Origin of the sequence: Pseudomonas azerbaijanoccidentalis, from assembly GCF_019145495.1 — a bacterium.
Taxonomy (GTDB): domain Bacteria; phylum Pseudomonadota; class Gammaproteobacteria; order Pseudomonadales; family Pseudomonadaceae; genus Aquipseudomonas; species Aquipseudomonas azerbaijanoccidentalis.
Genome location: NZ_JAHSTU010000010.1, coordinates 56016 through 113447, shown reverse-complemented (window position 1 = coordinate 113447; position 57432 = coordinate 56016). Strand labels below are relative to the sequence as shown.

Annotated in this window: 49 protein-coding genes and 1 pseudogene (2 of these 50 running past the window's edge); 25 read left to right on the top strand and 25 right to left on the bottom strand. The window is 59.0% G+C overall.

The features are described from left to right. Window positions 1–779, top strand: the 3' portion of a protein-coding gene (gene rhlE1, locus KVG88_RS26495; protein WP_150701556.1) for an RNA helicase RhlE1. It extends 562 nt beyond the left edge of the window; the window shows 779 of its 1341 coding nt (coding positions 563–1341); the start codon falls outside the window, past its left edge; it ends in the stop codon at window positions 777–779. Between the two features lie 116 nt (window positions 780–895). Here the strand turns inward: rhlE1 and KVG88_RS26490 are convergent, their stop codons facing one another. Together KVG88_RS26490 and KVG88_RS26485 are read right to left on the bottom strand one after the other, a co-directional pair. Next, complete coding sequence (locus KVG88_RS26490) at window positions 896–2137, bottom strand: TIGR03862 family flavoprotein (RefSeq protein ID WP_217873197.1); 1242 nt, start codon at window positions 2135–2137, stop codon at window positions 896–898. 280 nt (window positions 2138–2417) lie between these two features. Further along, window positions 2418–3338: a histone deacetylase family protein gene (locus KVG88_RS26485; protein ID WP_217873196.1), complete on the bottom strand. Its 921-nt coding sequence runs from the start codon at window positions 3336–3338 to the stop codon at window positions 2418–2420. A 77-nt stretch (window positions 3339–3415) separates the two neighbouring features. Between KVG88_RS26485 and KVG88_RS26480 the strand changes: the two genes are divergently transcribed. The 3 genes from KVG88_RS26480 (at window position 3416) to KVG88_RS26470 (ending at window position 5551) form a co-directional block, all read left to right on the top strand. After that, window positions 3416–3985, top strand: coding sequence for a GNAT family N-acetyltransferase (locus KVG88_RS26480; RefSeq protein WP_150701553.1), 570 nt, complete (start codon window positions 3416–3418; stop codon window positions 3983–3985). Window positions 3986–4091: 106 nt separating this feature from the next. Beyond that, on the top strand, window positions 4092–4961 hold the full coding sequence (gene tesB / locus KVG88_RS26475; RefSeq protein WP_150701552.1) for an acyl-CoA thioesterase II: 870 nt from the start codon (window positions 4092–4094) through the stop codon (window positions 4959–4961). Beyond that, window positions 4958–5551, top strand: coding sequence for an HAD family hydrolase (locus KVG88_RS26470; RefSeq protein WP_150701551.1), 594 nt, complete (start codon window positions 4958–4960; stop codon window positions 5549–5551). Before tesB ends, KVG88_RS26470 begins: the two co-directional genes overlap by 4 nt. A gap of 95 nt (window positions 5552–5646) precedes the next feature. On the opposite strand, the gene KVG88_RS26465 is transcribed toward KVG88_RS26470, so the two are convergent. The 4 genes from KVG88_RS26465 to KVG88_RS26450 form a co-directional block, all read right to left on the bottom strand. Next, the gene (locus KVG88_RS26465; RefSeq protein ID WP_150701550.1) at window positions 5647–6603 is read right to left on the bottom strand and encodes an alpha/beta fold hydrolase; all 957 of its coding nucleotides are present in this window, start codon (window positions 6601–6603) and stop codon (window positions 5647–5649) included. Then, complete coding sequence (gene ypfJ, locus KVG88_RS26460; protein ID WP_217873195.1) at window positions 6604–7494, bottom strand: KPN_02809 family neutral zinc metallopeptidase; 891 nt, start codon at window positions 7492–7494, stop codon at window positions 6604–6606. It abuts the gene before it with no gap. 212 nt (window positions 7495–7706) lie between these two features. Next, complete coding sequence (locus tag KVG88_RS26455) at window positions 7707–8540, bottom strand: aldo/keto reductase (RefSeq protein WP_150701548.1); 834 nt, start codon at window positions 8538–8540, stop codon at window positions 7707–7709. Beyond that, complete coding sequence (locus KVG88_RS26450; RefSeq protein ID WP_217873194.1) at window positions 8524–10272, bottom strand: FAD-dependent oxidoreductase; 1749 nt, start codon at window positions 10270–10272, stop codon at window positions 8524–8526. The genes KVG88_RS26455 and KVG88_RS26450 overlap by 17 nt, the downstream gene beginning before the upstream one ends. 170 nt (window positions 10273–10442) lie before the next feature. On the opposite strand from KVG88_RS26450, the gene KVG88_RS26445 reads away from it, so the two are divergent. The 4 genes and pseudogenes from KVG88_RS26445 to KVG88_RS26430 all read left to right on the top strand — a co-directional run bounded on the left by KVG88_RS26445 (window position 10443) and on the right by KVG88_RS26430 (window position 14241). Then, window positions 10443–11219 carry an IclR family transcriptional regulator gene (locus KVG88_RS26445; protein WP_150701546.1) on the top strand — a complete coding sequence of 259 codons (777 nt, stop codon included), beginning with the start codon at window positions 10443–10445 and terminating at the stop codon, window positions 11217–11219. Between the two features lie 163 nt (window positions 11220–11382). Next, window positions 11383–12437: pseudogene (locus KVG88_RS26440) on the top strand (Gfo/Idh/MocA family protein). A gap of 2 nt (window positions 12438–12439) precedes the next feature. Further along, window positions 12440–13255, top strand: coding sequence for a sugar phosphate isomerase/epimerase family protein (locus KVG88_RS26435; protein ID WP_217873193.1), 816 nt, complete (start codon window positions 12440–12442; stop codon window positions 13253–13255). Window positions 13256–13362: 107 nt separating this feature from the next. After that, the gene (locus tag KVG88_RS26430) at window positions 13363–14241 is read left to right on the top strand and encodes a DMT family transporter (RefSeq protein ID WP_217873192.1); all 879 of its coding nucleotides are present in this window, start codon (window positions 13363–13365) and stop codon (window positions 14239–14241) included. A gap of 126 nt (window positions 14242–14367) precedes the next feature. Here the strand turns inward: KVG88_RS26430 and KVG88_RS26425 are convergent, their stop codons facing one another. After that, window positions 14368–15705, bottom strand: coding sequence for an MFS transporter (locus KVG88_RS26425; RefSeq protein WP_217873191.1), 1338 nt, complete (start codon window positions 15703–15705; stop codon window positions 14368–14370). A 381-nt stretch (window positions 15706–16086) separates the two neighbouring features. On the opposite strand from KVG88_RS26425, the gene quiC reads away from it, so the two are divergent. Both quiC and KVG88_RS26415 read left to right on the top strand, forming a co-directional pair. Next, window positions 16087–17988 (top strand): 3-dehydroshikimate dehydratase QuiC, encoded by a 1902-nt coding sequence (gene quiC / locus KVG88_RS26420; RefSeq protein WP_217873190.1) that lies wholly within the window; start codon window positions 16087–16089, stop codon window positions 17986–17988. A 102-nt stretch (window positions 17989–18090) separates the two neighbouring features. Next, window positions 18091–18768, top strand: a complete 678-nt coding sequence (locus KVG88_RS26415) for a TetR/AcrR family transcriptional regulator (protein WP_150701539.1) — start codon at window positions 18091–18093, stop codon at window positions 18766–18768. A gap of 79 nt (window positions 18769–18847) precedes the next feature. Here the strand turns inward: KVG88_RS26415 and KVG88_RS26410 are convergent, their stop codons facing one another. From KVG88_RS26410 to KVG88_RS26400, 3 genes are all read right to left on the bottom strand, one after another. After that, a complete protein-coding gene (locus KVG88_RS26410; protein ID WP_217873189.1) occupies window positions 18848–19702 on the bottom strand; it encodes a shikimate dehydrogenase in 855 nt (284 codons plus the stop codon). Window positions 19703–19707: 5 nt separating this feature from the next. Then, the gene (gene aroQ, locus KVG88_RS26405; RefSeq protein WP_150701537.1) at window positions 19708–20148 is read right to left on the bottom strand and encodes a type II 3-dehydroquinate dehydratase; all 441 of its coding nucleotides are present in this window, start codon (window positions 20146–20148) and stop codon (window positions 19708–19710) included. A gap of 207 nt (window positions 20149–20355) precedes the next feature. Then, complete coding sequence (locus KVG88_RS26400) at window positions 20356–21267, bottom strand: LysR family transcriptional regulator (protein WP_217873188.1); 912 nt, start codon at window positions 21265–21267, stop codon at window positions 20356–20358. Between the two features lie 119 nt (window positions 21268–21386). On the opposite strand from KVG88_RS26400, the gene KVG88_RS26395 reads away from it, so the two are divergent. Then, window positions 21387–21593 (top strand): tautomerase family protein, encoded by a 207-nt coding sequence (locus tag KVG88_RS26395; RefSeq protein ID WP_034148192.1) that lies wholly within the window; start codon window positions 21387–21389, stop codon window positions 21591–21593. Window positions 21594–21653: 60 nt separating this feature from the next. Here the strand turns inward: KVG88_RS26395 and trmA are convergent, their stop codons facing one another. Then, a complete protein-coding gene (trmA, locus tag KVG88_RS26390; protein ID WP_150701535.1) occupies window positions 21654–22733 on the bottom strand; it encodes a tRNA (uridine(54)-C5)-methyltransferase TrmA in 1080 nt (359 codons plus the stop codon). After that, a complete protein-coding gene (locus KVG88_RS26385; RefSeq protein ID WP_034148194.1) occupies window positions 22730–24025 on the bottom strand; it encodes an NCS2 family permease in 1296 nt (431 codons plus the stop codon). Before KVG88_RS26385 ends, trmA begins: the two co-directional genes overlap by 4 nt. Before the next feature lie 224 nt (window positions 24026–24249). On the opposite strand from KVG88_RS26385, the gene KVG88_RS26380 reads away from it, so the two are divergent. Both KVG88_RS26380 and KVG88_RS26375 read left to right on the top strand, forming a co-directional pair. After that, window positions 24250–24693 (top strand): DUF4879 domain-containing protein, encoded by a 444-nt coding sequence (locus KVG88_RS26380; protein ID WP_150701533.1) that lies wholly within the window; start codon window positions 24250–24252, stop codon window positions 24691–24693. Window positions 24694–24777: 84 nt separating this feature from the next. Further along, window positions 24778–25329 (top strand): DJ-1 family glyoxalase III, encoded by a 552-nt coding sequence (locus KVG88_RS26375; RefSeq protein WP_150701532.1) that lies wholly within the window; start codon window positions 24778–24780, stop codon window positions 25327–25329. 4 nt (window positions 25330–25333) lie between these two features. On the opposite strand, the gene KVG88_RS26370 is transcribed toward KVG88_RS26375, so the two are convergent. Beyond that, window positions 25334–26572, bottom strand: a complete 1239-nt coding sequence (locus KVG88_RS26370) for an MFS transporter (RefSeq protein WP_150701531.1) — start codon at window positions 26570–26572, stop codon at window positions 25334–25336. Between the two features lie 499 nt (window positions 26573–27071). Here KVG88_RS26370 and KVG88_RS26365 point away from each other — a divergent pair, with 499 nt between their 5' ends. The 3 genes from KVG88_RS26365 to KVG88_RS26355 all read left to right on the top strand — a co-directional run bounded on the left by KVG88_RS26365 (window position 27072) and on the right by KVG88_RS26355 (window position 29773). Continuing rightward, window positions 27072–28508: a cytochrome ubiquinol oxidase subunit I gene (locus KVG88_RS26365; RefSeq protein WP_150701530.1), complete on the top strand. Its 1437-nt coding sequence runs from the start codon at window positions 27072–27074 to the stop codon at window positions 28506–28508. A gap of 3 nt (window positions 28509–28511) precedes the next feature. After that, window positions 28512–29519: a cytochrome d ubiquinol oxidase subunit II gene (gene cydB / locus KVG88_RS26360; protein WP_150701529.1), complete on the top strand. Its 1008-nt coding sequence runs from the start codon at window positions 28512–28514 to the stop codon at window positions 29517–29519. Window positions 29520–29605: 86 nt separating this feature from the next. After that, entirely contained in the window at window positions 29606–29773 is a 168-nt protein-coding gene (locus KVG88_RS26355; protein ID WP_150701528.1) for a DUF2474 domain-containing protein, read from the top strand. Window positions 29774–29838: 65 nt separating this feature from the next. On the opposite strand, the gene KVG88_RS26350 is transcribed toward KVG88_RS26355, so the two are convergent. Together KVG88_RS26350 and KVG88_RS26345 are read right to left on the bottom strand one after the other, a co-directional pair. Then, window positions 29839–30963, bottom strand: a complete 1125-nt coding sequence (locus KVG88_RS26350; RefSeq protein WP_217873187.1) for a methyltransferase — start codon at window positions 30961–30963, stop codon at window positions 29839–29841. Window positions 30964–31123: 160 nt separating this feature from the next. Continuing rightward, entirely contained in the window at window positions 31124–31855 is a 732-nt protein-coding gene (locus KVG88_RS26345; RefSeq protein WP_217873186.1) for a helix-turn-helix transcriptional regulator, read from the bottom strand. Window positions 31856–32195: 340 nt separating this feature from the next. On the opposite strand from KVG88_RS26345, the gene KVG88_RS26340 reads away from it, so the two are divergent. Beyond that, the gene (locus tag KVG88_RS26340; protein ID WP_217873185.1) at window positions 32196–32972 is read left to right on the top strand and encodes a ferredoxin--NADP reductase; all 777 of its coding nucleotides are present in this window, start codon (window positions 32196–32198) and stop codon (window positions 32970–32972) included. A gap of 46 nt (window positions 32973–33018) precedes the next feature. Here KVG88_RS26340 and mscL read toward each other — a convergent pair whose 3' ends face one another. Beyond that, window positions 33019–33432 carry a large-conductance mechanosensitive channel protein MscL gene (gene mscL, locus KVG88_RS26335; protein ID WP_150701524.1) on the bottom strand — a complete coding sequence of 138 codons (414 nt, stop codon included), beginning with the start codon at window positions 33430–33432 and terminating at the stop codon, window positions 33019–33021. Window positions 33433–34134: 702 nt separating this feature from the next. Here mscL and radA point away from each other — a divergent pair. After that, entirely contained in the window at window positions 34135–35502 is a 1368-nt protein-coding gene (radA, locus tag KVG88_RS26330) for a DNA repair protein RadA (RefSeq protein ID WP_150701523.1), read from the top strand. Between the two features lie 109 nt (window positions 35503–35611). Here the strand turns inward: radA and KVG88_RS26325 are convergent, their stop codons facing one another. Beyond that, window positions 35612–35980 (bottom strand): PilZ domain-containing protein, encoded by a 369-nt coding sequence (locus tag KVG88_RS26325; RefSeq protein WP_217873184.1) that lies wholly within the window; start codon window positions 35978–35980, stop codon window positions 35612–35614. Between the two features lie 157 nt (window positions 35981–36137). Here KVG88_RS26325 and KVG88_RS26320 point away from each other — a divergent pair, with 157 nt between their 5' ends. From KVG88_RS26320 to lanM, 5 genes are all read left to right on the top strand, one after another. Next, window positions 36138–38204: a carbon starvation CstA family protein gene (locus KVG88_RS26320; RefSeq protein WP_150701521.1), complete on the top strand. Its 2067-nt coding sequence runs from the start codon at window positions 36138–36140 to the stop codon at window positions 38202–38204. A gap of 15 nt (window positions 38205–38219) precedes the next feature. Further along, a complete protein-coding gene (locus tag KVG88_RS26315; RefSeq protein ID WP_007895266.1) occupies window positions 38220–38417 on the top strand; it encodes a YbdD/YjiX family protein in 198 nt (65 codons plus the stop codon). A gap of 163 nt (window positions 38418–38580) precedes the next feature. Continuing rightward, window positions 38581–39552, top strand: coding sequence for a GTPase (yjiA, locus tag KVG88_RS26310; protein ID WP_217873183.1), 972 nt, complete (start codon window positions 38581–38583; stop codon window positions 39550–39552). A gap of 300 nt (window positions 39553–39852) precedes the next feature. Beyond that, window positions 39853–40002 (top strand): hypothetical protein, encoded by a 150-nt coding sequence (locus KVG88_RS26305; protein ID WP_191630450.1) that lies wholly within the window; start codon window positions 39853–39855, stop codon window positions 40000–40002. Window positions 40003–40060: 58 nt separating this feature from the next. After that, window positions 40061–43189 carry a type 2 lanthipeptide synthetase LanM gene (lanM, locus tag KVG88_RS26300; RefSeq protein ID WP_217873182.1) on the top strand — a complete coding sequence of 1043 codons (3129 nt, stop codon included), beginning with the start codon at window positions 40061–40063 and terminating at the stop codon, window positions 43187–43189. Here the strand turns inward: lanM and KVG88_RS26295 are convergent. From KVG88_RS26295 to KVG88_RS26270, 6 genes are all read right to left on the bottom strand, one after another. Next, a complete protein-coding gene (locus tag KVG88_RS26295) occupies window positions 43116–43817 on the bottom strand; it encodes a GntR family transcriptional regulator (protein WP_217873181.1) in 702 nt (233 codons plus the stop codon). The genes lanM and KVG88_RS26295 overlap by 74 nt on opposite strands. A gap of 24 nt (window positions 43818–43841) precedes the next feature. Then, a complete protein-coding gene (locus KVG88_RS26290; RefSeq protein ID WP_150701517.1) occupies window positions 43842–44546 on the bottom strand; it encodes a FadR/GntR family transcriptional regulator in 705 nt (234 codons plus the stop codon). Window positions 44547–44613: 67 nt separating this feature from the next. Beyond that, the gene (locus tag KVG88_RS26285) at window positions 44614–45927 is read right to left on the bottom strand and encodes a C4-dicarboxylate transporter DctA (RefSeq protein WP_217873180.1); all 1314 of its coding nucleotides are present in this window, start codon (window positions 45925–45927) and stop codon (window positions 44614–44616) included. 348 nt (window positions 45928–46275) lie between these two features. Continuing rightward, a complete protein-coding gene (locus KVG88_RS26280) occupies window positions 46276–46755 on the bottom strand; it encodes a hypothetical protein (RefSeq protein WP_217873179.1) in 480 nt (159 codons plus the stop codon). 319 nt (window positions 46756–47074) lie between these two features. Beyond that, window positions 47075–48328, bottom strand: coding sequence for a serine hydroxymethyltransferase (gene glyA / locus KVG88_RS26275; RefSeq protein WP_150701513.1), 1254 nt, complete (start codon window positions 48326–48328; stop codon window positions 47075–47077). 209 nt (window positions 48329–48537) lie between these two features. Then, window positions 48538–52386, bottom strand: coding sequence for a sensor domain-containing protein (locus tag KVG88_RS26270; protein ID WP_150701512.1), 3849 nt, complete (start codon window positions 52384–52386; stop codon window positions 48538–48540). A gap of 286 nt (window positions 52387–52672) precedes the next feature. Here KVG88_RS26270 and ettA point away from each other — a divergent pair, with 286 nt between their 5' ends. Then, window positions 52673–54337, top strand: coding sequence for an energy-dependent translational throttle protein EttA (ettA, locus tag KVG88_RS26265; protein ID WP_150701511.1), 1665 nt, complete (start codon window positions 52673–52675; stop codon window positions 54335–54337). 371 nt (window positions 54338–54708) lie between these two features. Next, entirely contained in the window at window positions 54709–56046 is a 1338-nt protein-coding gene (gdhA, locus tag KVG88_RS26260; RefSeq protein WP_150701510.1) for an NADP-specific glutamate dehydrogenase, read from the top strand. On the opposite strand, the gene KVG88_RS26255 is transcribed toward gdhA, so the two are convergent. Next, entirely contained in the window at window positions 56043–56537 is a 495-nt protein-coding gene (locus KVG88_RS26255) for a GreA/GreB family elongation factor (RefSeq protein ID WP_217873178.1), read from the bottom strand. The two genes, gdhA and KVG88_RS26255, sit on opposite strands and share 4 nt — an antisense overlap. A 296-nt stretch (window positions 56538–56833) precedes the next feature. Then, window positions 56834–57432 carry the 3' portion of an Lnb N-terminal periplasmic domain-containing protein gene (locus KVG88_RS26250; RefSeq protein ID WP_217873177.1) on the bottom strand. Its footprint extends 1255 nt past the window's final position, so 599 of the gene's 1854 nt are visible here — the last part of the coding sequence; its start codon lies off the right edge, out of view; its stop codon occupies window positions 56834–56836.

Below are 57432 nucleotides of genomic sequence, written 5' to 3'. Positions count from 1 at the left end.
CTTTCTCCGATGACATCCGTCTGCTGGCCGGGCAGATGCTCAACGACCCGCTGACCGTGGAAGTGAGCCCTCGCAACGTTGCCGCCAACACCGTCAAGCAGTGGATCGTCACTGTCGACAAGAAGCGCAAGCCGGAACTGTTCGTGCACCTGATGCGCAAGGGCAAGTGGAAGCAAGTGCTGGTGTTCGCCAAGACCCGCAACGGCGTGGACGCGCTGGTAGAAAAACTCCAGGGCCTGGGCATCAACGCCGACGGCATCCACGGCGACAAGCCGCAGGCAACCCGTCAACGCGCACTGGACCGTTTCAAAGCCAGTGAAGTGCAGATTCTGGTCGCCACTGACGTCGCGGCCCGTGGCCTGGACATTGAAGACTTGCCGTTGGTGGTCAACTTCGACCTGCCAATCGTCGCCGAGGATTACATCCACCGCATCGGTCGTACCGGCCGTGCGGGTTCGACCGGCGAGGCGATTTCCCTGGTGTGCGCTGATGAAGTGAATCTGCTGTCGGCCATCGAAATGTTGACCCGCCAAACCTTGAAGCGTCAGAGCGAGCCGGACTTCGAACCCGAGCACCGCGTGCCGGACACCGATGCCAGTGGCCAGGTCGTCAAGAAACCGAAAAAACCGAAGAAGCCGAAGGCGTCCGGTGGTGGCGGTGGCAAGCGCAACCTGGGTAAGTGGGTGGACAGCGGGGAAGCTGCGCCAGTGGAGCCTTCGATCAAGCCTGTGCGAAAAGTGCCGGTGTTCAACACTGGGCCGCGTAAGCGTAAGCCTTGATTACACGCGGCGTCTGATTGGCCGTCATCGCCAGCAGGCTGGCTCCCACAGTTTTTTGTGAACGACACAAATTCCGTGTGGGAGCCAGCCTGCTGGCGATGGGGGCTGCGCGGTCGTCAGCCCTTGCGCAGCAACCACTGCACCATCCCCAACCCCGCCGCGCGCCCACTGGCGAAACACGCGGTCAGCAGATAGCCGCCCGTCGGCGCTTCCCAGTCCAGCATTTCTCCTGCGCAGAACACACCCGGTAGTTGCTTGAGCATCAAGCGCTCATCCATCGCCTCGAATAACACACCGCCCGCGCTGCTGATGGCTTCGTCCAATGGACGGGCTTTTACCAGTGTCAGGGGCAACGCTTTGATCGCTTTGGCCAGCAGAGCCGGATCGGTGAAGGTGTCGGCAGTGGTCAATTCCCGCAGTAGCGCCGCTTTCACGCCATCGATGCCCAACTGGCTGTGCAGATGCTTGGCCATGGAGCGCGAACCCCGAGGTTTGCTCAATGCAGCCTGAACTTTATTCACAGGCCGGCCCGGCAATAGATCGATATGAATCGTGGCCGAACCGTGCCGGTTGATCGCCTCGCGAATCGATGCCGACAGCGCATAAATCAAACTGCCTTCGATGCCGGTGGCGGTGATCACGCATTCGCCCAGTCGGGGCACGTCGTCGTTGAGGCCGATGGCGATATTTTTAAGCGGTGCACCGGCGAATTTGCTGACCATCAAATCGCTCCAGGCCTGCACTTCGAAGCCGCAATTGCTCGGCTGCAATGGCGCAAGACCTACACCGCGTTGCTCCAGTGGCAGCATCCACGCGCCGTCCGAGCCAAGGCGCGACCAACTGCCGCCGCCGAGGGCTAACAGAGTGGCATCGGCGTGAACGTTCTTTTCGCCATCGGGAGTGGCGATGCGCAAATCACCTTGGTCATTCCAGCCGAGCCAGCGGTGGCGGGTGTGGATAACTACGCCGCTGTCACGCAGGCGTTTGAGCCATGCGCGCAGCAGCGGTGCGGCTTTCATGTCGGTCGGAAAAACCCGGCCGGAACTGCCGATGAAAGTTTCGATGCCCAATTCATGAATCCATTGGCATAACGCATCGGCGTTGAAAGCGCGCAGCAGCGGGGCGATTTGCGGTGCCCGTTCGGCGTAGCGCGAGAGGAACGCGGGGTAGGCTTCGGAGTGGGTGATGTTCATGCCGCCGACGCCGGCGAGCAGAAATTTGCGACCTACTGAGGGCATGCCGTCGTACAGATCGACCTTGATCCCGGCCTGGCTCAGCACTTCCGCGGCCATCAGGCCAGCGGGGCCGCCGCCGATGATGGCGACTTGGGGGGGGAGGGAAGTGCTGGGCTGAGTCATGGTAGAAGCTGCGGTGTGGCGGATTTGGCGCGCATTCTAGCAGTACACGATTACTGTGGGAGCGGGCTTGCCCGCGATAGCGGACGGTCAGTCAACAAAGATGTAGATGTGCCGGCCTCATCGCGGGCAAGCCCGCTCCCACAGGGTTCCGTGGTGTTTGCCAGTGCTGGTTAAAAAATAATCAGTGGTCTGTAGCCTATACGCCGCGTGGGCTGTAGTCCCTTTCACTCAGGTTATCCACAGGCGGCTCCACAGGCATTGTGGGTAAAGCATCCACAGGTCAGTGACAACCTGATGACTGCCAGACCCGTTGCGCGCTGTGATGGAGGATGCCGTGACGCCGGGCCAAGGCATGACGGTCCTTGCTGTAGCCGCCCCCGATCACCCCGACCACCGGGATGTCACGCCCCAGGCAATGGCGCATCACGCTTTCATCGCGGGCGGCGACGCCTTCGTCTGTCAGCTTCAAGTAACCGAGGGCGTCGTCCTTGTGCACATCAACCCCGGCGTCGTACAGCACCAGGTCCGGTTGATAAAGCGGCAGCAAGTAGTTGAGCGCATCGTCCACCACCTTCAGATAATCGGCGTCACCCATGCCATTGGGCAGCGGAATGTCCCAGTCGCTTTCGGCCTTGCGTGCAGGAAAATTCTTTTCGCAATGCAGGGAAACGGTGATGGCTTCCGGGGTGTTGTGCAGAATCCGTGCAGTCCCGTCGCCCTGATGCACGTCGCAATCGAAGATCAGCACCCGATTCACACGACCGCTTTGCAACATGTATTGGCTGATCACCGCCAGGTCGTTGAAGATGCAGAACCCGGCCGGGTAGTCGTAATGCGCGTGGTGCGTGCCGCCAGCCAGATGGCAGGCCAGGCCATGTTCCAGCGCTTGCTCGGCCGCCAGCAGCGAACCACCAACCGCCCGTACCGTGCGTCGGGCCAAGGCTTCGCTCCAAGGCAGGCCGAGGCGCCGTTGATCCTCGCGGGACAACTCGCCGCTCATGTAGCGTTCGATATACGAAGGGTCATGGGCGAGGGCGAGAATCTCTGCGGGGCACAGTTCCGGTCGCAGCAAATCAGCATCACGGGTCAGTCCGCTGTCCACCAGGTGATCGCGCAACAGTCGAAACTTGTCCATCGGAAAGCGATGATCCACCGGAAACTCGGGACTGTAGTCTTCGTGATAAATCAGCGGCAGCGGCATGGTGATTTCGGATAGGAATGAGAGACGGATCCTACCAGCGTTGTAGACTTGCAGCATGGAAATGGGGGAGGGGCACGATGGAGCCGATACTCGAACTGGCGAGCGCGCGACTGCTGTTGCGGCAATGGCGTGATGAAGATTTGCCGGAATTTGCTGCGATGTGCGCTGATCCGCAGGTCATGCGTTACTTTCCGGCGCCGTTGAGTCGACTGGAAAGTGCTTCATTGATCGGGCGAGTCCGTGGTCATTTTGCCGAGCATGGTTTTGGTCTGTGGGCGCTGGAGCGCAAGGACACCGGCCAGTTCATCGGTTTTACCGGACTTGGCGTGGTCGGTTTTGAAGCGCCTTTCACCCCCGCCATCGAGATCGGCTGGCGCCTGGCGCGGGAACACTGGGGCTTGGGCTACGCCAGTGAAGCGGCGTGGACCGCTCTGCGGTGCGGGTTTGACCGCTTACTGCTGAACGAAGTCGTGTCGTTCACGGCCGACAGCAACTTGCCGTCGCAGAAAGTCATGCAGGCGATTGGCATGCAGCACGATCCGGCCGATGACTTCAATCACCCGAAGCTCGCCGTCGATCACCCCCTGCGTCACCACGTGTTGTACCGCATCAGCCGTGAACAATGGCTGCAAACCTTGCATGGATAACCTGCCACGGACGTTTACAATGGCCCACATGTTGGCCCGGGCCAGAAACTGAATCGACCGCCGCAGCCAAGACTGCGCGGTATTGCGTTGTGTGAGGAGAGTCTGAATGAGCCAAGTGTTGGATGATCTGGTCGACCTGCTGAGCCTGGAACCTATCGAAGAAAACCTGTTCCGTGGCCGCAGCCAGGACCTGGGATTTCGCCAACTGTTCGGTGGCCAGGTGCTCGGCCAGTCGCTGTCGGCGGCCAGTCAGACGGTGGAAGAAGCTCGCCATGTGCATTCGATGCACGGTTACTTTCTGCGCCCGGGCGACGCCAAATTACCGGTGGTGTATTCCGTTGACCGCGTGCGTGACGGCGGCAGTTTCAGCACGCGTCGAGTGACCGCGATCCAGAAGGGCCACCCGATCTTCACATGCAGCGCCTCGTTCCAGTACGACGAAGAGGGTTTCCAGCACCAGAGCGAAATGCCGCAAGTGGTCGGCCCTGAGAACCTGCCGTCGGAGCTGGAAATCACGCAACAGCGTGCGCACCTGATCCCCGAGCACATGCGTGAAAAACTGCTGTGCCCGAAGCCGATCGAGTTCCGTCCGATTACCGAGAAAGACCCCTATAACCCGCTGCCGTCCGACCCGATCAAGTACGTCTGGTTTCGCGCCGACGGTGCCTTGATCGACTCCCCGGCGCTGCATAAATACTTGCTGGCATACGCCTCGGATTTCGGTCTGCTCGTCACCTCGATGCAACCCCATGGCAAAACGGTCTGGCACAAGGACATGCAGGTCGCCAGCCTCGACCACGCGCTGTGGTTCCACCAGGATCTGCGTGCCGATGACTGGTTGCTCTACGCGATGGACAGCCCGTGGGCCGGCAATTCGCGCGGGTTCAATCGTGGCAGCGTGTTCAACCGCGCCGGGCAACTGGTGGCCTCGGTCACGCAGGAAGGCCTGATCCGTCATCGCAAGGATTGGGCATGAGCCTCACCGACGTGCGCCATTGGGTGTTCGACATGGACGGCACCCTGACCGTCGCCGTGCATGACTTTGCGGCGATTCGCGTGGCCTTGGCGATCCCGGCTGAAGACGACATCCTGACTCACCTCGCCGCATTGCCCGCCGATGAAGCCGCCGCCAAACATGCGTGGTTGCTGGAGCATGAGCGGGATCTGGCGCTGGGCTCGAAACCGGCACCGGGCGCCGTCGAGCTGGTGCGTGAGCTGGCCGGGCGCGGTTATCGTCTGGGCATTCTCACGCGCAATGCCCGCGAGCTGGCGCATGTCACGCTGGAGGCGATTGGCTTGGCCGACTGCTTCGCGGTGGAGGATGTGCTGGGCCGCGATGAAGCACCGCCAAAGCCGCATCCCGGCGGTTTGTTGAAGCTGTCCGAGGCCTGGAATGTGCCGCCCCGCGAGATGGTGATGGTCGGTGATTACCGCTTTGATCTGGATTGCGGACGGGCCGCGGGCGCGCGGACGGTATTGGTGAACCTGCCGGATAATCCGTGGCCGGAGCTGACGGATTGGCATGCGGCGGATTGTGTCGAGTTGCAGCGGATGCTCTCGGTTTGATTTATTAAGGTCAAAAGATCGCAGCCTTCGGCAGCTCCTACAGGGGAATCGAGTACACCTTGTAGGAGCTGCCGAAGGCTGCGATCTTTTTGCGGTTACTGAAACAACGCCTTCTGCCCTTCCGGCGAGGTAAACATCCCATCGCCGTTATGCCCAACCCCGGGCACTTCAATCAGCTGCTGCTTCAACCCTTGCGGTTTCAGGCGCTTCAGGTAATCGAAGTAAAAACGCCCCCGCGCCAGTCGATACGGCCCCTGGGCCTTGGCCTCACAACTTTTATCCAGCGCCGGATGATTCGGGTCGATGTCCTGCTGCCCCAACAGATAAACGACTTCACGCTTGAGGTACTTTTCCTGCAATTGCGCAGCGGTTTGTCCTTCAGCGTAGGCGGGTAAGTCGGTCAGCCCATACTTCCAGCGGTTGAAGTTCGGACAGGCCGCGTGGTTGAACGCCACAGGCCGGCGTTCATCGAAATACGCATAGGAAGACGGGTTGGCAATCACATAGCGCAGTTGCACGCCGGCGGCATCCAAAGCCGGTTGGTCGTGACCGAGCAATGCGTAGCGTTGAACCACCTGAGCGCCACCGGAGTGGCCGGCGATGACGATTTGCTTCACATCGGGAAACTGCTGACGATCGCCCACTCGGGCGATGATTTCGTCCAGCGCCTCGTAGGAACTCAGGCGAAATGGTGCGGTGGATTCGCCGCCCGCCATCCACTCATTGCCTTGCCAGCGCAGAACGGTGTCCGCCACCGGATGCACGGCGACATCGGTTTCATTGAGAAACTGCGGCGCGATCACCAGGGTCGTTGCGCTTTGTCCGGCCAGCTCGGCCGCGTGTACACCGCTTTGCAGGTAGGTTTGCGCATTGCGCAAGCGACCATGAACGATGATCAACACGCGCTCGATTTTTGCCGGAGCAGGGCTGATGCCCACGGCAATTTCACCCGACTTCAACAACAGGCGCCCGGGGCTGAGTTCTTTGACCCCATGCTCGGCAGCCTGGGACGTGACGCAAGTGAACAGCAAAACCAACAACCACTTCTTCATTTACAGATTTTTCGCCGCAAAGGTATCGCACTGGCCAACCTGGCCCTGGGCGAATCCGGTTTTGAACCAGCGCACCCGTTGCGCTGACGTACCATGGGTAAACGAGTCCGGCACTACGCGGCCCTGACCCTGTTGCTGCAAGCGATCGTCGCCGATGGCATTGGCAGCGTTCAACGCTTCTTCGATGTCGCCCGGCTCCAGCCAGTTCAACCGTTGCTGCGCACTGTTGGCCCAGACCCCGGCCAGGCAATCCGCTTGAAGTTCCTGGCGCACCAGCAAGCCGCCGTCGCCTTCCATCTGCCGGCCTTGCTGGCGGGCTGTCTGAATTTTCGCGGAAACACCGAGCAAGGTCTGCACGTGATGTCCGACTTCGTGCGCGATCACGTAGGCCTGGGCGAAGTCGCCCGCGGCGGAAAAACGTTGGGACATCTCCTGGAAAAACGCCATGTCCAGGTAGACCTTCTGGTCGGCCGGGCAATAGAACGGACCGGTCGCCGATGTCGCCATGCCGCAGGCCGAGTTCACCCGATTGCTGAACAGCACCAGCGTCGGATCTTTGTACTGCCGGCCGCCCTGCTGGAAAATCTGCCGCCAGGTGTCTTCGGTGTCGCCAAGGATCGAGCGGACGAATTCGGCGCCTTCATCATTGGCCGGTGGCGCCTTGCGGGTCTGCGTTGTGGCCGGTGCGGATTGGTCCATCTGACCGGTCAATTGCCCGAGGATTTGCATCGGGTCCTGGCCGGTGATCCAGCCGATCCCGACGATCAATAGGATCGCTGTCAGGCTCAGACCTTTGCCGCCGCCAAAGCGCATCCCGCCGCCACTGCCGCCGACATCATCACCACGGGCATCGACGACGTTGTCGCTGCGTCGGCCTTTTTTCCATAGCATGTGGGAATCCTCTGGTTGTCTGTGCGATGAGTGTTGCTGCCAAGTGGGAGGGGCGCCAGTCCGGTCGTCCGTCTTTTGACACGCACGCGGCTGTTCCCGGCAATCCATGGCGGCTGCCGAGAACGATTCAGGCTTGTATTGAACGCGGATAACCCTTCGAATTCCGTCAGACGACGGGTTTTTCTCCAGAGGGCGATCGCCGGTCCCGCGGGTTAGGCGTCGAACGGATCCCACGCCGGCGCGAAGTCCGGGCTGACCTGGCGCTCGCGTTTGGACAGGCTGGCGATCAAGGCGCGATCCTGGTCATCCAGTTCCACATTGAGTGCAGCGAGATTGGCCAGTTGATTAGCCTCGCTGCTGGCCTTGGGAATCGCTGCCACGTTCGGTTGATCAAGCAACCATTTGAGCGCGACCTGAGTGGGCAAAACCCCGTGTTTCGCAGCGATCTGCTGGATCTGCGGGACCGCCGACACTTTGTTCCTCGCCAGCGGCGTATAGGCTGTTAACGCCAAGTCGTGTTGGCGGGCGTAATCGAGCAGGGCGTTTTGTCCGAGCAGAACGTGGTATTCAACCTGAATGGCTGACAGCGGTGCACCCAGCTCTTCGACGACTTTGCGCAACAGCGGCAGAGGAAAATTCGCCACGCCGATGTTGCGTGCCAGGCCTTGTTCCTTGAACGACACCAACGTTTCAATCGTGCGCGGCAGGTCCCAATCGGTGCTGGGCCAGTGGAGCAGGAACAGGTCGACGTAATCCGAACGCAAGGCTTTGAGGCTGCGGTCCATGGAAAGGCGCATCGCATCGGGTTGCAGTTGGTCCCACCAGACTTTGGTGGTGATGTGGATCTGCTCGCGTGGTGTCGGATTGTTCACCAACGCTTGCCCGACGGCGTCCTCGTTGTTGTAGCCCGCTGCCGTGTCGATGTGTCGATAGCCGAGCGCCAGGGCTTGTTCTACGGCGCGGGTGCATTCCTCACCGAGCATCGGCCAGGTACCGAGGCCGAGCTTCGGCATGTTCAAACCCTGCGGATTAACGATGTGCTGCATGGTCGATCTCCTTTTCATAAGCAGTGACGCCGGCGATGTGGCGTGCGGCGATGTAGCCGAAGGTCAGCGCCGGGCCGATGTTGATACCGCCAGCGGGGTAGTGGCCACCCATGATGCTGGCCATGTCACCTCCCGCGGCATACAGCCCGGCAATGGCTTGACCGTCGCCGTCCAGGACCTGGGCATGCGGGTTGACCTTGAGCCCGGCGAACGTGCCGAAGCAGCCGGGCTGGACCTTCACGGCGTAAAACGGACCCTGTTCAATCGGTGCAACACACGGGTTGGGCTGCTGCAACGCATCGCCTTGTTTACGGTTGTAAGGCGTTGCGCCCCGACCGAACTGCGGATCTTCGCCGTTGCGAGCATGAAGGTTGTAGTTCGACACGGTGGTGCGCAATCCGGTCGAGTCGATGCCGCAGACCGACGCCAATTCTTCAAGGGTGTTTCCGGTTTTCAGATAGCCGCTGCGGATAAAGGATGACAGCGGCACAGGAAACGGCCGTGACATACCCAGGCCATAACGCCGTTGAAAGCGATGGTTGCAGATCAGCCAAGAGGCGACCTCTTCGCCTTGCGGCGCGGCGGCGACCATGGCCGTGACGTAGTCGTAGTAGCCGTTGGCTTCGTTGACGAAGCGCTGGCCGTTGCTCAATACGCCAATGATCCCGGGTTTGCCGCGCTCGATGATGTGGGGGAAATGGCCAACGCTGCCGTCGCTGTGTTGCACCTGCGAAACCGGTGCCCAGGCCACGGCCGAGGCCAGGTCGGCCTGTACGTTCGCGCCAACGCTTTCGCCCAGGCGCAGACCATCGCCATCCACGCCGAGCGGCGGTAAGGCCAGATGCTCATGCCCCGTTGGCGTGCGCGGAAACAACGCTTTGCGCCGTTCGATATCATTGGCGAAACCACCCGCCGCCAGCACCACAGCCTTACGCGCATGGATGCGTACCGAGCCTTTGCGGGTGCTGATCACCGCGCCGCGCACTTGATGGTTTTCGTGCAGCAATTGCGTCACCGGGGCCGACTCCCAAAGCAATACACCGAGGTCCTCGGCAGACTTGGCCAGCCGCGCCACCAAGGCCACACCATTGACCAGTTGCATGGCGCGGCCGTGCACGGCGAGGTCGAGCAAGTGGCGGCTGAAACGCCGGGTGACGTGCCAGGCTGCGGGCAGCGAACGAGTCAGGTTGAGGAACGCGGTGAGGTCTGCGCCGGCCATGATCGGCATGCCCATGAAGGACGTTTCCCGCATGGTTTTGCGTAAACGCTTGAGCAGTTTGCCGACGTTTCTTGCGTCGTACGGGGCGGCGATCACCGAGCGCCCGCCAGTGCCTGCGCCCGGCGTATCGCCATGAATGTCGGCAATCGCGTTGCCGTCGGCAAACTGCAGCGAGGTGTATTGTTCAAAGAACGCGACCATGTGCGGCGCGGCTTGGAGAAACGCATCAATCATCGCTGGATCGTACTGCTCACCCAATTCGTGTTTCAAATAGGTGCGCGGTTGCTCGATGTCTTCGACGATGCCGGCACGTCGCGCCAAAGGATTGCACGGTACCCAGGCCCAGCCACCGGACCAGGCCGTGGCGCCGCCGAACACCGGGTCCTTCTCCACCACAATCACCTTCAGCCCATGCCAGGCGGCGGTCACGGCAGCGGACAGTCCGGCCGCACCTGAGCCGACGATCAACACATCGCAGTCGACGTCTGGAAGCAAGTGCGAATCGGCAGGCATGGTAGGGACTCCGGTGTTGTTTTGGAATTTGATTCCAGAAAATATAAGATGCTGTCCTGAGCGGGCAAGTGAACATTGGCTAAAGCGGGCGGTTATCGGACATGCGGTTCCAGATTTCGCATTCCCTCACTTGTCTTCTAGAATCGACAAAATTTTGCGTGGATACCCCCATGGCCGGCAGTCAGATCGAACGTGTTTTCAGTGTGCTCGAAAGCCTCACCAGCGACCCGCGCGGCTTGCCGATGCAGACGTTGGCGGAGCAGCTGGATATCCCCAAAAGCGCAACCCACCGTTTGCTCGCCGAGCTGATCCGGCTGGGGTATGTGCGGCAGAATCCGGAGAATTTGCGCTATCACTTGTCGACCAAACTAGTGGCGATGGGCTTCCGATATTTGTCGAGCAGTGGCGCCGATATCGTGCAACCGGTGCTTGATCGGTTGGCTCAGGAAACCGGTGAGTTGGTCCGTTTGGGCGTCATCGAGGGCGAGCGACAAACCTGGATCGCCAAGTCCCAGGGCGCCCGCGCCGGCCTGCGTTACGACCCGGACATGGGGCGTGACGCCCCGCTGTTCTACACCGCGTCGGGCCATGCCTGGCTGGCGTGCATGAGCGATGCTGAAGCCTTGTCGCTGATCGAGCGCCAGGCTGCGGAGGTCCCGGAACACGTAGGGCCGAATGCACCACGTTCCAACATTGAATTGCTTGAGCGTTTGCGCATGGCGCGGGAGCAGGGTTATGCCTGTGTCGAAGAAAGTTCGGCGGTGGGCACCTCGGCGATTGCGGCGGTGGTGCGTCATCCGGGGGATGGGCGGGTAATCGGCGTGCTCAGCATCGCCGGGCCCAGTGCGCGGATGCCGGGGGCGCGACTGCATGAGTTGGCGCCACTGCTGCTGGCGTTTACCGCAGAGTTGGGCGCAGCGAGCCTGGCGTCGGAGTTGTTTGTCTGAGGCCTGCGTAGATTCCCTGTAGGAGCGAGCCTGCTCGCACCCACAGTTTTTAAAGCTGTGCGCTATTCGAACACTTTCAATCTCGGTCCATGTAAGATTGTGGAACTCGGTTCTAAATTAATGGAAGTCATTCTTCCAACAAGAACCACAAGAGGACCGCATTTTGAATTCACCCCTTCGAATCGCGCTGATTGGCGCCGGCAACATGGGCCAGCAGCATTACCAGCATCTGAAAACCCTGACTGAAGCGACCCTCTGTGCGGTGGCCGACCCCGGATCGCAAGCGGCCGCGCTCGCCGCCGAATGGGGGTAGGGTATTTCGCTGATCACCATCAGATGCTGGAGCAGGCGAAGCCGGATGCGGTCATCGTTGCCAACCCGAACACCTTGCACGTCAGCACCGCGCTCGATTGCCTGGCGGTCGGCGTCCCGGTGCTGTTGGAAAAACCGGTGGGCGTGCACCTCGATGAGGCCAAAGCATTGGTGGCGGCTTCGAAGGCGAGCGGCGTACCGGTGCTGGTCGGTCATCATCGGCGCCACAATCCGCTGATTGCCCGGGCTCACGAACTCGTCCGCAATGGCGCCCTCGGTCGGCTGACGACAGTGACGGCGCTCTGGCAGTTGCGCAAACCCGACAGTTACTTCGAAACCGCCTGGCGCCGTGAACCGGGTGCCGGCATGTTGTTGACCAACCTGATCCACGACCTCGATTTGCTACGGCATTTGTGCGGTGAAGTGCGCCAGGTCCAGGCCATTACCAACAACGCCGTGCGCGGGTTTGCCAACGAGGATTGTGCAGCGGTGTTGCTGCAATTCGATAACGGCGCACTGGGCAGCCTGACCGGCTCCGATGCGGTGGCGGCGCCCTGGAGTTGGGAGCTGGATTCGGGGGAGAACCCCGTGTATCCGCGTCAGGCCGATCAGCCGTGTTATTTGCTGGCCGGAACCGGTGGGGCGCTGAGCATCCCGCAACTCAAACGCTGGCACTACAACGAGGTCGATGGCGGCTGGCATCAACCGTTGCAGACGACGGAGGAAACATTCAGCGCCGATGAAGCCCTGCGTTTGCAGTTGCAGCATTTCGTGTGCGTTGCGCGTCGAGAGGTCGAGCCGCTGGTGAGTGCTGCCGATGCTGCCCGAACGCTGGCGCTGATCGAAGCCATTCGCGAAGCCGCCGAAACCGGCCGTGCCTGCGCACCGTCGTTGATTGAGGATTGAACATGAGCGAACGAATCTTTTCCCTCGCCAGTCTGACCGTGCTGGAGCTGTCTCCGCCAGAGATGGTCGAGGTCGCTGCGCGGGCCGGTTACAGCCATGTCGGTTTGCGGCTGGTGCCGGCGACAGCGGAGGAACATCATTTTGCCTTGGTGACCGATGCCGATTTACGCCGTCAGACCCTGGCGCGCCTGCGGGATACGGGCATCCGTGTGCTGGATGTTGAAATCCTGCGTTTGAAACCGGAGACCGATGTGGCCAGCTTCGAGAAAATTCTGGCGGTCGGCGCCGAATTCGGTGCCAGTGAGTTGCTGGTGGCCGGTAACGATTCCGACGAGCAACGGCTAACGGAAAATTTCGCCCGGCTATGTGATCTGGCGGCACCTTACGGATTGCATCCGCATCTGGAGTTCATGCCCTGGACCGATGCGCGTGATCTGCAACAAGCGGTGCGTATCGTCGAGAACGCCGGGCGCGAAAATGGTGCGGTGTTGGTGGACGCATTTCACTTCGATCGTTCCGGTTCACGCCTGGAAGATCTGGCCAGCGTTGCCCCTTCACGGTTACGGTATGCCCAGTTGTGCGACGTTGCCGGACCGCGACCGGCGGACATGGCCGAGATTTTGCGTCAGGCGCGTAACGAGCGACGTTTTCCAGGTGATGGCGATTGTGACCTGCCAGGGTTGTTGCGCTGTTTGCCGGCTAACATTCCATTGAGCCTGGAAATTCCCACGGTGCAGTTGCTGGAGCAGGGTGTGAGCGGACTGGACCGGGCACAGATGGCGTTGGATAAAACCCGTGAATTGTTGGCGCGGATGTAAGCGGGGCTGCGCACCTATCGCGGGCAAGCCCGCTCCCTCAGGTTCTAGGCTGACTTGGCGGAGCGTGGCTGGCCGGTGATGTTTTTGACTTTAAGTAAGGAAACCCAATGACCGTCAGCACCCCGCTTTCCGGCGTCAATCAGCCCTTCAAGGGGATCTTGCTGATCATTGTCGCAACCTTCCTGTTTTCCAGTCACGACGCCTTCTCCAAATACCTCTCCGGGTTCTATCCGATCGTCATGGTGGTCTGGGCGCGGTACGTGGTGCACACGTTGCTGATGGCCGGGATTTTTCTGCCGCAATCCGGGCTGCGGGTTTTACGCACGAAGCGACCGCTGCTGCAATTGATTCGCGCACTGTGCCTGCTGGGCACCAGTTTGTTTTTCACCACCGGGTTGATGTACATCCCGCTGGCTGAGGCCACCTCGGTGAACTTCCTGGCACCGGTGCTGGTGACGGCACTGTCGGTGCCGTTACTGGGCGAGCGGGTTACACGCGGGCAATGGCTGGCGGTGATTTGCGGTTTTGTCGGCGTGCTGATCATCGTTCACCCCGGCGGTGATTTGTTTACCCCGGCGGTGTTGTTGCCCTTCTGCTCGGCACTGTTTTTCTGTTTCTACCAATTACTCACGCGCAAGCTCGCCGAGATCGACAGCCCGACCACCAGCAACTTCTTTGCGGGGTTGTGCAACACGTTGGTGATGAGTGCCATGGTGCCGTTCTTCTGGCAAACCCCGAGCGTTGCGCACGGCGCGATGATGCTGGCGCTGGGCGCCTGCGGGATGACGGCGCACCTGTTTTTGACCCAGGCTTTCCGCCTCGCTGCACCGGCATTACTGGCACCGTTCAGCTATTGCCAGATCATCTTTGCCGGCCTGTTGGGCTGGCTGCTGTTCTCCCACACGCCGACGCTGACCACGGTGATCGGCATTGCCGTGATCTGCTGCAGCGGCTTGGCGGCCGCGTGGCAGCAAAGCCGTAAATAGAAGGTCACCGAAAACAACTGTGGGAGCCAGCCTGCTGGCGATGGCGGTAGGTCAGGCAACATCAATGTTGAATGACAGTTCGCTATCGCCAGCAGGCTGGCTCCCACAGAGTTAATGCGCCGAGGTTTAGTCGGTGACGGTCGGGATCTTGCGCGGTGCCATGAAGTACATCCAGATCAGTGCGATGAAGTACATCGCCGGAATCAGGGTGAACAGCACGGTGTAGTTGTTGTTGGTGACGGTCAGGATGTGGCCGACCAGTTGGGTCATGAACATCCCGCCAATCGCCGCACACATGCCGCCGAAACCGAACACCGTGCTCATCATGTGCTTGGGCGTGTAGTCCATCACCAGGCTCCAGATGTTGGCGGTCCAGGCCTGGTGCGCGCCGATAGCCAGGGAGATGGCGGCCACCGCGACCCACAGATTGCTGGAACCGGCCGCCATGATCACGCCGATGATGCAGCAGGCGAACAGGAACATGGACATCAACCGCGCCTTGATCGGATTCACGCCGCGGCCGATCAGGAACGAGGAGAGGATGCCGCCGCCAACACTGCCGAAGTCGGCGGTGAGGTAGATGATGATCAGCGGAATGCCCATCTGGGTCACGTTGATGCCCAGGTTGTATTGCTGATTGAGGAACGGCGGCAGCCAGTACAGGTAGAACCAGAACACCGGCGCGGTGATCGAGTAGGCGAGGGCGAAGGCCCAGGTGCCACGCATGCGCAGGATTTTCGAGAACGGTACGCGGGTTTGTTCCGGTTCGACTTCGTTCTGGATGTAGTCCAGTTCCGACTGTTTAACGCTCGGGTGATCTTCCGGGTTGAAATACTTCAGGCCCCAGAATAACAGCCAGATACCGCCCAGTGCCGACATGCACAGGAACGCGGCTTGCCAGCCCCAGACGTGCAGGATCAATGGCAGCAGCATTGGGGTGAACATCGCACCGACGTTGGTGCCGGCGTTGAAAATGCCGGTCGCCACCGCACGCTCACCCGCCGGGAACCACAGACGCGTGGTTTTCACGCAGGCCGGGTAGTTGGCGGCTTCGGTCAGGCCGAGGATGAATCGGCAAACCATAAAACCGACCGCCGAAGTGGCCAGACCGTGGGCACCGGTTGCCAGGCTCCAGAGCAGCACGGCGCAGAAGAACACGCGCTTGACGCCGACCCGGTCAATCAAACGGCCTTGCAGCACGAAGCCGATGGCGTAACCGACCTGGAACCAGAAGTTGATGTTGGCGTAATCCATCGCCGTCCAGCTCATTTCCTTGGCAAGGATGGGCTGCATGACGCCAAGGGCGGCGCGGTCGATGTAGTTCAAAGTGGTTGCGAAGAACACCAGCGCCAGCATGCCCCAACGGGTCTTGCCGACGGCCATGGCGCCGCGGATTTTGTCGCCGATACCGCCGGCGGTGACACTCACGGCCGGAGCCATGCGAGAGCTTTGGGAAGGAATCATGTGTACCACCCGTTTTTGAATTTGTTATGTGGTGTTCTGGGTCGTCGAACAGTTGTTAATCACTACGACCGGTGGTTCTTGGCAGGACGCAATGTGATGACGATGTTGCGCAGTGAGCAAAAAATCGTCAATTCGCGAAAGGCCATTGTGTTCGATAATCGCACGCAAAACTAACCGGGTAGTACACTTTAAATTGCTGTGTGGAATTCCACGGCCAATAATTCACTCAAAGCTAAACGCATTCTCCGTAGGAGCTGCCGAAGGCTGCGATCTTTTGATCTTGAAAAACGAAATCAAAAGATCGCAGCCTTCGACAGCTCCTGCACAGAGCCAGCGTGCGATGTCCCTAACAAGATTGCCTCCACCACCGGGAGTCGAAACATGCAGCGTTCCATTGCCACCGTTTCCTTGAGCGGTACCCTGCCGGAAAAACTCGAAGCCATTGCCGCTGCCGGTTTTGACGGTGTCGAGATTTTCGAGAACGACCTTCTCTACTACGACGGTAGCCCGCGGGAAATTAAACAGATGTGCGCCGATCTCGGGATCGCCATCACCCTGTTTCAACCGTTCCGCGACTTCGAAGGCTGCCGCCGCGACCGCCTGTCGCGCAATCTGGAGCGGGCCGAACGCAAGTTCGACCTGATGCAGGAGCTGGGCACGGATCTGGTGCTGGTGTGCAGTAACGCCTCGGTCGATTCCGTGGGTGATGAACAGATTTTAGTCGATGATTTGCGGTTGCTGGCCGAACACGCCGGCGCCCGTGGCCTGCGTATCGGTTACGAAGCGCTGGCCTGGGGCCGGCATGTGAACACCTGGCAACAGGTGTGGAACATTGTTCGTCAGGCGGATCATCCAAACCTCGGCGTGTTGCTCGACAGCTTCCATACGCTGTCGCTCAAGGGCGACCCGAGCGCGATTGCCGAGATTCCCGGCGACAAGATTTTCTTCGTGCAAATGGCCGACGCACCGATCCTGGCCATGGACGTGCTGGAGTGGAGCCGGCATTTCCGCTGCTTCCCCGGTCAGGGTGAGTTCGATCTGCCGGGCTTCCTCGCGCCGATCATCAAGAGCGGCTACACCGGGCCGCTGTCGCTGGAAATCTTCAACGACGGGTTCCGTGCCGCACCGCCACGGGCCAACGCCGCTGACGGTTTGCGCTCGTTGCTGTATCTCGAAGAGAAGACCCGCGAGCGTCTGGCCCAGGAAGCGAAATCCGTCGCCAATACCGAGATTCTGTTCGAGACGCCGAAGGCCAGCGAATACAACGGTATCGAGTTTCTTGAGTTCGCCGTTGACGAAAGCCTCGGTGCCAAGCTTTCCCATTGGCTGGAGCGCCTGGGCTTCGTCAAGGCGGGCCAGCATCGCTCCAAGAGCGTCAGCTTGCTGCGCCAGGGCGATATCAATTTGATCCTCAACTCTGAACCGTATTCGTTCGCTCACAGTTTCTTCGAGGCGCACGGTCCGTCGTTGTGCGCCACCGCCGTGCGGGTCAAGGACAGCGCCAGTGCACTGGCCCGGGCCGTGGCTTACAAAGGCCAGCCCTATCGCGGGCTTGTCGGCCCGAACGAACTGGAACTCGCCGCCGTGCGCGCGCCGGATGGCAGCCTGATTTACTTGGTGGACCAGGAGGCCGACGTCTACGGCACCGACTTCAATCTGCTGGCGGATGCGCCGGTCAGCGGCGGCCTCAAGCGTATCGACCACATGGCCATGGCCTTGCCGGCCGACAGCCTCGACAGTTGGGTGCTGTTCTACAAGAGCCTGCTTGATTTCGAGGCAGATGATGAAGTGGTGCTGCCGGATCCTTACGGCCTGGTAAAGAGCCGCGCATTGCGCAGCCGCGACAGTTCGATCCGCTTGCCGCTGAACATTTCCGAGAACCGCAACACCGCGATCTCACATGCGCTGTCGAGTTATCGCGGCTCCGGTGTGCATCACATCGCGTTTGATTGCGACGACATCTTTGCCCAGGTCAGCCGCGCCAAAGAGGCGGGCGTGCCGCTGCTGGATATCCCGCTCAACTATTACGATGACCTGGCGGCACGTTTCGATTTCGACGACGAGTTCCTCAGTGAGCTGGCCTACTACAACGTGCTGTACGACCGTGATCCCCAGGGCGGCGAACTGTTTCACGTGTACACCGAGCCGTTCGAGGGGCGGTTCTTTTTCGAGATCATTCAGCGCAAGAACGGCTATGCCGGTTACGGCGCGGCCAACGTGGCGGTGCGGTTGGCGGCCATGGCCAAATCCCGAAGCGGTGCCGTACGTCAGGCAAAGTTGTAGGAAAATCGTAAACACGCCGACAAACCGCAGCCGCACGGCTTCCTTCACCGTGCGGCGCGGCTCATAATCGCCAGCCTGTGCAGTGATGGCCGTGAGCCCGCAATGACAATAACTTCAGAACTCTCCGTAGCGCCCGAGCCACCAACGGCCGAGCCGCGCAAGAGTCGCAAGAACAACCCGGAAAAAACCCGCGAGAACATCCTTCAGGAAGCGATTGTCGAGTTCGTTCAGCAGGGGCTTTCCGGCGCCCGCGTCGATGCGATCGCCGAGCGCATCCATACCTCCAAGCGCATGATCTATTACTACTTCGGCAGTAAGGAACAGCTCTACGTCGAGGTTCTGGAAAAGCTCTACGGCGACATCCGCAACACGGAAAACCGCCTGCACCTGGCGGAACTGGAACCGGTGGAGGCGATTCGGCGACTGGTGGAATTCACCTTCGACCACCATGATCGCAACGTCGATTTCGTGCGTATTGTCAGCATCGAGAACATTCACAACGCCGAGTATGTGAAGCGCTCCGATGCGATCAAGGCGATGAACAACACCATCCTCGATTCACTGGGCGAGATTCTGCGTCGTGGCGCCGAGCAGGGGGTGTTCCGTCGCGGACTTGATCCGTTGGATGTGCATTTGTTGATCAGTTCGTTCTGCTTCTACCGCGTCTCGAACCGCCACACGTTTGGTGAGATTTTTCAGATTGATCTGCCGGATGAAAGCATCAAGCAGCGTCATCGGGAGATGATTTGCGAGTCGGTATTGCGTTACTTGCAGGCCTGAAAAAGATCGCAGCCTGCGGCAGCTCCTACGGGATCGCATTGATCCGTAGGAGCTGCCGCAGGCTGCGATCTTTTGCTTTTCAACCATTCAAGCTTTGAAAATGCGCCAGCATTCGCTGGGCATCCGGCGCTATGCCGCTGAACAGTTCAAACGCCTTCACCGCCTGAAACACCGCCATGTTACCGCCATCCAGCGTTCGGCAGCCCAGCGCGCGGGCGTTGCGAAGCAGTTCGGTTTCCAGCGGGAAATACACAATCTCCGCCACCCACAGTTCAGCCCGAAGCAATTCGACCGGCACCGGCATGCCGGGCAGTTTTTTCATGCCCATCGGCGTGGTGTTCACCAGACCGTCAGCCTCGGCCAGGGTCAGCGCCAGATCATGCCCGGCCACTGCACGAGCGCTGCCGAAATGTTGGTTGAGGTTGTCGGCCAGGCTCTGGGCGCGGCTGAGTTCTACGTCGAATATGCTCAGTTGTTGAACGCCTTCACTCAACAACGCGTGGGCCACCGCTGCACCGGCACCGCCGGCACCCATCTGCACGACGCGCTGAACGGCAACGCCATTGAGGCCCCGGCGAAAACCTTCGGCAAAACCCAGGCAATCGGTGTTATGGCCGATACGCTTGCCGTCCTTGAGGACTACGGTGTTTACCGCACCGATGCCACGGGCTTCTGGCGACAATTCGTCGAGCAGCGGGATGATCGCCTGCTTGCACGGGAAGGTGATGTTCAACCCGGTGAAGTTCATGCGCTCGGCGGCCATTAACAGGTCGGGCAGGGCAGTGCTGTCGAGTTGTAACTGATCGAGGTCGATCAGGCGATAGAGGTAACGCAAGCCCTGGGCATCGCCTTCATGCTCGTGCAATGCCGGGGTGCGGGAAGCCTGGATGCCGGCGCCGATCAGTCCGGCCAATACCGCTGGGTTCTGGCTCACAATGCTCACCCTTTCAGACGTTGGCTGAAGTGCTCAAGCGCCAGGCGATAGCCATGGCTGCCGAAACCGGCCATCACCGCGGTGGCAATGGCTGACACAAAGGAATGGTGACGGAACGCTTCACGGGCGTGGACGTTGGACAGGTGAACTTCGATCACCGGCAGCTCGCTGGCGACCAGAGCGTCGCGGATCGCGACCGACGTGTGAGTCCAGGCGGCCGGGTTGATCACGATCCCGGCGCAACGACCCCGGGCGGCGTGAATCCAGTCGAGCAATTCGCCTTCATGGTTGGTCTGGCGAAATTCCACCGCCAAGCCGAACTCTTCGGCGGCGCGGCCACACAACGCCGAAATATCCGCCAGGGTTTCATGGCCGTAGGTGGCCGGTTCGCGGGTGCCGAGCAGGTTCAGATTCGGGCCGTTGAGCACCAGAATGATGGGGGTCATCAAAGTATCTCCACTTATTATTTTTAGCATGGCCGTAGGTTTCGGCCTGTGGAGATAAATTGTACTAGATGGTTACTTTGGTCAATTGAAGAGCCGGTTCGTGGGCGTTTTGTGTGCGGTGATCGGACAGAAAAGAGATCGCAGCCTGCGGCAGCGCCTACATTTGAAACGCGTTCCCCTGTAGGAGCTGCCGCAGGCTGCGATCTTTTAACGAGGCAAATGCTCAACCAAAAAATCAATGAACGCCCGCAATCGCAGAGGCATATGCCGACTCTGCGGATACAACAACGTAAACGGCCGTGAACGCCCGCCATAAGGCTTGAGCACTTGCACCAACGAACCCTCGGCCAGTTCTTTTTCGACGATGAAGCGATAGGTCTGGAATAGACCGGCGCCATGTTTGGCCAGAGTCACGCCACCCAGCACATCGTCGGAACACACGAAGTTGCCCTCGGCCAGAATCTCGCGCTGCACGCCGTTGTCATTGAACAACCACGCAATGCGCCTGCCGCTGCTGGGCAGTTCGTACTGAATGCATTCGTGTTGTGGCAAGTCGTCGAGGGTTTGCGGTGTGCCAGCACGCTTGAGGTAATCGGGGCTGGCGATCATCACCAGTTCGGCGTCCTCCAGCGGCCGGGCGATCAGGCCGGAATCCGGAATGGCGCGCACGCGAATGACCAGGTCATAACCTTCACCCACGAAATCAATGTTGCGATTGCTGATGTGCGACTCGACCTTCACATCCGGGAACCGCGCGCGAAAGGCCGGCAGCAGCGGCAGGATGCGATGGTGGGCGTAGGTGGTGGGGATGCTGATGCGCAGCGTCCCCGACGGCACCTGCTGCTGGCCCATGACCTCGCGCTGGGCTTCGACCAGTTGCGCCAACGCCTGGCGGCATTCTTCGTAATAGCGCCGACCGCTGTCGGTCAGCTTGACGCTGCGCGTGGTGCGCGCAAACAGCCGCACGCCCAGACGCTCCTCCATGCGCGACACCGAACGGCTCACCGCCGCCGGCGTGACGCCCGCTACCAATGCCGCCGCCGTGAAACTGCCAGCCTCGGCGGCCAGGCAAAACAGCTCGATGCTGCCCAGTTGAAGATCGTCGAATTGTCGTTGCATGATTGATTACACCGAGGATCAAATGAAGTGTTCGGGTCAGTATTTCTCAAATGTCCGCGCACAGATACAGTCGCTTCAACGTATGTAACCTTTCTCAACCAGCGAGCAGGAGAAGCAACATGCCTTTCGTCAGCGTACGCATCACCCGTGACGGCGTTACCCGGGAGCAGAAAGCCCAAGTCATCGCCGAAATCACCGAGACCCTGCAACGCGTGCTCGGCAAGCCGCCAGAGCTGACCCATATCGTGATCGAAGAAATCGACACCGATAACTGGGGATACAAGGGCATTACCACGACTGAGTTCCGAAAAAACCAGCCGGGTTGATTGGCATTGAAAACAAAAAAACCGTCATCAAGACGGTTTTTTTGTTTACGGCATGAGCGCTCACCGCCGGGTCAGCAAAACCCCGGATTCCATGTGATGGGTCCACGGGAACTGGTCGAACATCGCGCATTGGGTAATGCGGTGGGTGTCGTGCAATTGGGCGATGTTGGCCGCCAGGGTTTCCGGGTTGCAGGAGATGTACAGGATATTGTCGAAGCGGCGGGTCAGCTCGCAGGTGTCCGGGTCCATGCCGGCGCGCGGCGGATCGACGAAGACGCTGCCGAATTCGTAGCTCTTGAGGTCGATGCCGTGCAGGCGACGGAACGGCCGCACTTCGTTGAGGGCTTCGGTCAGCTCTTCGGCGGACAAACGCACCAGGGTGACGTTACCCACGGCGTTTTCGCTGAGGTTGCTCAAGGCTGCGTTGACCGAGGTCTTGCTGATTTCGGTGGCCAGCACTTTACGCACGCGGGTGGCGAGCGGCAGGGTGAAGTTGCCGTTGCCGCAATATAGCTCCAGCAGGTCGTCGCTGCGATCACCGAGCGCGTCGTACGCCCAGTTGAGCATCTTCTGGTTCACCGTGCCGTTGGGCTGGGTGAAGGCGCCTTCAGGCTGGCGATAGCTGAAGGTGCGGCCGCCGACCTCCAGCTTCTCGACCACGTAATCGTGACCGATGACTTCGCGCTTGCCTTTAGAACGGCCGATGATGCTGACGTTCAGATCCGCCGCCAGTTTCGACGCCGCTGCGTGCCAGTGCTCGTCCAGCGGACGGTGGTAGCACAGGGTGATCATCGCATCGCCCGCCAGGGTGGTCAGGAACTCTACCTGGAACAGCTTGTGGCTCAGGGGCGCACTGGCTTGCCACGCGGCCTTGAGCTTGGGCATCAGTTCATTGATGCGCAGGCTGGCGATCGGGAACTCTTCGATCAGGATCGGCGTGCGTTTGTCTTCCTGGGAAAACATCGCGTAGTGACGCTCGCCGGCTTCGCGCCACAGGCGGAATTCGGCACGCAGGCGGAAGTTTTTCAGTGGCGAATCGAAAACGGCCGGCTCCGGTGCATCGAACGGGGCCAGCAGGTCACGCAAACGCGTGACCTTGTCTTCGAGCTGAACGGCGTAGGCCTGGGAATCAAAAGTCATGCGTTGAACCAACCCAGCTTGATCACGAACAGAATCGACAGGATCACCAGCGCCGGGTTCAGCTCACGGCCGCGACCGGACATCAGTTTGATGGCGGTCCAGGCAATGAAACCGAAGGCGATGCCATTGGCGATGGAGTAGGTGAACGGCATGGCCAGCGCGGTGATCACCACCGGCGCGGCGACGGTAATGTCGTCCCAGTCTATTTCGGCGAGGCCGGATGTCATCAGCACGGCGACGAACAGCAGTGCCGGTGCGGTGGCGAAGGCCGGAACGCTGGCGGCCAGTGGCGAGAAGAACAGCGCCAGCAGGAACAGGAACGCGACGACAACGGCGGTCAGGCCGGTGCGGCCCCCGGCACTCACGCCGGCGGCGGATTCGATATAACTGGTGGTGGTCGAGGTGCCCAGCAGGGAGCCGGCCATTGCCGCCGTACTGTCGGCGATCAGGGCGCGGCCCATTTTCGGCATATGACCGTCCTTGCCCATCAGTCCGGCACGCTTGGCAACGCCGATCAGGGTGCCGGAGTTGTCGAACAGGTCGACGAACAGGAAGGCAAAGATCACGCTGACCAGACCGATGTCCAGCGCGCCCTTGATGTCCAGTTGCAGGAAGGTCGGGGCCAGCGATGGTGGCATCGACATCACGCCGCCGAACGGGGTGAAGCCCAGAGCGATGGAAGCGATGGTCACCACCAGAATGCCGATCAGCACCGCACCGCGTACAGCGAGCGCTTCAAGGGCAACGATCAGGGCAAAACCGAGGGTCGCGAGGATCGGCGCCGGTTGTTTCAGGTCACCGAGACCGACCATGGTCGCCGGGTTGCTGACCACGATGCCGGCGTTGTGCAGGGCGATCAGCGCCAGGAACAGGCCGATACCGGCAGCAATCGCCGAGCGCAGCGGCAGCGGGATGCTGTTGATGATCCATTCACGGATGCGGAAGATCGACAGCAGGAAGAAGCACACCGCCGAGATGAACACCGCCCCCAGCGCCACTTGCCAGGTGTGGCCCATGTGCAAGACCACGGTGTAGGTGAAGAAGGCGTTCAGGCCCATGCCCGGCGCGAGCGCGATCGGGTAGTTGGCGATCAGGCCCATGACCGTGGAGCCGATAGCGGCTGCCAGGCAGGTGGCGACGAACACCGCACCCTTGTCCATGCCGGTCTCGCCGAGGATGCTCGGGTTGACGAACAGAATGTAGGCCATGGCCAAGAAAGTCGTGACGCCCGCCAGAATCTCGGTCCGCACGTTGGTGTTGTGTGCCTTGAGTTGAAACAGCCTTTCCAGCATGTCTGCTCCCCGTGGCGCGCCCGGCGCCGTGAATGTATCGACCTCAACAGCAAAGCACAGACCGCTGAACGCGCCTGGGAAATTACTGTGGGCCGGAAAAAGCCGCGCATCATACCAGCCGCTTACGGTTATGGCTGCTTATGGCGGTGATCGTCGTCGATGTTTTGCGTTTTGTTCAAACCGGCCATACTGCGCGCTGGTTTTTTGCGGTGGACAGGTCTTGTATGAAAAAGCATCTGATGGGCATTTTCGCCGTGTTGATGGCGTTGTTCGGGGCGCAAACCGCGGTGGCTGCTACGGCGGCGCCGTTGACGCAGTTGAAAGTGCTCAAGGTCGCCTCGCCTTCCTGTGGCGTTGAAGACATCGCCGAGGGCCAAGCGCAGACCCGTTGTAATCACAGCGGCCCGAACATCACCATTTATGTCCTGGAAGTGGGTTATGGCCGTGAACCCCATGTCGGTCTGGACGGTTTCGACGTCAATGGCACCCGCACGCCGGTTTGCGCGTTCAAAAATGGCAACCTGACAACCTGCGGCCCCGGGGAAAAGACCGTCGGCTATGTGTACATCTTCAATCTGGCCGGCAAGCAGGAAGGCACCTTCACCTTCAGCAACACGTCCATCAACGCGCCGGGCAACACGATGTCGACGCAGCTTTACATCAAGTAGCGTTTACATCAGGTAACGACGTGTGCTCGAACAAGCGTCAGGAAAGCTGACTACGCTTGAAGAACTCTCCTGTGGATTGTTCCCATGACCTTTCGAGCTTTGATTACCCTCGCCGAGGGCACTGACGACTTGCAAACCGTGACCCTGATCGATGTCCTGCGCCGTGCCAAGGTTGAAGTGGTGGTGGCCAGCATCGAAGGTCGACGCATGCTCACCTGTGCCCGTGGTACACGCCTGACCTCTGACGCCATGCTGGTGGACTTACTGGCCCAACCCTTTGACCTGATCGTTCTGCCGGGAGGCGCCGTTGGGACGCAGCACCTGGCCGCCCATCAACCGTTGCAACAGCTGATCAAAGACCAGGCCGCGGCCGGTCGGTTGTTCGCGGGTATCGCCGAAGCGCCTGCCGTCGCGCTGCAAGCCTTTGGTGTCCTGCGCCAACGGCGCATGACTTGCCTGCCTTCGGCCAGTCATCAGCTGTCGGGCTGTAACTTTGTCGATCAACCGGTGGTGGTCGATGGCAACTGCGTCACCGCCCAGGGTTCAGGTGCAGCATTGGCGTTCGCCCTGACCCTGGTGGAGCAACTTTGCGGTAAAGCCACACGGGTGACGGTGGCCGCGGAGTTATTGGTTTAGCTGATCAGACCTTCGTTTCTTCTGCGGGTACATGCATGCGGTCGCGATTAGCCAGGGTCGGGAACAGTTTGATCCAGGTCCCGGTCACCACCAGCGTACCGATACCCCCCATGACCACCGCCGGCACGGTGCCGAACCAATGGGCGGTCAGGCCGGATTCGAATTCGCCCAACTGGTTTGAAGCGCCGATGAACAGGCCATTCACCGCGCTCACCCGGCCGCGCATTTCGTCGGGGGTTTCCAGTTGCACGAACGAGGCGCGGATCACCATGCTGATCATGTCGGCCGCGCCCAGTACCACCAGCACCGCCAGCGAGAACCAGAATGAGGTCGACAGGCCGAAGGCAATGGTCGCCACGCCAAACACGCCCACGGCAGTGAACATCACTCGCCCGACATTGCGCTCCACGGCAAACCGCGCGAGGAACAGCGACATCAGCAGCGCGCCCACCGCCGGCGCCGAGCGCAGCAGGCCGAGTCCCCACGGGCCGGTCAGCAGAATGTCCTTGGCGAACACCGGCAGCAGCGCCGTTGCGCCGCCCAGCAACACCGCGAACAGATCCAAGGAAATTGCCCCGAGAATATCCGGACGACTGCGAATGAAGCGGATCCCCGCGAGCAGCGAATCCAGTGTGGCTTTGCCCTTGTTCAGCGGCGTTTGCCGGGCGGGCAAATTGAGCATCAACCCACAGGCGATGATGTACAGGACCACCGTCGGGCCGTAGACCCACACGCTGCCAAACGCATAGAGCAAACCGCCGAGCGCCGGGGCGACGATGGTTGCCGACTGCTGCGCCGACTGCGCGGCGGCGACCGCCCTTGGAAACAGGGCGCTGGGCACGATGCTCGGAAGCAACGCCTGGGTGGTCGGCATCTCGAAGGAACGGGCGGCACCGAGCAGGAAGGCAAGGATGAAGATCATCTCGCGGGTGACATGGTCTGTCGCGCTGCCAATCGCCAGTGACAGGGCGATCAGCGCTTGCAGGGACTGGCAGATGGCCGCGACTTTGCGGCGGTCATAGCGGTCGGCGACATGCCCGGTGTGCAGCATGAACAGCACACGCGGCGCGAACTCCACCAACCCGACCAGGCCCAGATCGAGCACGTTGCCGGTCAATTGGTAGAGATTCCAGCCAATGGCCACGGTGAGCATCTGAAAACCGCTGGCGGTAAAAACCCGTGCCAGCCAGAACGCGAGGAAAGGACGGTGGTGACGTAACAGCAAGGGCTCTTGGCTGGGCATCTGCGGCAAATCTGGAGGAGGTGAAGGGCGAGGTTATCACCAACCTGTAACAGGAAGTTGCCATGACGAAAAATTTAGTTAGCTAGATACCGATCGAGAGTCGTACCCCTTGTAGCAGTTGCCGAAGGCTGCGTTCGGCTGCGAAGCAGTCGCAAATCCAGGCGACTCAGGTTACCCGAACAGCATGAGAGCACGACTGCTGCGCAGCCGAACGCAGCCTTCGGCAGCTGCTACAGGTCTTTGAGGATCCGTGAGGCAACTTGTCACGCGGCAAAAGACCACGCGGTTCATCCCCGAAATTGGGACTACTCTTTCAACGTTGCTTGATCCAGATCAAAACCCTCACAAGGGAGTTGATCCGGCGGCCAGTTGGCCAGACGCCCTGCGTTGTGAGGCGCGAAAAAAAAGAACAAATAGAGATTCGCCACACTCCATATCCGTGGGGGCCGTGGGTGCAGGCTTTCAGCCCGCAGCCGTACTACCTGACAGAGGAAGACTTATGTTCGGTTTAGAGGCACTTGATCTCGCCCGAATTCAGTTCGCGTTCACCATCTCGTTTCACATCCTGTTTCCGGCCATCACCATCGGCCTGGCGAGTTACCTGGCGGTACTCGAGGGTTTGTGGCTCAAAACCCATAACGACACCTATCGCGACCTCTACCATTTCTGGTCGAAGATCTTTGCCGTCAACTTCGGCATGGGGGTGGTTTCCGGGCTGGTCATGGCCTATCAGTTCGGCACCAACTGGAGCCGATTCTCGGACTTCGCCGGGGCGGTCACCGGCCCGTTGCTGACGTACGAAGTGCTCACGGCATTCTTCCTCGAAGCCGGGTTCCTGGGCGTCATGCTGTTCGGCTGGAACAAGGTCGGACGCGGCCTGCACTTCTTCGCCACGGTCATGGTGGCCATCGGCACGCTGATATCGACGTTCTGGATTCTTGCCTCCAACAGCTGGATGCAAACGCCGCAGGGCTTCGAAATCATCAACGGTCAGGTGATTCCCACCGACTGGCTGGCCGTAATCTTCAACCCCTCGTTCCCCTATCGCTTGATGCACATGGCCACGGCGGCGTTTGTTGCCACGGCGTTCTTCGTCGGCTCCTCGGCGGCCTGGCATTTGCTGCGCGGCAAGGACAACCCGGCGATCCGCACCATGCTCTCGATGGCGATGTGGATGGCGCTGATCGTGGCGCCAATCCAGGCGGTCATCGGCGATTTCCACGGCCTCAACACGCTTGAGCATCAGCCGGCGAAAATCGCCGCGATCGAAGGCCACTGGGAAAACAAAGGAGACGAAGCGACGCCGCTGATCCTGTTCGGCTGGCCAGACATGAAGGAAGAACGCACCAAGTTTGCGGTCGAGATCCCTTATCTGGGCAGCCTGATCCTGACTCACTCGCTGGACAAACAGGTGCCGGCGCTCAAGGAGTTCCCGCCCGAAGACCGGCCGAATTCGACCATCGTGTTCTGGTCGTTCCGGATCATGGTGGGCCTGGGCTTCCTGATGATCTTCACCGGTTTGTGGAGCCTGTGGCTGCGCAAGCGCGACAAGCTGTATACCTCGCGGCCGTTCCTGTACCTGGCGTTGTGGATGGGGCCGTCCGGCCTGATCGCAATTCTCGCTGGCTGGTTCACCACTGAAATCGGTCGCCAGCCGTGGGTGGTCTACGGCCTGATGCGCACGGCGGATGCGTCGTCCAACCATAGCTTCATGCAGATGAGCATCACCCTGATCCTGTTTGTCGTGGTGTATTTCGCGCTGTTTGGTGCAGGGCTTGGCTACATGATGCGCCTGGTGCGCAAAGGGCCGAAGATCGACGAAGGCAAGGAAACCAACGACGGTGGCCCTGGCCAGAAACGTACGCCGGCCCGTCCGCTGTCCGCCGCCGACGACGAGCACACCGATGCCGACCACACCGTGACCAAGGAGATTTGAATCATGGGTATTGATCTTCCGCTGATCTGGGCCGTGATCATCATCTTCGGCATCATGATGTACGTGGTCATGGACGGCTTCGATCTGGGGATCGGGATTCTCTTCCCGTTCATTCCCGGCAAGACCGACCGTGACGTGATGATGAACACCGTGGCGCCGGTCTGGGACGGCAACGAAACCTGGCTGGTATTGGGCGGTGCGGCGTTGTTCGGCGCGTTCCCGCTGGCGTATTCGGTGGTGCTCTCGGCGCTGTACCTGCCGCTGATTTTCATGCTGATCGGGCTGATTTTTCGCGGCGTGGCGTTCGAGTTCCGCTTCAAGGCCAAGGACGACAAGCGACACTTGTGGGACAAGGCCTTCATTGGTGGTTCGGTTGCAGCAACGTTCTTCCAGGGCGTTGCTTTGGGGGCGTTCATCGATGGCTTACCGGTGGTCAACCGACAGTTCGCTGGTGGTTCACTGGACTGGCTGACGCCGTTCACCCTGTTCTGCGGTGCCGCGTTGGTGGTGGCTTATGCGTTGCTCGGCTGCACCTGGCTGATCATGAAGACCGAAGGCAAGTTGCAGGAACAGATGCATGATCTGGCGCGACCGCTGGCGTTCGTGTTGTTGGCGGTGATCGGTATCGTCAGTATCTGGACTCCGCTGGCCCATGCGGAAATCGCCGCACGCTGGTTCACCTTGCCGAACCTGTTCTGGTTCCTGCCGGTGCCGATTCTGGTGCTGGTGACGCTGTACGGTCTGATTCGCGCAGTGGCGCGCAATGCCAACTACACGCCGTTCCTGCTGACGCTGGTGTTGATCTTCCTCGGCTACAGCGGTCTGGGGATCAGCCTGTGGCCGAACATCGTGCCGCCGTCGATTTCGATCTGGGACGCTGCCGCACCACCGCAGAGCCAGGGCTTCATGCTGGTGGGCACGCTGTTCATCATCCCGTTCATCCTGGGCTACACCTTCTGGAGCTACTACGTGTTCCGCGGCAAGGTCACCCACGAAGACGGTTATCACTAGGCCTCAACACCACGAACCTGTGGGAGCGAGCCTGCTCGCGATGGCGTCCTCACAGACGCCATCGAGCTTTGACGGAGAATTGAGTCATGTCTGGCAAACATTCCCTGCACGACATCAAAGAGGCCGAAAAAAAACCGCTGTGGCAGCGGCTTGGCTGGCTGGCCCTGATCTGGGTTGGCAGTGTCGGTGCACTGTTCATCGTGGCCAGCCTGATGCGGATGTTCATGAACGCCGCCGGCCTGACCACTCACTGACATCCCATACCGTCGTCTTCGGACGCGGATTCATAACCCTCCGACCGGAGGGTTTTTTTTGACCGTTATTTGCGCGCTTTGAGAATCACGAACTTCGGCGTGGCCGCCACTTGCTCGACGCCGCGGAACAACCGCGCAAGCTTGCTGTGATAACCCAGGTGACGGTTGCCGACGATATACAACGCTCCCCCCACCACCAACGCTTCGCGGGCTTGCTGGAACATCCGCCAGGCCAGGAAGTCGCCGACTACTTGTTGCTGATGAAACGGTGGATTGCACAGCACTACATCCAGCGACTGGGCTTCCTGCCCGGCCAAACCGTCCCCGGCACGCACAATCACATCGCGCGCACCCAAGGCGGCCTGCCAGTTCTCGGCTGCCGACTGAACGGCCATGAACGACTCGTCCACCAAGGTGTAATGGGCGTCAGGGTTTTGCAGCGCACTGGCAATCGCCAGTACACCGTTACCGCAACCGAGGTCGGCCACGCGCGCCGTGCCGAGGTTTTTCGGCAAGTGCGGCAGAAATGCCCGTGTGCCGATGTCCAGGCCTTCACGACAGAAGACGTTGGCGTGGTTGAGCAATTCGATGGCCGGTTCGTCAAGGCGATAGCGCGTCGGGTAGGGTGACGTGGCAGCCGTTTTGTCTTCAGCTGTGGCAACCAAAAGCCGGGCCTTCTTCACCGCCAGCGATGCCTGTACCGGGCCGATGTAGCGCTCCAGCAAATCACCGGCCGCGCGCGGCAAATGTTTGATCATTGCGCCCGCGACTACCTGGGCACCGGGGGCGAGTTGGCCCTGCAGGCGGATCAACTGCTCCTCCAGCAATGCCAGGGTCTTCGGCACCCGGATCAACACCCGGTCGAATGGCCCCACAACGACTTCACTGGCGGGCACATGCTGTACTGCATCAAACCCCTGGCCATTGCGGGCCAGATTCTTTTCCAGCCCTTGCAAGGCCAGGAACGAATCACCGCTGCTGAGCACCTTGACCTTGCCAGCGAGGCTGGCTGCCAACGCGCCGAAACTGTCGTTCAGCACCAAAACCCGAGTGTCGATCGAGGGCTGTTGTTCGGCCAGATGGTTAAGCAGGTATTCGTCTGCCGCATCGAAGGCTTGCAGCGGTTCATTCTGCTGTTCGGGCTGGCGGATCAGGTCGAGGCTGGCGAAAGGCGTTTCGAGCAAAGGCATGGGGCGGGGCTCTGGGTAATCAACGGGTATCCGCACCCGGGGCATCTTGGCGGGCGGGGCCTTCCGAGTGGAATACGGCGTGGAAAACTTACACGTCATCACTCAGGATGGGACCGCGAATGGTACGTTTTTTTGTATCGGATTACTCGCAGGTTTCGCATCAGCGCATCGCAGTGCTGTTCATATAGCCGGCCTTGACAGCAGCAATGACGGCCGACACCTTGTTGTTGACCCCTAGTTTGCGGATGGCTTCCTGCACATGGAAATTGATGGTGCGAGCACTGAGGTTGAGAATCCTGGCGCTTTCGTAGGCGGTCTTGCCATCCGCCGCCAGCTTCAACACGTCGACTTCCCGGGGCGTTAAATGCACCGTCGACGTCTTTTGCGCGAGTTTGGGCATCGTCTGAAGCATCAATTGATGCAGATGATTGCCAATGAACACTGAGAAACCGAGGTTTTCGTACAGCTCCCACGAGCTGACCGGACAGTGGCTCCTGGCCAGGCTCAAAATGCTGCGCAAACCGGTATCGTCATCATGGACAGCTTGTGACCAGCCGTGCTGCAGGCCTTGTTGCTCCAGCGCATCCCATAGCCATGGCGTGTTGTTAAACAGGTCCTCACTCCACAGAACAGGAAGCATTGATTGATTGCAGTGAGCCACTATTGGATCAATTGCGCTGAACTTCTTTTTTTCATATTCGCTGTTCCAGTCGGCTGGGAAATTGTTAAAGCGCACGTCGTGAAAATATTCATTTTTTGTCGGACAACTTGTTGAAAATGCAAAAAATTTAAATCCGATATTTTTCGCAAAACTCAGGGAGGCCTTGTAGGCACTCTCTATGTCCTTGGTATTGGATAGTTGTATGAGTTGTAGCTCCTTCCACCGTTCCATCATTCGCTCCATGTGTAAGTGTTACTCGGGGGCGCTTGGATCCAAAAGGATGGCGCGAGTTGGAGTGTAGGACGATTCCTATAGTTCGCTGAGATTTTTTTGCTTTGCCAATGTTCTTTTAAACATATGTCTGGTTCTTAAACTTTGACCAAGGGGTAGAGTGTTTTGCATGTTGGGGTTAATACTATTTATCCAAAACTAACCAGATATTTAATGTGAGTAAAGAGTGTCATGAATAAGAATGAGCATTAATTCGGCTGCTCAAAGGCACCACAAATCATCGGTGTTTCTGCCGCTCACTTTGCGAGACACTGGGGCTGTTTGTTGAATGGAGTGCTCTATGACCGCCAGCGAAGAGAAATTTACCCGCCAGGCCTTGCTCGACGTCCAGCCATTGACCCCGAACCTGTTCACGCTGCGGGCTACGAGGGACGTCAGCTATCGTTTCCGTGCAGGGCAGTTTGCCCGCCTGGGCGTGACCAAAGCCGATGGCAGCACCGTCTGGCGCGCCTATTCCATGGTGTCTTCACCCCATGACGAGTTTCTAGAGTTCTTTTCCATCGTCGTGCCGGGGGGCGAGTTCACCAGCGAACTGAGCCGACTCGGTGTTGGCGATACCTTGCTGGTCGACCGTCAGGCCTTTGGTTACCTGACGCTTGACCGTTTCGTCGACGGACGGGATCTGTGGCTGTTGTCTACTGGCACCGGCATTGCGCCGTTTCTCTCGATCCTGCAGGACTTTGAAGTCTGGGAGAAATTCGAGCGAATCATCCTGGTCTACAGCGTGCGCGAATCCGCTGAGCTGGCGTATCAGGAGCTGATTGCGGGGCTGGCACAGCGCGAGTATCTGAAGGAATTCGCACACAAGCTGCAACTTATCAACACGGTGACGCGAGAACGGCATCCTGGCGCGCTGAACGGTCGGATCACCACGCTGATTGAAAATGGCGAGCTGGAGCGCGCCGCCGGCGTAGCACTGACCCCAGAGCATTCGCGGGTCATGCTCTGTGGTAACCCGCAAATGATTGATGACACTCGCAAATTGCTTAAGCAGCGAGACATGCATTTGAGTCTCAGCCGCCGTCCCGGTCAGGTCGCCGTCGAGAATTTCTGGTAAAAAAAAACGGCGCCTCAGGGGGCGCCGTTTTCGAGCAATCATTCATTCAAGGCTGTCTGTTCTGAGCTTTGAGCAGGTCACGAATCTCGCCCAGCAACTCTTCTTCCTTGGTCGGAACCGGCGGCAGGGTAGGAGCGACCGCTTCTTCACGCTTGAGACGGTTGATGGCCTTGACGCCCATGAAGATCGCGAAGGCGACAATGACGAAGTCGATCAGTGTCTGAATGAATTTGCCGTACGCCAGCACTACGGCCGGCGCCTCGCCCTGAGCGGCCTTGAGGGTAATGGCCAGGTCACTGAAGTCCACGCCGCCGATCAGCAGGCCGATGGGAGGCATGATCACATCGCCCACGAACGACGTCACGATCTTGCCGAAAGCAGCGCCGATGATGATACCGACGGCCATGTCGATCACATTGCCTTTGACCGCGAAGGCCTTGAACTCGTTAAGCACGCCCATAGGTTATTTCCTTGTTACAGATGAGGTTGGTGAACGCAGTGTAAATCAGTCAAGTGCATCCTGCCCGAAACAACTGCTTACGATGCTTGCCTGCAATCGACCGGACGCGTGCCAAAAAGTTTAGCGCTCAACCCCGTCATCAGGCGGTTTCGCCCATCTGGATCCGGGTTTCTGAGCTGATGTTGAGGAGTGATAATGATGGGGGGAAGAGGGCGGGCACCCACATAGAGATGCAGTAAGCTTCACTGTAAAACTTCGAACTGATGGCCTTGAGCGGTTTAACCCGGATATAGGTTGTCGGGCACTTCGTTCGGTTGATTTTAGGAAGGGCAGCTATTTAATATTATCCATGGCTGATGTGCGGTTATATGCACCAAAGTTGTTAAGTAGAGTGACAGATGTTTTTTGAATTCTTGTACGCTGATATTTGAGATCGTTAATTTTTGTATAAGTTTTGTTGCCTGTTCTTTGGGCGTACTGGAGTTTCTTGTGCAGAATTTGTATAGCTTTTTTGAGTTGCAGTAGAGGCATTTTGCCTTGTTCGACAATAAGTTCGTCCGTCGATTTTTTCAGTTAATAGTTGTGATTTTGCTCGTCACGAAAATTGAGAACAGATCGATACAATTCCCCATCCGTTCCGACAACCGCATGGCGCTGATTGCTCTCACCTGAGCTATCATCGGGATTTTGCCGGGAGTTCAGATGGCCAAGGCCAAGCGCATGTACGGCTGCACCGAGTGCGGCTCAACCTTCCCGAAATGGGCCGGCCAGTGCGGCGAATGCGGTGCCTGGAACACCCTGACTGAAACCATGGTGGAAAGCGGCGGGGCAGCGGCGCCCAGCGGGCGCACGGGGTGGACCGGCCAGCAGGCGCAGATCAAGACCCTGGCCGAAGTCAGCGTTGAGGAGATTCCACGTTTCTCCACCGCGTCCAGCGAGCTCGACCGGGTGTTGGGCGGCGGCCTCGTCGATGGTTCGGTGGTGCTGATCGGCGGTGACCCCGGTATCGGCAAATCGACCATCCTGTTGCAAACCCTGTGCAATCTCGCCAAAAGCATGCCGGCCCTGTACGTCACGGGGGAAGAATCCCAGCAGCAAGTGGCCATGCGTGCACGTCGCCTGGGGTTGCCGCAGGATCAGCTGCGGGTCATGACCGAAACCTGCATTGAAACCATCATCGCCACGGCGCGTCTTGAAAAACCCAAGGTCATGGTGATCGACTCGATCCAGACGATCTTCACCGAGCAACTGCAATCTGCACCGGGCGGCGTCTCGCAGGTGCGCGAAAGCGCGGCATTGTTGGTGCGTTACGCCAAACAGAGCGGGACGGCGATTTTCCTGGTGGGTCATGTCACCAAGGAAGGCGCGCTGGCCGGTCCACGCGTGCTGGAGCACATGGTGGACACCGTGTTGTATTTCGAAGGCGAGTCCGATGGCCGTTTGCGTTTGCTGCGGGCGGTGAAAAACCGTTTCGGTGCGGTTAACGAACTCGGCGTGTTCGGCATGACCGACAAGGGTCTGAAAGAAGTCTCCAACCCATCGGCGATTTTTCTGACCCGTGCGCAGGAAGAAGTCCCGGGCAGTGTGGTCATGGCAACGTGGGAAGGCACCCGCCCGATGCTGGTGGAAGTCCAGGCGCTGGTGGATGACAGCCATTTGGCCAACCCTCGACGCGTAACCCTGGGGCTCGATCAAAACCGGTTGGCGATGTTGTTGGCGGTGCTGCACCGACACGGCGGCATTCCGACCCACGATCAGGATGTGTTCCTCAACGTGGTCGGCGGCGTGAAAGTGCTGGAAACGGCTTCCGACCTGGCGCTCATGGCCGCCGTCATGTCCAGTTTGCGCAATCGGCCACTGCCCCACGATTTGCTGGTGTTCGGCGAAGTCGGCTTGTCCGGCGAAGTGCGCCCGGTACCCAGCGGTCAGGAACGTCTGAAGGAAGCGGCCAAGCACGGTTTCAAACGGGCCATCGTGCCGAAGGGCAATGCGCCGAAGGAATCGCCAGCGGGATTGCAGATTATTGCCGTGACGCGTCTGGAACAGGCGCTCGACGCGCTCTTCGAGTAAACGCCAGACCTATAGGAGCTGCCGCAGGCTGCGATCTTTTGATTTAAATGGATACGACCGGCACCCGAAATCAAAGATCGCAGCCTGCGGCAGCTCCTACATCGCTTGTTCAGACCTCGATCAGTGCGCCCAACTCCCGCTCCAGTTCCTGCGGATCAGCCAGGTTCAACTCGATCAACCGTCGCAACCGCTGGATCGACTCCAGGCTGATGTGGCGGCAGACAAACCCTAACTGGCCGTTTTCTTCATGGGCCAGTTGCACATCCATTTCGATATCGACGTCATCGCTCAGGTGGATGTCTACGAAAAATTCCTGTCCGGCATCACCCAGCCAAGGCTCGGGACGCTCGATCAATAGCCCCTTGAGCGAGAGGTCGATCAGCTTCACCGGCCAGATGTATTCACCCTGGCTCAGCTCGGTTCGGGCATCGAACGCAATACGTTTGAAGCGACGGCGATTGGCGGGGTGCTCGCTCATGGCGCAATCCTCTGGATGTTCGCTGACTATAGACCCGCATCATTGAAATCTGCCAGCCAGGACGGCTCTAGACCAACGTTGGGGTATGGCCTTTACCGTCAGGAGAGCTAAACTCGGTGTGGCTGTCTTTCTTGTCCACTCTGGCTGGAATAATAAAATGAAAAATAATAATAGCCCGCTACGCCATCTACCCTGGCTGGTGCTGGCAATCGTAGGGGCGTGCGCCCTGGGTGTAGTGGCACTGCGCCGAGGTGAGGCAATCAATGCCTTGTGGATTGTGGTCGCGGCTGTGGCCATCTATCTGGTTGCGTATCGTTACTACAGTCTGTTCATCGCCAACAATGTGATGCAGCTCGACCCGCGACGGGCCACCCCCGCCGTGCTTAACAATGACGGTCTGGACTATGTGCCGACCAACAAACACATCCTCTTCGGTCACCACTTCGCGGCCATTGCCGGCGCGGGGCCGCTGGTCGGTCCGGTGTTGGCGGCGCAGATGGGGTATCTGCCTGGCACGCTGTGGCTGATCGCGGGTGTGGTGTTGGCGGGTGCCGTTCAGGACTTCATGGTCCTGTTCATGTCCACCCGCCGCAACGGTCGCTCCCTGGGCGACATGGTCCGTGAAGAAATGGGCCGCATCCCCGGCACCATCGCGCTGTTCGGCTGCTTCCTGATCATGATCATCATCCTCGCGGTGCTGGCGTTGATCGTGGTGAAGGCTCTGGCTGAAAGCCCGTGGGGCATCTTCACGGTGATGGCGACCATCCCGATCGCAATGTTCATGGGCATCTACATGCGCTACATCCGCCCGGGTCGCATTGGCGAAATCTCCGTGGTCGGCGTATTGCTGCTGCTGGGTTCGATCTGGCTCGGCGGGCAAATTGCTGCCGATCCGGTGTGGGCCAAGGCGTTCACTTTCAATGGCGTTCAGATTACGTGGATGCTGGTCGGTTACGGTTTTGTGGCCGCCTCGTTACCGGTTTGGCTGATCCTGGCACCCCGTGACTACCTCTCCACGTTCCTGAAAATCGGTACCATCGTCGCCCTGGCCATCGGGATTCTGGTGACCATGCCCGAGCTGAAAATGCCGGCACTGACCCAATTCGTCGACGGCACGGGCCCGGTGTGGAAGGGCGGTCTGTTCCCGTTCCTGTTCATCACCATCGCCTGTGGCGCGGTATCGGGTTTCCACGCGCTGATTTCCTCCGGCACCACGCCGAAGCTGCTGGATAACGAGGTCAACGCCCGTTACATCGGTTACGGCGGCATGTTGATGGAGTCGTTCGTGGCGATCATGGCCATGGTCGCCGCTTCGGTGATCGAGCCTGGCGTTTACTTCGCCATGAACAGTCCGGCTGCCGTGGTCGGCGGTGATGTGGTGGCTGTGGCACAAACCGTCAGCAGCTGGGGCTTTGCAATTACCCCGGAAGCCCTGCAGGCGGTGGCCAAGGACATCGGTGAAACCACCATCCTCGCCCGTGCCGGCGGCGCGCCGACCTTGGCGGTCGGTATTGCGCAGATTCTGCACAGTGTCCTGCCGGGTGAAAACACCATGGCGTTCTGGTACCACTTCGCGATCCTGTTCGAAGCGCTGTTCATCCTGACCGCGGTAGACGCCGGTACTCGTGCCGGTCGCTTCATGCTGCAGGACTTGCTCGGCTCGTTCGTGCCGGCGCTGAAACGTACCGAATCCTGGACCGCCAACCTGATTGCCACCGCCGGTTGCGTGGCGATGTGGGGCTGGTTGCTGTATCAGGGCGTGGTCGATCCGTTGGGTGGCATCAACACCTTGTGGCCGCTGTTCGGTATCTCCAACCAGATGCTGGCCGGTATCGCGCTGATGCTCGGCACCGTCGTGCTGATCAAAATGAAACGCCAGCGCTACGTCTGGGTGACCATGCTGCCAGCCGTTTGGCTGCTGATCTGCACCACCACGGCCGGCTTCATTAAGCTGTTCGACGCCAACCCGGCGATTGGCTTCCTGGCCCTGGCGAGAAAATACAGCGATGCACTGGCCAATGGTCAGATCCTCGCCCCGGCCAAGGACATCAATCAGATGCAACACGTGATTTTCAACGCCTACACCAACGCAACGCTGACCGCGCTGTTCCTGTTCGTGGTGTTCAGTATCCTGTTCTATGCGCTCAAGGTCGGCATTGCCGCCTGGGGTAAAAAAGAACGTACGGATAAAGAATCGCCGTTCCAGGCCCAGCCGGACGCGTAATCGAGGATTTGCAGCATGTTCAATGACCTGAGTCGCCTCGGTAAATACCTCGGTCAGGCCGCGCGCCTGATGGTCGGCATGCCCGACTACGACAACTACGTCGAGCACATGCAAACCAAGCACCCGGACAAACCGGTGATGAGCTACGAGATGTTCTTCCGCGAACGTCAGGAAGCCCGTTACGGTGGCAAGGGTGGGCCGAAGTGCTGTTGATCCGGTTGTCGGATTAACAGCAAAACCTGTGGGAGCGAGCCTGCTCGCGATGGCGGCTGAACATTCAACGTCACTGTTGATTGACAGTCCGTCATCGCTAGCAGGCTAGCTCCCACATTTATTTTGTGTTGATACTTTAATTTTGTGAGACAGGAGATCCAGTTTGTCCTCTCCCATCCCGGTAACAATCCTCAGCGGCTTTCTCGGCGCCGGTAAAACCACTCTGCTGCGGCACCTGCTCAAAGCCGAGCACGGCCTGAAAGTCGCCGTGATCGAGAACGAATTCAGCGACGCCGGTATCGACACCCAACTGCTGGGCGACGAACCGGTCCAAGTGATGACGCTGTCCAACGGCTGCGTCTGCTGCACCATCCACACCGACCTGACCAAGGCCTTGTACCTGCTGCTCGAACGCCTGGACAGCGGCGACATCGCCTTCGATCGTCTGGTGATCGAATGCACCGGCCTGGCTGATCCTGCGCCGGTCGCGCAGACCTTCTTCATCGATGAAGAGCTGCGCGAGCGCTATATCCTCGACGGCATCATCACGCTGGTCGACGCGTCGCACGCCGAGACCCACCTGACCCAGACCATCGCCCAGGCGCAGATCGGGTTCGCCGACCGTTTGCTGGTGAGCAAACGTGATCTGGTGGACGAACCCACCTTCACCGCGTTGAGCGAGCGCCTGACCCGCATCAATCGACGCGCACCGATCCGCGTGGTCGACCACGGCCAGATCGATCTGGCCGAACTGCTCGATGTGCGTGGTTTCAACCTCAACGCTGACCTCGGAGGCGGTGTGAGTTTGCGCCCGGTGAGCCAGGCCCCTTCCATCGACCGCATTTCCAGCTTGGTGCTGCGCACTGACAAGCCGCTGGATATCGACAAGCTCAGCGAGTTCATGAACGAGCTGCTGGAAGAGCACGGTAAACAACTGCTGCGCTACAAAGGTGTCCTGAGCATCGTGGGTGAACCACGGCGCATGGTGTTCCAGGGGGTGTTGAAGCTTTACGGTTTCGACTGGGATACCGAGTGGACCGATGACGAAGTGCGTGAAAGCGTGATCGTGTTTATCGCCGATGATTTGCCGGAAGAGAAAATCCGTGAAGGGTTCGCCCGAGTTGCGGCCGAGTGAAATGTTAAATATTGAGACGCACGGCATTCATCAAATAGGTGTGGATGGATGTCGGGCGATAGTTGGAAGGGTTTTGTTACTTTTCAGTAGTGAGCATTTAGTGGGTGCTCGAATTGGTATCTGTGCTAAACGATTGCAGTATGTTTTTGTTTGATTGACTTTGGTTGTTGGTGCTGTAGAGGCGGGGTTAAATGGCGTTACATTAAGTTTGCTTTTCAGATGCGTCGGTTTTTGTTTTCTGGTGTTAGTTTTGTCAGGTGCCACTTAGGGCGCCTCGCAATTTTATATCTGGAGACATATATGAAAGATCAAGTTATGGACATGTCGGGTGATTTCGCCAGCGAGTTCGAAGCCTACGTCAAGGCAGGTGTCAACAAGATGGCTGGCCTTGAAGTGATGGCGACAACTGCAATCACTTGCGAAAGCCTGGGCTGCACGTTCGGCTGCTAAGCCTCTCGTAACATGTGGCGGGTCTCCCGACCCGCCATGCTGGTTAAGGTGGCAGAGCATGCTGGCTGATATTCTGACGTTTCAAGAGCGTGAAGCATCGGGTGCAGGTCGTGACGTCGATGTCGATGCTCTGTGCAGTACCCTGCATATGTTGCATAAGGATGATCGTGCCGTTACGCGCTATTTCGGGTTGGGTAAATCCGACTTGATTCATTGGTTTGGAAAGCAGTCCAAGCGAGAAAGTAAATACTCGACACTGGAAGAGTTTGAAAGAAAGATTCATCTTGTTGGTTCATTGGCTAAGGCTGGTAACAATAGCAGCGCACGCCGTGAAACCTTTGAAGGTTTTTATGAGGCCTTGCTTGGTTACTTTGAGTGTGTGTTTAAAAGTGACGCTAGATACGTAGAGGCTAGCAATCATTTTGATGCCGGATCGTTGCTTTCAAGTCTCAGGCCCTATGTTTTAACCAGTATCAAACGTCTGTCTGAAAAGTCACTTGTACATTGTCTCAATACACGAATATCAGAGGGCGTGGAAACTGACCTGGAAAGCTTCGAGCATTACTTGAGTGCCGGCGCAACAGGTCCGATCCTGGAGGCCTATCCGGTACTGGCCGACTTGCTGATTCGACATTTGGAAGGTACATCGGCTTACCTGTACAAAATCATCTTCCATTTTGCTGACGATGTTGATGTGCTGATGCAGGTGTTCGATCTGCCAGACCGTCGAATCGACTCGATCGAACTCGGATTAGGCGATCCTCACGCTGACGGCGAAACGGTTTGCGCCGTCCGGATCGCAGGTACATCGCTGGTCTATAAGCCGAGAAGTAATCGGGAAGCGCAGCTCTATAGTTCGCTTCTGATGCTGTTGCACCAGAAAACCGCGGACGAGTGTTTCTCTGCAAAAACGCCATCAATGGTGAGCAGTGACGATCACTGCTGGATCGAAAAAATCGACAATCACGCCTGCGAAAACAACGCCGAACTCACCTTGTTCTATCGACGGATGGGGGCGCAGATCGCGCTTGTTCACGCGTTGAACGGCATCGACTTCCACTACGAAAATATCATCGCCTGTGGGAGCAGCCCTGTTCTCATCGACCTTGAGTGCCTGTTGACCGCCTCGATGATCGACCTGCAGGGCGATCTGCCCAGCACCGGTGCGTTGTTCAAAACCCTGAAGTTCAACAGCCAGTCAGTGTTTTCGACGGGTTTTGTTCCCTACTCACCCGATTCTGAAAATGATTTCAGTGGCCTGACGGCTCAGAAACAGTTCACCAGCACGGCAAGGCAGTTGATCCGCGAGCAAGGTTTCTATCATTTGAAGCGGATCAAGGTCGACAAAACGCCGCTCATCAAACACCTGCCGATTTTCGAGGGAGCGCAGTATTCACTGGGTACCTATCAAGACGCGTTTCTTGAGGGTTTTGGATTTGCCTACGATGAGGTCATGACACATCAGGCAGCAATACTGGAGCTGATTAATCAGCACGCCGCGCGGTTGAAAACACGTGTGTTGATCAAGAATACCCAGCGCTATATCGATTTCATCGAGCTGACGCTGCACCCACGTTTCACGCAGTGCATGCTTCAACGGCAATTGCTGCTGGCGACGTTGTGGTCTGAATCCAACGAATCACTCATCAAAAAAAATGTGGCCAGCCATGAGTTGATCGATCTTGAGCGCGCCAACATCCCCAGTTTCACCATGCCGATCGCTTCGAGCGATCTGTTCAATGCTCATGGTGCTTTTGTCGCCTCAATCGAGATCGACAGTCCCCTGGAGAGTTGCCGGCGAAAATTGAGCTCGCTTTCCCCAAGCAACAAAACATTCCAGTTGCTCATCTTGAAGGAGTGTCTGTTTCCTTCGGGCAATGGAGCCTCGCCCATGAATAGACGGCATGTCAGTACCGACATCCCCAACGTGCAGGCGACGCAGTATCTGGCAGGCGCTTTGAAAGTGGCAGACGCCATCGAGCGGTTGAGAATCGATGGCGCAGAAGGGGATGTGGCGTGGACTTTCCTCAACTCCCATCCGACCACCCGGCGCAGTTATCTCTCGCCGATGACCAATAGTCTGTACAGCGGGATGGGCGGTCTGGCGGTTTTTTACATGAGTCTGTACCGAGTCAGTGGCCAGACTGAGCACCTGGTCAGGGCGGATCAAATCGTCGACTCGATGGCCAGATCCCGCGAGCATTTTGACAGTGACATGGCGGTCAGTGCGTATTTCGGTCTGGCGTCGTATCTCTATGTGCTGGTCAATCACCAACAGGTGACGGGCCGGGATATTCACGCAGCGACGATTGATGAGTTGCTACTCAAACTCGAGGATTTTCCACAACAAGGAGACGAGTTCGACTTCCTCAACGGTTGGTGCGGGACCGTCACGTTGTTGGTGAACCTCTATCAGCTCCAGCCGCGACAACGGCTGATCCCATTGATCGAAAGGTACGCCGCAGCCATTCGGGCGGAACTGGTGAAAGAAGACGGGCGGTTTTTGCGCAAGGCCAGCGTAACACCGCTACTCACTGGATTCTCCCATGGGATTTCCGGCGTTCTCCAGGCGCTGGCCAAGGTTTACGAGGTGACAAAAGACACGTCGTTGATTGCGTTAACGATTGACCTGCTGGAAGACGAAAACCGTCAGAAGGGCCAGGGAGGTTGGCTCGACCTGCGTGAGCCGTCCATTCCCTCGCACATGACTAAGTGGTGTCACGGCGATGCCGGGATTCTGATTTCCAGGCTGCAACTCATGCACGCGCTGAAAGATGTGTTCGATGCCGAGCATCTGGCGATGGTGGAGGGTGATATTCGTTGGTGCGAAAGCAATATCTGGCGCCATGGCCTCGGTTCCGGTTACAGCTTGTGCCACGGAGATTTCGGCAATCTGCTGTGTCTGCTGGCGCTTTATCGCAGCACGGGAAACAACCTGGGTATTGAGCGGAGCCTGCAAGAATTGTCCGGGGTAGCCGAGAGTCTCTTCAACGAAGATTTCATGGGGCAAGACAGCGTGCCTGTACTCGGGATGATGCTGGGTTTGGCGGGTGTCGGTCAGGCACTGTTGTGTGCGGTCAATCCAACAGTGCCTGATGTCCTGACGTTGACCTTCATGCAGTCGAACCCAGCAACCGTTGCTCAAGATCAGCCAGGTGCTGTGTCACCAGCCGAACCGCTGCGTTGACGTCGGCCCGCTCCACGGCCTCGACAATAGCGGCATGCGCATGCTCGATGTGATCGTAGGCAGTCTGTTGTTCGCATTGGGCGATTGCCAGTGACGTCATGGGAACCAGGCTGCCTAAAAAGTGCGCCAGTGGTGCGTTTCCCGCCATGTCGGCCAGTTGCAGGTGAAACTCACCAGACAGGCGGATCGCCGCTCCGTGCTGGCCACGAGCCTGCTTTTGCCGGTAATTGTCGATCAGAGCACGCAGCGCTTTGACTGCAGCCGGGCGTGGTTGCTGGCAGGCGAGCTGGATGAGCGTGGTTTCAGTGAGACGGCGCGCGTGGAGTATTTGGCGAGTTTGTTCGGGGGCCGGTGCCGCGATTTGTGGACGATGATTCGGGCGCAAAATAACGATCTGTTCATGGGACAGGCGTGTCAGCACCCGGCGTACATGGCTGCGGCTGGCGCTGAACATTTGTCCCAGGCTTTCTTCGGTGAAGCGACTGGACGCAGAAATACGCTGCTCAAGAATTGCATCGAATACCCGTGGATAGAGGTCGTCCACCAGGGACTTGTCGTGACGAGCACGGCAAAAGGGCAGGGCCGCCGGTGTTTCACGACTGTATTGCACCAAGGCTAAGCTATTCATGGCCTGTCTCCGCTTTGCAAATGTTCAACTGCCGAAATTGTCTTCCGGGATGTTCAACTCGATGCCCATCCGCTGGCCTTCCCGAAGAATGTGTCGACGCATCTCGGCGCTGGCCTGGGCGCTGTTTTTGTTGCGGATCGCCCGCACCACGGCTTCGTTTTCTTCAAGGCGTTCGGCCAGGTGCTCCGGGGAGTTGCGCAACACTTCGGCGCTCTGCTTGAGGGCGTTGCTGGTCTGCTGCACCACGCTCTGGAAAATCGGATTGGATGTCAGCGTGAACAACTCTTCGTGGAAGGCGATGTAGGCGTTCACGCCGGCCTCACTGTCATTGGCTTCCAGGGCTTCGCGCATGTCCATCAGGGTCAGGCGCAATTGCCCGACTTCCTTGCTGCTGATGGACTGCGCCACCAGGCCAACGATGAACGGCTCCAGGGTGTAGCGCAGTTGCAGCACGTCTTCCAGGCTGGCGGCGGCCACGGCGCTGTCATGCGACTGGCTGTCAGCGAGATGCGCTTCGAGCACCACGACGCCTTTGCCCGGCATCGAGCGCACCAGGCCGAGGGTTTCCAGCACGGTCACCGCTTCACGCAGGCTCGGACGGCTGATGCCCAGTTGTTCGGCCAACTCACGCTGCCCCGGCAGCATTTCCCCGGAGCGCCACTGACCACGGGCCAGTGCGGCCCGAAGCTTTTCCACGACTGAATTTACAACGGTCGACGAGGTAATCACTGTTCGCTCCATGAGCATCTGTAGCGTTTGTTGGCCGTGCCTGCCCGGGAGCAGGCACGGCGGCTATTCAAAATTCCTGCTGGTGCGCCGGTGCCACCGGTTTTCTCGGCTGGAAGGTATAACCCACCTGACCGGAAAGCACCTTGTTGGCGCGCTGCACGTCGATGTCTTTTTCCCAGCGGGCAATGGCGACGGTCGCGACGCAGTTGCCGATCAGGTTGGTCAATGCCCGGCCGATGCCCATGAACCAGTCCACGGCCAACACCAGCACCAGGCCCACCACCGGGATCGCCGGAATCGCCGTCAGCGTCGCGGCCAGAATCACCAGCGCCGAGCCGGGGATACCGTGCGCGCCTTTGGAGGTGATCAACGACACCAACAGAATCGTCAGCAGGTCGGTCATTGCCAGCGGCGTGCCGGTGGCATTGGCGATGAACACGATGGCCAGGGTCAGGTAGATCGAGAAACCGTCGAGGTTGAACGAGTAACCGGTAGGAATCACCAGCCCGACCGTCGAACTGCCGATGCCCAGGTGTTCAAGCTTGCGCATGATTTGAGGCAGCACAGCGTCGGATGACGCAGTGCCCATGACGATCAGCAACTCTTCGCGCAGGTACTTGAGCAACGGCCACATCTTCAGGCCGGAGAGGCGCATGACCAGACCAAGAATCAGCGTCACGAAGGCGATGCAGGTCAGGTAAAACAGACCGACGAGGCTGCCCAGGTGTTGCAGCGAGTCCAGGCCATACTTGCTGGTGGTGAAGGCGATTGCACCGAACACACCGATCGGCGCCAGGCGCACGATCATGCCCATGATGCGGAAGATCACGTGGCTGAGTTCATTGATCAGCCGCGAAATACCCGACGCCGCCTCGCCCACCAGATTCAAGGCGCTGCCGAACAGTACCGAAAACAGCAGGACTTGCAGGATGTTGTTGTCAGCAAAGGCACCGATCACCGACGTCGGAATCAGGTCCATCAGGAACTGCGTGGTGGTGTGCATGTGCTGGCCGCGCTGGGCGATGTCGCCCATGTCGGCGGCGGAAAGTTGCTCCAGATGGATGTTTGCGCCGCTGCCGATTCCCGTGCTGAAGGCGAAGACCAGACCGATCACCAGGGCAATGGTGGTGAGAATTTCAAAATAGATCACTGATTTGAGGCCGATGCGGCCGACCTTCTTCAAGTCGCCGGCACCGCTGATGCCGCTGACCACTACGCAGAACACAATCAGGCCGATGAGCATTTTGATCAGCTTGATGAAACCGTCACCGAGCGGTTTGAGCTGAGCGGAGTATTCGGGAAGGGTCAGCCCACAGACGATGCCGAGCACCAGTCCGAGAACCACTTGGAGGAAGATTGAACGCGAGCACCATCTGAGCATGGGAGGAATCCTGGTCGGTGTCCTGGCTGCCGTGTGCGGAGCACATCAGATTCAGGACTTAATTATTGTGGTCTTACCGGTATGTCCAGTGCAGGCGCAGTCTACGCTCGGTTTTTTCCCGATTACAAGCGCAAATCCAAAAATTGGCATGACCGGTCTGACCAGTGGTGCGGTGGCGTTCTGTTTCGGAAAAATGCGAATGGACGAAAGCCCGACCACGTGTGGCCGGGCTTTGGGTTTTGCCTGATCAATAAGGCGTCGCCCAGTGCGTCCGATTTAGAAGTGAAGTTGGGATGTTTATTGAAAGGGTGAATAAATTATTAATGATCAGCTCGTGTTTAGTTGTTGTCAGATCTCGTCCGGGTCACTGAGGAAAGAGGCGTTTCGCTCGTTAATGCGCAACTTGAATACCAACCCTTGATCGTCAACTTCGGCCATGTAGCTGTAAGGCGCGCCTCGACGACGAATACCACCGATTTGCTTTGAGTGGCGAGTCTTCAACCGGACCCGCTGAAGATCATTGCCCATATTTTCAAGAGTGATGATCCGGTTTTCCAGACTCAGTAGGTTGAACGATGAAGTGTCACTGCCAGCAGGAAGAAATGCACCAAGAACCCCGGCAAAGTCCTTGCTCACGCAATGGCCCGTGTAGGTGGCATGGGAGCGGATGTAAAGGTGGTAGTAGTCATCGGTGCATCGGAAGTAAATCGTCAGTGGCGCCGCATCCTGAACGTCCTGGAGCGCGCGACGGCCCAACAGGTGAGAGTCGTCCCGTGGTGTAGGAGCGCCCGTGTAGAACCCGCCGGAATACAGTGTTTCGTTGCGCATGGCGGGGGCGCCATGCAGTTCGCCTAGAAAATCTACGTGCTGATTGTCCAGTTCCAAAGTTGCTATAAAAGACTTCTGTCTATTGGTAGCCATTAATTCGTCCTTGAATTGTATAAGTTAACAAGTGTTCGTTGGTTAGATGTGTGGTTGGTGTATTCGAAAGATAACAGTAACAGTGAAGTTTCTTTATGGGCGGGATTTTTTAGGCGGCTATTGTTTCAGGCTTTTAGAGGCGAACGCTTCGCCATGACATTAGCGCAGACGAAAAAAAACCGGCCAATCACTTGGCCGGTTTTTGTTGTTGCGGTTAGCGGGCTGATTAAGCGCCGTACACCGGCAGCTTCTTGCAGACAGCTTTTACTTTTTCACGAACAGCGTCGATCACCGCTTCGTTGTTCAGGTCAGCCAGGATGTCGCAGATCCAGCCGGCCAGTTCCTTGCACTCTGCTTCCTTGAAGCCGCGAGTGGTCACAGCCGGGGTACCGAAGCGCAGGCCGGAGGTGACGAACGGGGAGCGTGGGTCGTTTGGCACGGAGTTCTTGTTCACGGTGATGAACGCTTTGCCCAGAGCGGCGTCAGCATCTTTACCGGAGATTTCCTGCTTGATCAGCGACAGCAGGAACAGGTGGTTTTCAGTACCGCCGGAAACCACGTCGAAACCGCGCTCGATGAATACGCTGGCCATGGCCTGGGCGTTTTTCACCACTTGTTGCTGGTAAACCTTGAACTCAGGCTGCAGTGCTTCCTTGAAGCAGATTGCCTTGGCGGCGATCACGTGTTCCAGCGGGCCACCCTGGGCGCCCGGGAATACCGCGGAGTTCAGCTTCTTCTCGATGTCGGCGTTGGCGCGAGCCAGGATCAGGCCGCCACGTGGACCGCGCAGGGTCTTGTGGGTGGTGGTGGTCACGACGTCAGCGAAAGGGACCGGGTTCGGGTAGACACCAGCGGCGACCAGACCGGCCACGTGGGCCATGTCGACGAACAGGTAAGCGCCCACTTTGTCGGCGATGGCGCGGAAGCGTGGGAAGTCCAGAATCTGCGAGTAGGCAGAGAAACCGGCCACGATCATTTTCGGCTTGTGCTCAACAGCCAGGCGCTCGACTTCGTCGTAGTCGATCAGGCCGTTGCCGTCGATGCCGTACTGAACGGCGTTGTACAGCTTGCCGGAGGACGAAACGCTGGCACCGTGGGTCAGGTGACCGCCGTGGGCCAGGCTCATGCCCAGGATGGTGTCACCGGCCGACAGCAGGGCCAGGTAGACAGCGGCGTTGGCCTGGGAACCCGCGTGCGGTTGAACGTTGGCGTAATCGGCGCCGAACAGCTCTTTGGCGCGGTCGATGGCCAGTTGCTCAACGATGTCGACGTACTCGCAACCACCGTAGTAGCGCTTGCCCGGGTAGCCTTCGGCGTACTTGTTGGTCAGTACCGAGCCTTGAGCTTCCATCACCGCAGGGCTGGTGTAGTTTTCCGAAGCGATCAGCTCAATGTGCTCTTCCTGGCGCTGAGCTTCTTGCTCCATGGCGGCAAAGAGATCGGCGTCGTACTTGGCAATAGTCAAATCACGGCTGAACATGGCGGTCCTCAAGGATCGGGGGCAGAAAAGGGGGGCATTCTAACCCAATGGGTTTTGGAAGGCATATGAAACGACATCATGTCGCAGACAAGTGGTGCTCATGACCCCAAAGTCAAAAAATCGCAGCCTTCGGCAGCTCCTACAGGGAAACGCATTCCAAATGTAGGAGCCGCCGAAGGCTGCGATCTTTTCAGGCTCAACACTGAGTCTCAGTCGAACATGAACAGCGCATCATTGCTGAACTGCACTTCAAACTGCCCGGCCGGCATCGGGCGCCCGAACAGGTAGCCTTGCACCTCGTCGCACCCGTGTTCCCGGAGGAAGTCCAGCTGCTCATGGGTTTCCACACCCTCGGCGATCACCGCCAGGTTGAGGCTGTGGGCCATGGCGATGATTGCGCGGGCGATCTGTGCATCCTGCTCACCGGATGGCAGGCCATCGACGAACGTGCGGTCGATTTTCAGCACGTCGATCGGGAACTGCTTGAGGTAGTTGAGCGATGAGTAGCCCGTGCCGAAGTCGTCGACCGCAATGCTCAGGCCAAGGTTTTTCAAGCCGTCGAGGATCTGCATCGCCTCGCTGACTTCGCGCATCAGGATACTTTCGGTCAACTCCAGCTCCAGGCACGCCGGCGGCAGGCCGGTTTCCTTGAGGATGGTGGCGATCCGCGTACCGAGTTGACCGTCGGAGAATTGCCGCGCCGAAATGTTCACCGACACTTTGGGAACACGCACTTTGGCCTGATGCCAGGTCTTGAGTTGGCGGCAGGCCTCGCTGATCACCCAATCGCCCACATCCACCACCAGGCCAAGCTCTTCGAGCACCGGTATGAAATCTCCCGGCGGTACCAGGCCACGGCGCGGATGACGCCAGCGCAGCAGGGCTTCGGCGCCAGTCAAACGTTTGCCATCACCGCTGAATTGCGGCTGGTAATACAGCACGAATTCGTTCTGTTCCAGGGCGTGGCGCAAGTCGCTTTCCAGTTCCAGGCGCTCCAGGGCGCTGGCGTTCATGTCCGCCTGATAGAACTGGAAGTTGTTCTTGCCGCGCTCCTTGGCGTGGTACATCGCGGTGTCGGCGTTCTTCATCAACTGGCTGAGTTCGTTGCCGTCTTGCGGGCTCAGCGCGATGCCGATGCTGGCCGTGACAAAGAATTCGCGGCCTTCGAGCACGAACGGTTTCACCAGGCTGGCAAGAATCTGTTCAGCCACGTGAATGGCCCGGTTCAAGGCAATTTCGCGGTTGGCACGCGGTTGCAGCAGCAAGGTGAACTCGTCGCCGCCCATGCGCGCCACGGTGTCGTCATCGTCGACGCAGCCGAGCAGGCGTGTGGCCATTTCCTTGAGCATGCGGTCGCCGGCGGCGTGGCCCAGGGAGTCGTTGATCGGTTTGAAGCGGTCGAGGTCGAGGAACATCAACACCACCCAGGACTTCTGTCGTTCAGCCGCTTGCAACGCCGTGTGCAAACGATCCTGGAACAGCGTGCGGTTGGGCAGGTGCGTCAGTGCGTCGTAATAGGCGAGGCGATGAATCCGCTGCTCGCTGGCCTTGCGCTCGCTGATGTCGCTGAAGAAGCATACGTAGCTGGCGAGGTCGCCTTCGTCGTCCAGCACCGCCGTGATACCGACCCACGCCGGGTAGTGCTCGCCGTTGCGCCGGCGCAGCCAGACTTCGCCTTCCCAGGTGCTGTGCTGGTTGAGTTGCTTGAGCACATAACGCAGGTGGGCTTCTTGCTGTTCGTCGACGGTCAGCATGTTCGGCAACTGGTCGAGCACTTGCTCCACGGCATAACCGCTGACACGGCTGAAGGCTTCGTTGGCCTGGACGATGTAGCCGGCCGGATCGGTGATCAGGATCGCCGAGGTCGAATGTTCGAATACCGTGGCGGCCATGCGCAGGTCTTTTTCGGCACGACGCTGCTGGCTGATGTCGCGCCCGACGCCGAGCACGCCTTCGAAGGCGCCGTGTTCGTCCCAGACCAGCACCAGACGCAATTCAATCGGAATCTTGCGGCCATCGGCCCGCAGGCAGTCAAACAGGAACAACTGGGTTTGCACCTGGCTGCGCAACAGCGCCAGTTGTTCGGGGTGATCCAGCGCCTTGCTGACCCGGTCCATCAGGCTGTAGATGCCGGCCAGTTGCTGCGGGTTGGCGATGGTCGATTGCCAGCCGTTCTGGAAAATCCACTCGGCGTCGTAGCCGAGCACGGCTTGCACCGACGGGCTGACGTAGTTGAGGGTCATGCGGCTGTCGGTGGAAAAGATCACATCGCTGATGCTTTCGGCGAGCATCCGGTAGCGCTGCTCGCTGTCGCGCAGGGATTCGCTGGCTTCGATCTGTTCAGTGACGTCCTTGGCCACGCCGATGATGCGGGTCACCTGATCATGCTTGTCCCGCGCCAGTGCCTGTTCGCGAATGTCGAAGCGCCGCCACTCACCGTCGCGGTGACGGAAACGTAATTGGCATTGCATCAGTTGGCTGTAACCGCCCTGACGCTGGCTCTGGCGAGAGCGGTGGTAATAATCGGCATCGTCCGGGTGCAGCAGGATTTCCCAGAAATACTCGCCCATCTGCTGCAGTTCGGCGCGGTTGTAACCCAGGGTCTGGCCCAGATGGTGGTTGCTGAAGATCATTCGCTGGCTGATCACGTCCTGCACGTACAAATGATCGGGAACGGTGCGCACCACGTCAGACCAGAAGCCTTCGCGCTCCAGCAGTGACAGCTCAATGAGCTTGCGGCTGGTGATATCAGTGATGCTGAGGATCACGGCTTTGTAGTCGGCCGGGTCTTCCGGCAGGCGCAACACCAGCCACAGGTGTTGCTCGCGGCCGGTGGCGTCCTGCAGTTTGATTTCCAGTTCCAGCTGCTTTTGCTGATTGAGTACCGCTTCAAGCACCTGATTGCCGATGGCGCTACCGTCCAGCGGGTTGCCGTCTATCAGCAGGTCCCAGGCCTGTTGGGACGTGTTGACATTGAGCAGTTGCAGCGCGACCTGGTTCACCTCGGTAATGCGCAGCTCCTGGAGCAATTGCCGACGCTGTTCCGGATCCGCAAGCCATGCATGCAGCTGCTCGTTGCTGTGCAGTTGCGCCTTGTCGAAGACGTTCTTGAGGCTGCCCATGTCGAGCACGCACAGCGCAACGCCGGTACCCTCGAAAATCTCCTGATAGCGGCGACGTCCTTCATGCAGCTGGCGCTGACGGCGACGCATGTTGAGCAGAACGATGAACGGCAGCATGGAGAAGGCCAGTCCCAACAGGCATTTGCCGATGAAGGCCGGTAACAGTTCTTCGAGCACGCGCTGGCGATCGAACAAACCACGCAGTTGCCAGTCGCTGCTGCTCAGGGGAACGGTCAACACGCTGTTGCTCACATCGTCCTGGGTCAGCGTGCCCGGATTGACCAGCGGCAACGACTCATCACGGCTGATGATCTGGTGATTGAAGCGGTTTTCCACCAGCCACAGCGGCCGGTCGCCGGCTTCATTGAGTTTGGTCAGGGACGTCAAGAATGTCGGCTTCAGGCGCAAGGCCCAGTAGCCGCGGGTGCTGCCGCTGGCTTGATGCAGCAGCAGGTGCACCACTGAGCCATCGATGGCATTGCTGAAGTAATGAGGCTGGGCACGACTGCGCCGGACCAGCTCGGCCAGGAAGTCGGCATCTTCGCTTTTGCTGGCGCTGTCGTTGAGGATTCTGCCCGAGGGGCTGAGCAAGGCCAGGCTCATCAGGTCGGGTAACGACTTTTGCAGTTTGCGCAGCAACTCCTGCTGTTCGTCGGCCGATTGCGGCTGTTCGACGATCGGCAGCAGGTTAAGGGCGATTTGCGCGTTGAGCGCCATGTTCAGGCTGACTTGCGCCGCGAGGTCTGCGGTGTAGTCGATGGTGTACTGGCGCTGGCTTTTCTGGGTTTCGCGCAACTGATCCAGCAGTTGCCAGAACATCAGGGCGAGCAGCATCAGCACCAGTGTCGCCAGTGCGCCTTTGAGGGTGCCGCGCAGGGGCGAACCGGGCGCCGCAGTGGGTGCGCTGGTGGTCAGGGACGGAGGGACGTTGGACAAACTGTAATCCTGCGGTTTGGCTGGACTGGCGCGACGTGCACTATAAGCCGGACGCCCGAAGGGCGGCTAGCATGCCTTGAGTTGTGGCGAAGTGCCAGCCCCGCTCGGCTGGACTGCCTCTCGTCATTCAGGTAGCTTTGCCGGTTACGCGGGAGCGTTCCAGCTCCTAGAATCAGGCTTTTCCAGCGCGCACCTGTTGATGCATTTCAATCGGACGACGCGCACAGCCTGTGCCGGGCATCGCCTGCGCCTTGTTCATTCATCAGTCACTGACCCTAGGTTCTCCATGGCTCAATACGTATTCACCATGCATCGGCTGGGTAAAGTTGTTCCGCCGAAGCGGGAAATCCTGAAAAACATCTCCCTTTCGTTCTTCCCCGGCGCCAAGATCGGCGTACTTGGTCTTAACGGTTCGGGTAAATCCACGCTGCTGAAAATCATGGCCGGCGTCGACACCGAGTTCGAAGGCGAAGCCCGCCCGATGCCGGAGCTGAACATCGGTTATCTGCCGCAAGAACCGCAACTTGATCCGACCAAGACCGTGCGTGAAGTGGTCGAGGAAGCGGTCAGCGTGATCAAAAACGCCCAGGCACGCCTGGACGAGGTCTACGCGGCCTACGCTGAAGAAGACGCCGACTTCGACAAACTGGCAGCCGAACAGGCCAAGCTTGAAGCGATCCTGCAAGCCAGCGACGGCCACAACCTTGATCGCCAACTGGAAGTTGCCGCCGACGCACTGCGCCTGCCGGCGTGGGACGCCAAGGTCGAATTCCTCTCCGGTGGTGAAAAGCGTCGCGTGGCCCTGTGCCGTCTGCTGCTGTCCGCGCCGGACATGCTGCTGCTCGACGAACCAACCAACCACCTGGACGCCGATTCCGTCGCCTGGCTGGAGCACTTCCTGCACGACTTCCCGGGCACCGTGGTAGCGATCACGCACGACCGTTACTTCCTGGACAACGTTGCAGGCTGGATCCTGGAACTCGACCGCGGCGCGGGCATTCCTTACGAGGGCAACTATTCGGGTTGGCTGGAAGCCAAGTCCGATCGTCTGGCTGCCGAATCCAAGCAGCAGTCGGCTCACGAAAAAGCCATGAAGGAAGAACTGGAGTGGGTGCGCAAAGGCGCCAAGGCCCGCCAGTCGAAATCCAAGGCTCGTCTGCAACGCTTCGAAGAAATGCAATCGCAGGAATTCCAGAAGCGCAGCGAAACCAACGAGATCTACATCCCGGCCGGTCCGCGCCTGGGCGACAAGGTCATCGAATTCAAGAACGTCACCAAGGGCTATGGCGATCGCGTACTGATCGACAACCTGTCGTTCTCCATGCCCAAAGGCGCCATCGTCGGCGTAATCGGTGGTAACGGTGCCGGTAAGTCGACCCTGTTCCGCATGCTGATGGGCAAAGAACAACCGGATTCGGGCAGCATCGAAGTCGGCGAAACCGTGCAACTGGCTTGCGTGGATCAAAGCCGCGAAGACCTGGACGGCAGCAAGACGGTGTTCCAGCAGATCTCCGACGGTTCCGACCAGATCCGCATCGGCAACTATGAGATCCCGTCGCGTACCTACGTCGGTCGCTTCAACTTCAAGGGCGGCGATCAGCAGAAGTTCGTCAAGGACCTGTCCGGTGGTGAGCGCGGTCGCTTGCACCTGGCCCTGACCCTGAAAGAGGGCGGCAACGTCCTGCTGCTCGACGAACCGTCCAACGACCTTGACGTTGAAACCCTGCGTTCCCTGGAAGAAGCCCTGCTGGACTTCCCGGGCGCCGCCATTGTGATCTCTCACGATCGGTGGTTCCTGGACCGCGTCGCGACCCACATCCTGGCGTACGAAGACGACTCGCAAGCAGTGTTCTTCGAAGGCAACTACACCGAGTACGAAGCCGATCGCAAGAAACGCCTCGGCGAAGCAGCTGCCCAGCCGCATCGCGTACGGCACAAGAAACTGGCCTGATTCGGGTTGGTTGCATAAAAGAGCGGAGCCTTCGGGCTCCGTTTTTTTTTGCCCGGTTTTCTCAGGAGTACCGGGTTGAATTCATCGCTGGCAAGCCAGCTCCCACAGGATTTGTGCCATGCCCTGAACCCCTAATCATCACAGTCACTGTGGGAGCTGGCTTGCCAGCGATGACGGTTTAACTGTTGGTGCATGACTTGGATTCGATCTCCCTATTCAGGTGCAAAACAGCCCAAAAAACGGCCTGATTTATATCCTGTGCACCATTTAATTTCACAAATGCGACATTCTGCTCTGTTCTTGTGCGCGATCCGTTTGTTACAGTCCGGCCCAATCTCTCCCAACGACAATAAATTTGCCGAGACTTTTCCATGATCGAATCCGTCGAATCCTTCCTTGCGCGCCTGAAAAAACGCGATCCGGATCAACCCGAATTTCACCAGGCCGTCGAAGAAGTCCTGCGCAGTCTGTGGCCCTTTCTCGAAGCCAATCCGCATTACCTGACCTCGGGCATTCTGGAGCGCATCTGTGAGCCGGAGCGGGCGGTGGTGTTTCGGGTTTCCTGGGTTGATGATCATGGCAAGGTGCAGGTCAATCGCGGCTTCCGCATCCAGATGAACAGCGCCATCGGTCCGTACAAAGGCGGGTTGCGCTTCCATCCTTCGGTGAACCTGGGCGTGCTCAAATTCCTCGCCTTCGAGCAGACCTTCAAGAACTCGCTGACATCGTTGCCGATGGGCGGTGGCAAGGGCGGTTCCGACTTCGACCCTAAAGGCAAAAGTGATGCGGAAGTCATGCGCTTCTGCCAGGCCTTCATGAGCGAGTTGTATCGCCACATCGGCGCCGACGTTGACGTGCCGGCCGGTGATATCGGTGTTGGCGCCCGCGAGATCGGTTTCCTGTTCGGCCAGTACAAGCGCCTGAGCAACCAGTTCACCAGCGTGCTGACCGGCAAAGGTCCAAGCTATGGTGGCAGCCTGATTCGCCCGGAAGCCACCGGTTTCGGCTGCGTGTATTTCGCCGAGGAAATGCTCAAGCGTCGCGGTGAAACCGTCGAAGGCAAGCGCGTGGCGATCTCCGGTTCCGGCAACGTCGCGCAATACGCCGCGCGCAAGGTCATGGATCTGGGCGGCAAAGTGATTTCGCTGTCGGACTCCGAAGGCACGCTGTACTGCGAAAGCGGTTTGACCGAGGCGCAATGGCAAGCGGTGCTGGAGTTGAAGAACGTACAACGCGGGCGCATCAGCGAATTGGCCGCGCGTTTCGGCCTGGAGTTCCGCGCCGGTCAGCATCCGTGGGGGCTGAGCTGTGACATCGCGCTGCCCTGCGCGACCCAGAATGAACTGGATGCCGAGGCCGCGCGTACCTTGCTGCGCAACGGCTGCATCTGTGTGGCCGAAGGCGCGAACATGCCGACCACGCTGGAAGCGGTGGACCTGTTTATCGAAGCGGGCATTCTGTTTGCGCCGGGCAAAGCGTCCAACGCCGGTGGCGTGGCCGTGAGCGGGCTGGAGATGTCGCAGAACGCGATGCGCCTGTTGTGGACCGGCGGTGAAGTGGACAGCAAGCTGCACGCGATCATGCAGTCGATCCACCACGCCTGTGTGCATTACGGCGAAGAGAACGGTCAGGTGAACTACGTTAAAGGCGCGAACATCGCCGGTTTCGTCAAAGTCGCCGACGCCATGCTCGCCCAGGGTGTGGTTTAAGCCGGCTCGATGCGGATGATCTCGATCATCTGATCCCCAGCCGGGCGTTGCCACAGCACCTCGTCACCGAGTTGCGCCCCGAGCAACGCCCGGCCCAGCGGTGATCCCCAGTTGATCAGGCCGGCCGGTGCGTCGGCCTGATCTTCACCGACCAATTGCACGGTCAACTCGGTGTCCTGTTCATCGGCAAACGTCACTCGACTGCCGATCTGCACCTTTTCCGTTGAGTTGGTGGGCGGTACAAGTTGAGCGCTTTGCAGGCGCTGACTGAAGTATCTCAAGTCGCGTTGCAGGTCAGCCTCACGCTGCTTGTTCGCCAAGTCTCCCTGTGCGCTCAGCTCTCCCAGCAGGTTTTGCAGTTCGGCGACCTTCGCCTGCAATTGGGCGAGGCCCGTGGGCGTGACGTAATTGGGCTGCGTGCTGACCTGCCTTTCGACCGGCTGATCGACTTGCGCGGCGGCGTTATCTTCGTTGACGAAAGCACGGCTCATGGTTTTCTCCCGGTATAGGGTTTGGTCCATGGTTGCAGGCGTTTAGTTGCGTTGAATGTCTGGGAGCGACCTAGGGCGAGTGATAGGCCCAGGCGGCGTCCTGATCCTTTTGCCGGACGCCGACAACACCCACACAACACCATTTCAGACTCCCGGACCGTTCAACGGCCTATTAGGGAAAGTCTAGAAGCGGGTTCGTCAGCGGGATGTGAAAGGGAGATCAAAAGATCGCAGCCTGCGGCAGCTCCTACATTGGAATGCGGTCCCCTGTAGGAGCTGCCGAAGGCTGCGATCTTTTAATAGTGATACCACTTCACTTCAAGCATCACTTCATTCTCCGGTGTCGCCCAATGGCTGAATTCGCGCTGGGCGCTCAGGCGTAAACCGAGGTTGCGCGACAATTCCCACTGCTGATTCAGACTCACGCTACGGCGCACTTCGCCATTGGTGAAGAAATCGCCTTTTGCCTCCAGGCTTAAATTGCCCAGCGGGTTTTTCCACAGTAATCCTGTGTTGAAACCCGCCGCGGGAGAAATGAATTCGGCGAAGTCGTTGTTGTGCTCAACCCGCACGGTGCCCAAGGCAAAGCCGAGCAGGTCATCGGCCAATTGCCAGGTGCCGCCGCCGCCACCATTGACGTGGCTGACGAGGTTTTCGTCGTCATGTTTGCCCGGTACCCGCTCCAAGCCACCGGTGACCTGCCACGACAGCGGTTGCAGCAGCTCGTTGCGTGGGGTCAGGGAGCGAATGGTCGCCAGGTCCAGTTGCTGAACCTGCCAGTCATTGCCTTCGTACTGACGCAGTTTCAGTTGCAGGATTTCGATCTGCGCGCCGAGGGGGAAGCTTTCGGAGTTGTCGTTAAGGTCGTGGTAGGCCATGCGCAAACCGTACTCGC

Bases quoted from the DNA above. Each gene is read 5' to 3' on its own strand.
- KVG88_RS26490 (WP_217873197.1), bottom strand. From the start codon at position 2,137: ATGACTCAGCCCAGCACTTCCCTCCCCCCCCAAGTCGCCATCATCGGC.
- KVG88_RS26485 (WP_217873196.1), bottom strand. From the start codon at position 3,338: ATGCCGCTGCCGCTGATTTATCACGAAGACTACAGTCCCGAGTTTCCG.
- KVG88_RS26480 (WP_150701553.1), top strand. From the start codon at position 3,416: ATGGAGCCGATACTCGAACTGGCGAGCGCGCGACTGCTGTTGCGGCAA.
- tesB (WP_150701552.1), top strand. From the start codon at position 4,092: ATGAGCCAAGTGTTGGATGATCTGGTCGACCTGCTGAGCCTGGAACCT.
- KVG88_RS26470 (WP_150701551.1), top strand. From the start codon at position 4,958: ATGAGCCTCACCGACGTGCGCCATTGGGTGTTCGACATGGACGGCACC.
- KVG88_RS26465 (WP_150701550.1), bottom strand. From the start codon at position 6,603: ATGAAGAAGTGGTTGTTGGTTTTGCTGTTCACTTGCGTCACGTCCCAG.
- ypfJ (WP_217873195.1), bottom strand. From the start codon at position 7,494: ATGCTATGGAAAAAAGGCCGACGCAGCGACAACGTCGTCGATGCCCGT.
- KVG88_RS26455 (WP_150701548.1), bottom strand. From the start codon at position 8,540: ATGCAGCACATCGTTAATCCGCAGGGTTTGAACATGCCGAAGCTCGGC.
- KVG88_RS26450 (WP_217873194.1), bottom strand. From the start codon at position 10,272: ATGCCTGCCGATTCGCACTTGCTTCCAGACGTCGACTGCGATGTGTTG.
- KVG88_RS26445 (WP_150701546.1), top strand. From the start codon at position 10,443: ATGGCCGGCAGTCAGATCGAACGTGTTTTCAGTGTGCTCGAAAGCCTC.
- KVG88_RS26435 (WP_217873193.1), top strand. From the start codon at position 12,440: ATGAGCGAACGAATCTTTTCCCTCGCCAGTCTGACCGTGCTGGAGCTG.
- KVG88_RS26430 (WP_217873192.1), top strand. From the start codon at position 13,363: ATGACCGTCAGCACCCCGCTTTCCGGCGTCAATCAGCCCTTCAAGGGG.
- KVG88_RS26425 (WP_217873191.1), bottom strand. From the start codon at position 15,705: ATGATTCCTTCCCAAAGCTCTCGCATGGCTCCGGCCGTGAGTGTCACC.
- quiC (WP_217873190.1), top strand. From the start codon at position 16,087: ATGCAGCGTTCCATTGCCACCGTTTCCTTGAGCGGTACCCTGCCGGAA.
- KVG88_RS26415 (WP_150701539.1), top strand. From the start codon at position 18,091: ATGACAATAACTTCAGAACTCTCCGTAGCGCCCGAGCCACCAACGGCC.
- aroQ (WP_150701537.1), bottom strand. From the start codon at position 20,148: ATGACCCCCATCATTCTGGTGCTCAACGGCCCGAATCTGAACCTGCTC.
- KVG88_RS26400 (WP_217873188.1), bottom strand. From the start codon at position 21,267: ATGCAACGACAATTCGACGATCTTCAACTGGGCAGCATCGAGCTGTTT.
- KVG88_RS26395 (WP_034148192.1), top strand. From the start codon at position 21,387: ATGCCTTTCGTCAGCGTACGCATCACCCGTGACGGCGTTACCCGGGAG.
- trmA (WP_150701535.1), bottom strand. From the start codon at position 22,733: ATGACTTTTGATTCCCAGGCCTACGCCGTTCAGCTCGAAGACAAGGTC.
- KVG88_RS26385 (WP_034148194.1), bottom strand. From the start codon at position 24,025: ATGCTGGAAAGGCTGTTTCAACTCAAGGCACACAACACCAACGTGCGG.
- KVG88_RS26380 (WP_150701533.1), top strand. From the start codon at position 24,250: ATGAAAAAGCATCTGATGGGCATTTTCGCCGTGTTGATGGCGTTGTTC.
- KVG88_RS26375 (WP_150701532.1), top strand. From the start codon at position 24,778: ATGACCTTTCGAGCTTTGATTACCCTCGCCGAGGGCACTGACGACTTG.
- KVG88_RS26370 (WP_150701531.1), bottom strand. From the start codon at position 26,572: ATGCCCAGCCAAGAGCCCTTGCTGTTACGTCACCACCGTCCTTTCCTC.
- KVG88_RS26365 (WP_150701530.1), top strand. From the start codon at position 27,072: ATGTTCGGTTTAGAGGCACTTGATCTCGCCCGAATTCAGTTCGCGTTC.
- cydB (WP_150701529.1), top strand. From the start codon at position 28,512: ATGGGTATTGATCTTCCGCTGATCTGGGCCGTGATCATCATCTTCGGC.
- KVG88_RS26355 (WP_150701528.1), top strand. From the start codon at position 29,606: ATGTCTGGCAAACATTCCCTGCACGACATCAAAGAGGCCGAAAAAAAA.
- KVG88_RS26350 (WP_217873187.1), bottom strand. From the start codon at position 30,963: ATGCCTTTGCTCGAAACGCCTTTCGCCAGCCTCGACCTGATCCGCCAG.
- KVG88_RS26345 (WP_217873186.1), bottom strand. From the start codon at position 31,855: ATGGAACGGTGGAAGGAGCTACAACTCATACAACTATCCAATACCAAG.
- KVG88_RS26340 (WP_217873185.1), top strand. From the start codon at position 32,196: ATGACCGCCAGCGAAGAGAAATTTACCCGCCAGGCCTTGCTCGACGTC.
- mscL (WP_150701524.1), bottom strand. From the start codon at position 33,432: ATGGGCGTGCTTAACGAGTTCAAGGCCTTCGCGGTCAAAGGCAATGTG.
- radA (WP_150701523.1), top strand. From the start codon at position 34,135: ATGGCCAAGGCCAAGCGCATGTACGGCTGCACCGAGTGCGGCTCAACC.
- KVG88_RS26325 (WP_217873184.1), bottom strand. From the start codon at position 35,980: ATGAGCGAGCACCCCGCCAATCGCCGTCGCTTCAAACGTATTGCGTTC.
- KVG88_RS26320 (WP_150701521.1), top strand. From the start codon at position 36,138: ATGAAAAATAATAATAGCCCGCTACGCCATCTACCCTGGCTGGTGCTG.
- KVG88_RS26315 (WP_007895266.1), top strand. From the start codon at position 38,220: ATGTTCAATGACCTGAGTCGCCTCGGTAAATACCTCGGTCAGGCCGCG.
- KVG88_RS26305 (WP_191630450.1), top strand. From the start codon at position 39,853: ATGAAAGATCAAGTTATGGACATGTCGGGTGATTTCGCCAGCGAGTTC.
- lanM (WP_217873182.1), top strand. From the start codon at position 40,061: ATGCTGGCTGATATTCTGACGTTTCAAGAGCGTGAAGCATCGGGTGCA.
- KVG88_RS26295 (WP_217873181.1), bottom strand. From the start codon at position 43,817: ATGAATAGCTTAGCCTTGGTGCAATACAGTCGTGAAACACCGGCGGCC.
- KVG88_RS26285 (WP_217873180.1), bottom strand. From the start codon at position 45,927: ATGCTCAGATGGTGCTCGCGTTCAATCTTCCTCCAAGTGGTTCTCGGA.
- KVG88_RS26280 (WP_217873179.1), bottom strand. From the start codon at position 46,755: ATGCGCAACGAAACACTGTATTCCGGCGGGTTCTACACGGGCGCTCCT.
- glyA (WP_150701513.1), bottom strand. From the start codon at position 48,328: ATGTTCAGCCGTGATTTGACTATTGCCAAGTACGACGCCGATCTCTTT.
- ettA (WP_150701511.1), top strand. From the start codon at position 52,673: ATGGCTCAATACGTATTCACCATGCATCGGCTGGGTAAAGTTGTTCCG.
- gdhA (WP_150701510.1), top strand. From the start codon at position 54,709: ATGATCGAATCCGTCGAATCCTTCCTTGCGCGCCTGAAAAAACGCGAT.
- KVG88_RS26255 (WP_217873178.1), bottom strand. From the start codon at position 56,537: ATGAGCCGTGCTTTCGTCAACGAAGATAACGCCGCCGCGCAAGTCGAT.